At 61.7% G+C, this 56,777-nt stretch carries 52 protein-coding genes (1 of these 52 running past the window's edge); 33 read left to right on the top strand and 19 right to left on the bottom strand.

What is annotated here, in order from left to right:
* A protein-coding gene (locus HMPREF2912_RS06660) for a (Fe-S)-binding protein (protein WP_070624233.1) crosses the window boundary here: on the bottom strand, positions 1-427 show its start. The gene continues 2,309 nt to the left of window position 1, outside the view; the window shows 427 of its 2,736 coding nt (coding positions 1-427); the start codon lies at positions 425-427; its stop codon lies off the left edge, out of view.
* A 114-nt stretch (positions 428-541) separates the two neighbouring features.
* Here HMPREF2912_RS06660 and HMPREF2912_RS06655 point away from each other — a divergent pair, with 114 nt between their 5' ends.
* From HMPREF2912_RS06655 to HMPREF2912_RS06645, 3 genes are read left to right on the top strand one after another with little or no spacing between them, the layout of a single operon-like run.
* Positions 542-1,114: a DUF6230 family protein gene (locus HMPREF2912_RS06655; protein ID WP_070523701.1), complete on the top strand. Its 573-nt coding sequence runs from the start codon at positions 542-544 to the stop codon at positions 1,112-1,114.
* Positions 1,104-1,463 (top strand): DUF6114 domain-containing protein, encoded by a 360-nt coding sequence (locus tag HMPREF2912_RS06650; protein WP_070531987.1) that lies wholly within the window; start codon positions 1,104-1,106, stop codon positions 1,461-1,463. Before HMPREF2912_RS06655 ends, HMPREF2912_RS06650 begins: the two co-directional genes overlap by 11 nt.
* Positions 1,456-2,022, top strand: a complete 567-nt coding sequence (locus HMPREF2912_RS06645; RefSeq protein WP_070683639.1) for a hypothetical protein — start codon at positions 1,456-1,458, stop codon at positions 2,020-2,022. Before HMPREF2912_RS06650 ends, HMPREF2912_RS06645 begins: the two co-directional genes overlap by 8 nt.
* On the opposite strand, the gene HMPREF2912_RS06640 is transcribed toward HMPREF2912_RS06645, so the two are convergent.
* The 5 genes from HMPREF2912_RS06640 to HMPREF2912_RS06620 form a co-directional block, all read right to left on the bottom strand.
* Positions 2,019-3,944 (bottom strand): ABC transporter ATP-binding protein, encoded by a 1,926-nt coding sequence (locus HMPREF2912_RS06640; protein ID WP_070683637.1) that lies wholly within the window; start codon positions 3,942-3,944, stop codon positions 2,019-2,021. The two genes, HMPREF2912_RS06645 and HMPREF2912_RS06640, sit on opposite strands and share 4 nt — an antisense overlap.
* On the bottom strand, positions 3,945-5,654 hold the full coding sequence (locus HMPREF2912_RS06635; RefSeq protein ID WP_070683634.1) for an ABC transporter ATP-binding protein: 1,710 nt from the start codon (positions 5,652-5,654) through the stop codon (positions 3,945-3,947).
* A gap of 92 nt (positions 5,655-5,746) precedes the next feature.
* Complete coding sequence (locus HMPREF2912_RS06630; protein WP_070624224.1) at positions 5,747-6,319, bottom strand: TetR/AcrR family transcriptional regulator; 573 nt, start codon at positions 6,317-6,319, stop codon at positions 5,747-5,749.
* A 62-nt stretch (positions 6,320-6,381) separates the two neighbouring features.
* Positions 6,382-6,639: a CBU_0592 family membrane protein gene (locus HMPREF2912_RS06625; RefSeq protein WP_070532003.1), complete on the bottom strand. Its 258-nt coding sequence runs from the start codon at positions 6,637-6,639 to the stop codon at positions 6,382-6,384.
* 44 nt (positions 6,640-6,683) lie between these two features.
* On the bottom strand, positions 6,684-6,944 hold the full coding sequence (locus HMPREF2912_RS06620; protein WP_070532007.1) for a CBU_0592 family membrane protein: 261 nt from the start codon (positions 6,942-6,944) through the stop codon (positions 6,684-6,686).
* A gap of 447 nt (positions 6,945-7,391) precedes the next feature.
* Between HMPREF2912_RS06620 and HMPREF2912_RS06615 the strand changes: the two genes are divergently transcribed.
* Genes HMPREF2912_RS06615 through HMPREF2912_RS06605 form a run of 3 tightly spaced genes read left to right on the top strand, consistent with a single transcriptional unit; the run spans position 7,392 to position 10,096 of the window.
* Entirely contained in the window at positions 7,392-7,889 is a 498-nt protein-coding gene (locus HMPREF2912_RS06615) for a hypothetical protein (protein ID WP_070624222.1), read from the top strand.
* A gap of 2 nt (positions 7,890-7,891) precedes the next feature.
* Complete coding sequence (locus HMPREF2912_RS06610) at positions 7,892-9,391, top strand: molybdopterin-dependent oxidoreductase (RefSeq protein WP_070624220.1); 1,500 nt, start codon at positions 7,892-7,894, stop codon at positions 9,389-9,391.
* A gap of 9 nt (positions 9,392-9,400) precedes the next feature.
* Positions 9,401-10,096, top strand: coding sequence for a hypothetical protein (locus HMPREF2912_RS06605; RefSeq protein WP_070532020.1), 696 nt, complete (start codon positions 9,401-9,403; stop codon positions 10,094-10,096).
* Here HMPREF2912_RS06605 and HMPREF2912_RS06600 read toward each other — a convergent pair.
* Positions 10,093-10,497, bottom strand: a complete 405-nt coding sequence (locus HMPREF2912_RS06600) for a methylenetetrahydrofolate--tRNA-(uracil-5-)-methyltransferase (RefSeq protein WP_070624218.1) — start codon at positions 10,495-10,497, stop codon at positions 10,093-10,095. The genes HMPREF2912_RS06605 and HMPREF2912_RS06600 overlap by 4 nt on opposite strands.
* A gap of 162 nt (positions 10,498-10,659) precedes the next feature.
* Between HMPREF2912_RS06600 and HMPREF2912_RS06595 the strand changes: the two genes are divergently transcribed.
* From HMPREF2912_RS06595 to HMPREF2912_RS06585, 3 genes are read left to right on the top strand one after another with little or no spacing between them, the layout of a single operon-like run.
* Positions 10,660-11,442 (top strand): phosphoadenylyl-sulfate reductase, encoded by a 783-nt coding sequence (locus HMPREF2912_RS06595; protein WP_070624216.1) that lies wholly within the window; start codon positions 10,660-10,662, stop codon positions 11,440-11,442.
* On the top strand, positions 11,442-12,338 hold the full coding sequence (cysD, locus tag HMPREF2912_RS06590) for a sulfate adenylyltransferase subunit CysD (protein ID WP_070525831.1): 897 nt from the start codon (positions 11,442-11,444) through the stop codon (positions 12,336-12,338). Before HMPREF2912_RS06595 ends, cysD begins: the two co-directional genes overlap by 1 nt.
* Complete coding sequence (locus HMPREF2912_RS06585) at positions 12,338-13,630, top strand: sulfate adenylyltransferase subunit 1 (RefSeq protein ID WP_070683632.1); 1,293 nt, start codon at positions 12,338-12,340, stop codon at positions 13,628-13,630. The genes cysD and HMPREF2912_RS06585 overlap by 1 nt, the downstream gene beginning before the upstream one ends.
* 9 nt (positions 13,631-13,639) lie before the next feature.
* Here the strand turns inward: HMPREF2912_RS06585 and HMPREF2912_RS06580 are convergent, their stop codons facing one another.
* The 5 genes from HMPREF2912_RS06580 to HMPREF2912_RS06565 form a co-directional block, all read right to left on the bottom strand.
* On the bottom strand, positions 13,640-14,278 hold the full coding sequence (locus tag HMPREF2912_RS06580) for a hypothetical protein (protein ID WP_070683631.1): 639 nt from the start codon (positions 14,276-14,278) through the stop codon (positions 13,640-13,642).
* Between the two features lie 24 nt (positions 14,279-14,302).
* Positions 14,303-14,833 carry a hypothetical protein gene (locus tag HMPREF2912_RS06575; protein ID WP_070683629.1) on the bottom strand — a complete coding sequence of 177 codons (531 nt, stop codon included), beginning with the start codon at positions 14,831-14,833 and terminating at the stop codon, positions 14,303-14,305.
* Between the two features lie 228 nt (positions 14,834-15,061).
* Complete coding sequence (locus tag HMPREF2912_RS13315) at positions 15,062-15,184, bottom strand: hypothetical protein (RefSeq protein WP_256380803.1); 123 nt, start codon at positions 15,182-15,184, stop codon at positions 15,062-15,064.
* Positions 15,185-15,277: 93 nt separating this feature from the next.
* The gene (locus tag HMPREF2912_RS06570; RefSeq protein WP_070683627.1) at positions 15,278-15,889 is read right to left on the bottom strand and encodes an LppP/LprE family lipoprotein; all 612 of its coding nucleotides are present in this window, start codon (positions 15,887-15,889) and stop codon (positions 15,278-15,280) included.
* Positions 15,890-15,944: 55 nt separating this feature from the next.
* Positions 15,945-16,439, bottom strand: a complete 495-nt coding sequence (locus HMPREF2912_RS06565) for an LppP/LprE family lipoprotein (RefSeq protein ID WP_070683625.1) — start codon at positions 16,437-16,439, stop codon at positions 15,945-15,947.
* A gap of 111 nt (positions 16,440-16,550) precedes the next feature.
* Between HMPREF2912_RS06565 and HMPREF2912_RS06560 the strand changes: the two genes are divergently transcribed.
* Positions 16,551-17,129, top strand: coding sequence for a nucleosidase (locus HMPREF2912_RS06560; RefSeq protein WP_070683624.1), 579 nt, complete (start codon positions 16,551-16,553; stop codon positions 17,127-17,129).
* Positions 17,130-17,252: 123 nt separating this feature from the next.
* On the opposite strand, the gene HMPREF2912_RS06555 is transcribed toward HMPREF2912_RS06560, so the two are convergent.
* The 3 genes from HMPREF2912_RS06555 to HMPREF2912_RS06545 all read right to left on the bottom strand — a co-directional run bounded on the left by HMPREF2912_RS06555 (position 17,253) and on the right by HMPREF2912_RS06545 (position 23,523).
* Positions 17,253-18,527, bottom strand: a complete 1,275-nt coding sequence (locus HMPREF2912_RS06555) for an AI-2E family transporter (protein ID WP_154736619.1) — start codon at positions 18,525-18,527, stop codon at positions 17,253-17,255.
* Positions 18,528-18,562: 35 nt separating this feature from the next.
* Positions 18,563-22,009: a bifunctional proline dehydrogenase/L-glutamate gamma-semialdehyde dehydrogenase gene (locus HMPREF2912_RS06550; protein ID WP_070683622.1), complete on the bottom strand. Its 3,447-nt coding sequence runs from the start codon at positions 22,007-22,009 to the stop codon at positions 18,563-18,565.
* A 401-nt stretch (positions 22,010-22,410) separates the two neighbouring features.
* The gene (locus tag HMPREF2912_RS06545; RefSeq protein WP_070683620.1) at positions 22,411-23,523 is read right to left on the bottom strand and encodes an ABC transporter substrate-binding protein; all 1,113 of its coding nucleotides are present in this window, start codon (positions 23,521-23,523) and stop codon (positions 22,411-22,413) included.
* A 161-nt stretch (positions 23,524-23,684) separates the two neighbouring features.
* Here HMPREF2912_RS06545 and HMPREF2912_RS06540 point away from each other — a divergent pair, with 161 nt between their 5' ends.
* From HMPREF2912_RS06540 to HMPREF2912_RS06505, 8 genes are all read left to right on the top strand, one after another.
* Positions 23,685-24,614: a FecCD family ABC transporter permease gene (locus HMPREF2912_RS06540; protein ID WP_232755653.1), complete on the top strand. Its 930-nt coding sequence runs from the start codon at positions 23,685-23,687 to the stop codon at positions 24,612-24,614.
* Positions 24,615-24,616: 2 nt separating this feature from the next.
* Positions 24,617-25,618: a FecCD family ABC transporter permease gene (locus tag HMPREF2912_RS06535; protein WP_246816479.1), complete on the top strand. Its 1,002-nt coding sequence runs from the start codon at positions 24,617-24,619 to the stop codon at positions 25,616-25,618.
* A gap of 1 nt (position 25,619) precedes the next feature.
* Positions 25,620-26,417, top strand: a complete 798-nt coding sequence (locus HMPREF2912_RS06530) for an ABC transporter ATP-binding protein (protein WP_070624198.1) — start codon at positions 25,620-25,622, stop codon at positions 26,415-26,417.
* A 229-nt stretch (positions 26,418-26,646) separates the two neighbouring features.
* Entirely contained in the window at positions 26,647-28,491 is a 1,845-nt protein-coding gene (gene dnaK / locus HMPREF2912_RS06525) for a molecular chaperone DnaK (RefSeq protein ID WP_070624196.1), read from the top strand.
* 3 nt (positions 28,492-28,494) lie between these two features.
* A complete protein-coding gene (gene grpE, locus HMPREF2912_RS06520) occupies positions 28,495-29,175 on the top strand; it encodes a nucleotide exchange factor GrpE (RefSeq protein ID WP_070532063.1) in 681 nt (226 codons plus the stop codon).
* Between the two features lie 133 nt (positions 29,176-29,308).
* Positions 29,309-30,514: a molecular chaperone DnaJ gene (gene dnaJ, locus HMPREF2912_RS06515; RefSeq protein ID WP_070624194.1), complete on the top strand. Its 1,206-nt coding sequence runs from the start codon at positions 29,309-29,311 to the stop codon at positions 30,512-30,514.
* A gap of 13 nt (positions 30,515-30,527) precedes the next feature.
* Positions 30,528-30,950, top strand: coding sequence for a heat shock protein transcriptional repressor HspR (locus HMPREF2912_RS06510; RefSeq protein WP_070523924.1), 423 nt, complete (start codon positions 30,528-30,530; stop codon positions 30,948-30,950).
* 318 nt (positions 30,951-31,268) lie between these two features.
* On the top strand, positions 31,269-32,789 hold the full coding sequence (locus tag HMPREF2912_RS06505) for an acetaldehyde dehydrogenase ExaC (protein WP_070523641.1): 1,521 nt from the start codon (positions 31,269-31,271) through the stop codon (positions 32,787-32,789).
* A 27-nt stretch (positions 32,790-32,816) separates the two neighbouring features.
* On the opposite strand, the gene HMPREF2912_RS06500 is transcribed toward HMPREF2912_RS06505, so the two are convergent.
* Positions 32,817-33,929: an alpha/beta hydrolase gene (locus HMPREF2912_RS06500; RefSeq protein WP_232755641.1), complete on the bottom strand. Its 1,113-nt coding sequence runs from the start codon at positions 33,927-33,929 to the stop codon at positions 32,817-32,819.
* Positions 33,930-33,964: 35 nt separating this feature from the next.
* Positions 33,965-34,225: a hypothetical protein gene (locus tag HMPREF2912_RS06495; RefSeq protein WP_070523635.1), complete on the bottom strand. Its 261-nt coding sequence runs from the start codon at positions 34,223-34,225 to the stop codon at positions 33,965-33,967.
* A gap of 101 nt (positions 34,226-34,326) precedes the next feature.
* Between HMPREF2912_RS06495 and HMPREF2912_RS06490 the strand changes: the two genes are divergently transcribed.
* Entirely contained in the window at positions 34,327-35,136 is an 810-nt protein-coding gene (locus HMPREF2912_RS06490; RefSeq protein ID WP_070523632.1) for a carbon-nitrogen hydrolase family protein, read from the top strand.
* Between the two features lie 50 nt (positions 35,137-35,186).
* On the opposite strand, the gene HMPREF2912_RS06485 is transcribed toward HMPREF2912_RS06490, so the two are convergent.
* Positions 35,187-36,386: an FAD-binding oxidoreductase gene (locus tag HMPREF2912_RS06485; RefSeq protein ID WP_070523629.1), complete on the bottom strand. Its 1,200-nt coding sequence runs from the start codon at positions 36,384-36,386 to the stop codon at positions 35,187-35,189.
* A gap of 168 nt (positions 36,387-36,554) precedes the next feature.
* On the opposite strand from HMPREF2912_RS06485, the gene HMPREF2912_RS06480 reads away from it, so the two are divergent.
* The 10 genes from HMPREF2912_RS06480 (at position 36,555) to HMPREF2912_RS06435 (ending at position 49,833) form a co-directional block, all read left to right on the top strand.
* A complete protein-coding gene (locus HMPREF2912_RS06480; RefSeq protein ID WP_070523626.1) occupies positions 36,555-37,925 on the top strand; it encodes a sodium/glutamate symporter in 1,371 nt (456 codons plus the stop codon).
* A 203-nt stretch (positions 37,926-38,128) separates the two neighbouring features.
* On the top strand, positions 38,129-39,523 hold the full coding sequence (locus HMPREF2912_RS06475) for a TetR/AcrR family transcriptional regulator (protein WP_070523623.1): 1,395 nt from the start codon (positions 38,129-38,131) through the stop codon (positions 39,521-39,523).
* 313 nt (positions 39,524-39,836) lie between these two features.
* A complete protein-coding gene (gene clpB, locus HMPREF2912_RS06470; protein WP_070683618.1) occupies positions 39,837-42,398 on the top strand; it encodes an ATP-dependent chaperone ClpB in 2,562 nt (853 codons plus the stop codon).
* A gap of 74 nt (positions 42,399-42,472) precedes the next feature.
* Entirely contained in the window at positions 42,473-43,324 is an 852-nt protein-coding gene (locus HMPREF2912_RS06465; RefSeq protein ID WP_070683616.1) for a sulfurtransferase, read from the top strand.
* 61 nt (positions 43,325-43,385) lie between these two features.
* Positions 43,386-44,624: a type III secretion system chaperone family protein gene (locus HMPREF2912_RS06460; protein ID WP_246816476.1), complete on the top strand. Its 1,239-nt coding sequence runs from the start codon at positions 43,386-43,388 to the stop codon at positions 44,622-44,624.
* A gap of 161 nt (positions 44,625-44,785) precedes the next feature.
* Positions 44,786-45,331: an orotate phosphoribosyltransferase gene (gene pyrE / locus HMPREF2912_RS06455; protein WP_070523611.1), complete on the top strand. Its 546-nt coding sequence runs from the start codon at positions 44,786-44,788 to the stop codon at positions 45,329-45,331.
* Positions 45,324-45,998, top strand: a complete 675-nt coding sequence (locus tag HMPREF2912_RS06450) for a TrmH family RNA methyltransferase (RefSeq protein ID WP_070523608.1) — start codon at positions 45,324-45,326, stop codon at positions 45,996-45,998. The genes pyrE and HMPREF2912_RS06450 overlap by 8 nt, the downstream gene beginning before the upstream one ends.
* Before the next feature lie 62 nt (positions 45,999-46,060).
* Positions 46,061-47,257 carry a glycoside hydrolase family 76 protein gene (locus tag HMPREF2912_RS06445; protein WP_070523604.1) on the top strand — a complete coding sequence of 399 codons (1,197 nt, stop codon included), beginning with the start codon at positions 46,061-46,063 and terminating at the stop codon, positions 47,255-47,257.
* A 185-nt stretch (positions 47,258-47,442) separates the two neighbouring features.
* Positions 47,443-48,477 (top strand): class II fructose-bisphosphate aldolase, encoded by a 1,035-nt coding sequence (gene fbaA / locus HMPREF2912_RS06440; protein ID WP_070523601.1) that lies wholly within the window; start codon positions 47,443-47,445, stop codon positions 48,475-48,477.
* 135 nt (positions 48,478-48,612) lie between these two features.
* A complete protein-coding gene (locus HMPREF2912_RS06435) occupies positions 48,613-49,833 on the top strand; it encodes an FUSC family protein (protein ID WP_070683614.1) in 1,221 nt (406 codons plus the stop codon).
* A gap of 225 nt (positions 49,834-50,058) precedes the next feature.
* On the opposite strand, the gene HMPREF2912_RS06430 is transcribed toward HMPREF2912_RS06435, so the two are convergent.
* Complete coding sequence (locus HMPREF2912_RS06430; RefSeq protein ID WP_070683613.1) at positions 50,059-50,979, bottom strand: hypothetical protein; 921 nt, start codon at positions 50,977-50,979, stop codon at positions 50,059-50,061.
* Between the two features lie 176 nt (positions 50,980-51,155).
* Between HMPREF2912_RS06430 and HMPREF2912_RS06425 the strand changes: the two genes are divergently transcribed.
* The 4 genes from HMPREF2912_RS06425 to HMPREF2912_RS13000 all read left to right on the top strand — a co-directional run.
* Positions 51,156-52,250, top strand: a complete 1,095-nt coding sequence (locus HMPREF2912_RS06425; RefSeq protein ID WP_070683611.1) for a hypothetical protein — start codon at positions 51,156-51,158, stop codon at positions 52,248-52,250.
* A 120-nt stretch (positions 52,251-52,370) separates the two neighbouring features.
* Complete coding sequence (locus tag HMPREF2912_RS06420; protein ID WP_070523587.1) at positions 52,371-53,663, top strand: adenylosuccinate synthase; 1,293 nt, start codon at positions 52,371-52,373, stop codon at positions 53,661-53,663.
* A gap of 216 nt (positions 53,664-53,879) precedes the next feature.
* Positions 53,880-55,226 (top strand): formate-dependent phosphoribosylglycinamide formyltransferase, encoded by a 1,347-nt coding sequence (gene purT, locus HMPREF2912_RS06415; protein WP_070683609.1) that lies wholly within the window; start codon positions 53,880-53,882, stop codon positions 55,224-55,226.
* Positions 55,227-55,795: 569 nt separating this feature from the next.
* Positions 55,796-56,777, top strand: a 982-nt coding sequence (locus tag HMPREF2912_RS13000) for a VaFE repeat-containing surface-anchored protein (protein WP_168166646.1), incomplete at its 3' end; no start/stop codon positions are given.

Below are 56,777 nucleotides of genomic sequence, written 5' to 3'. Positions count from 1 at the left end.
AGTTGTAGAAGCGGCTGCCGCGCTCGGTGTGGCCGAGTTTCAGGCGCACGCCAATGAGGAAGCAGATGCCCAGCACGGTGCCGATGGCGAGGACCTCTTCGATGAAGTGGTAGACCGGCCAGTCGCCCAGCCACGGCCAGCCTTTATCGGGCGCAAAGGTTTGGATATAGGCCTCGAACCACACGATGGCGCCGAAGAGGAAGCCCACCATGACGAGCCAGTGCGCGGCATTGACCAGCGGCCGGCCTTTGAAGTGGGTATGGCCGAAGACTTCGATAAGCACACGGCCGAGGCGCGCCAGGGGGCGGTCGGTACGGTTTAGCTGCGTGGGGCCGCCGGAGCGGATGAACCGAAACAGCGCCGTGAGGCGGTAGAAAAAGTACAGCCACACCGGGACCGATGCGGCGATGGCAACCCAGCCGAACATGCGCGCTCCTTTAATTGCTGCTGTGTGTGCCTCTTACCTTAAATCCTCGGCCCCGAAATCAGTGAGTCAGCATTCAGCTAGTGTTTTCGGAGGCCGAGAAATAAGCTGACGTGTATGGGAAGAATCAGTGCGCCGAAGGCGGCGGTGGGGCTCATCGCAGGATTTGCGGCTTTCGGCGTGACGGGGTTTGCGGTGGCGCAAGGCGGTCTGACGGCAAATCTGGCGCTATCGGGAACGTTCTTCAACGTCAACATGCGGCACTTGGAAGGCGAGGCTTTCTCGCTCTTCGTGGATAGTGACAAGAAGGGCGAGGAGGACGTGCCGACGGCCCGGTTGAAGATGGAGCACGCGGTGGCCTCGGATCTTTGCCTCTACGTCACGACGGACCTGCCGGCGGTGGGGGAGGCCACGCTGGCGCTGAAGGCGAAGGGCGATAACAGCGTGGAGGCCACCGACTTGTTGGTTGGTGCGTCGGACATCGAGGGTTCGTTGGTCATGGAGGATGCGAACGTGGGCATCGATGCGCGCCAGCTGTCCACCACCGCGGATCCCGGAACGTGGGGCCTGTATGCAAAGAAGGTTTCGCTGACTGCCGACGACGTCCGTGCCACCTCCATCGGCGCCAAGACGCTGTCAGCACAGAACGTGGGCGTATCCGTGGAACGGGGCCGCGGAAATGGCTGCTGATCGGTTTAAGGCGTGGCGCGGTGGGCGGCCCTTCATCCCGGGCTTGCTGCTCATACTTTCGGGAATCGTTATCGCCACGCCCGCGTATTTCACCGTGCACATCTCGGACCTGTTGGTCATGATTTCCACGGTGTCGGGCGTGTCCACGCTGCTTATCGGGGCGCTGTTGGTCATGTTCGGCTTAGGCGCGTGGTTCCGCCCGGCCACCTCGACGTACCTGGGAGTGCTCGGCATCATCGTGGCCGTGATTGCGCTGCCTACCTCTAACTTGGGAGGCTTCCTTATCGGCACGCTGCTCGGCATCATTGGCGGCGCGCTCACTCTGGCGTGGGAGCCTACCGATGTTTAAGCACCGTCCTTCGCGCTCACGGAGCGTGTTGTTCGTGGCCGCCATGGTCGCTGCGGCGAGCGCGACGGGCGTGAGCGCGCAGGTCGCCCCGGCGCAGCCCTACTTTTCCACCGTGAAGGCGGACGAGGTCACGCTAACGGGAAACGTGAAAGCCACGCTGGGCACGATGCCCACCCGCGACGGCGAGGTGCGCGTTATCGAGCTCACCGGCGATCGCCTTGCCGTGCGCAACCTGGCCATCACCTTGCCCGGCAACGCCGGCGATGGCCTGCTCACCACCGGCGGTTCAGTAACCACCGTGGAGCCCGCGCGCATCGTGGCGACCTCGCTGACCGCCACGCCCACCGTCGAGGGCGCGCGCACCGTGCCCGTCACGGCGGATCTCACCAGCGGCGATATCAATGCCGTCCTCGATCAGCTCGGAATTCCCCCTGCTCCGGACGCCGAGCTTCCCGACGCCTTCATGGAGCACCTTTCCTTAAGCGACGTCACCCTCGAGTTGGCGAACCTCACGGGTGACACGTTCTCGGCCCCGAGGATGTCCGTGACCGTCGACTAGTCCTCGCGGAACTGGGACTGGTGGAGGCGCCAGTAGGCGCCGTGGGCGTCGAGAAGCTCGGCGTGGGTGCCCTGTTCCACGATGCGTCCTTCCTCCATGACGATGATGATGTCGGCGTCACGAATCGTGGACAGGCGGTGCGCGATGATGAAGGAGGTGCGGTCAGCGCGCAGCGCGTTCATGGCGTCCTGAACAAGCACCTCGGTGCGGGTATCCACGGAGGAGGTCGCCTCATCGAGGATGAGGAGCGCCGGCTGCGCCAGGAAGGCGCGCGCGATGGTGATGAGCTGGCGCTCGCCGGAGGAAATCGCGCCATTGTCCTGATCGATGACGGTGTCATAGCCCTCAGGCAGCGCGTGGACGAAGCGGTCCACGTAGGTGGCCTTGGCGGCGGCGATGACCTCCTCGTCGGTCGCGTCGAGGCGGCCGTAGCGGATGTTGTCCATGATGGTGCCCTCGAAGACCACGGCGTCCTGCAGCACCATGCCCACCTGGGAGCGCAGCTCGTGGCGCGACATCTGCGCGGTGTCGACGCCATCGAGGCGGATGGTGCCGGAATCGATGTCGTAGAAGCGCATGATGAGGTTGACCAGCGTGGTCTTGCCAGCACCCGTGGGGCCCACGATGGCGGCGGTCTGGCCCGGCTCCACGCGGAGGGAAAGGTCCTGGATGAGCGGGGCATCGTAGCCGAAGTCCACGTCATCGAACTCGACGAGGCCCTTGGCGCGTCCACCCAGGCGGGAGGTGGTCTCCTCGGCGGGTTCTTCCTCCGCGTCGAGGAACTCGAAGACGCGCTCGGCCGAGGCCACGCCCGATTGCACCTGCTGCATCATTCCGCCGAGCTGGCCCAGCGGCTGGTTGAACTCGCGGGAGTACTGGATGAAGGCCTGGGCGCCACCCAGCGTGAGGTTGCCGGAGGCCACCTTCAACGCGCCGAGCACCGCGATGACCACGTAGGACAGGTAGGAGATGAACTGCATGATCGGCATCATCATGCCCGCCAGGAACTGCGCCAGCGAGGCGGAGCGGAAGAGCTCCTCGTTGCGCTTATCAAAGTCCTCCGTCATGGAATCGATGCGCCCGAAGACGGTCGCCAGGTCGTGGCCGGAGAAGGCTTCCTCGACCTGCCCGTTGAGGTCACCGGTGGCCTTCCACTGCGCCTTGAACTGCTTCTGCGCGCGCGAGCCGACGACCCCGATGACCACACCGGTCAGCGGCAGCGCCAGCAGCGCCACGAGGGCCAGCTGCCAGGACACGGTGAACATCATGACCGTGATGCCGATGACCATGAGCAGGTTATAGAACAGCTGCGAAATGGCCTGCTGCAGCGCCGTCTGGACGTTGTCGGCATCGTTGGTGGTGCGCGAAAGAAGGTCGCCGCGCGACTGCGTATCGAAGTAGTTCAGCGGAAGCCGGTTGATCTTCGCCTCGATGCGCTCGCGCAGATCGAAGACAACCTTCATCACCAGCGAGTTGAGCAGGTAGCCCTGCCACCACTGGAAGAGCGAGGACACCACGTACATCGCAATCACGATGCCGATGACCGTGCCCAGCTTGGAAAAATCAATGCCGAAGCCAGGGTTCAAGTCCATGGCGGAGGCCATGTCCGCGAACTTATCCTGCCCGCCCGCGCGCAGAGCGGCGATGGCCTGCTCCTTGGTCATACCGGCGGGCAGGTGGCGGGAAATGACGCCGGAGAAGATGACGTCGGTGGCCTTGCCCATAACCTTGGGCGCGGCCACGGCGAGGAACACGCACACGAGGTTCATCGCGGCAATCGCGACAAGCTGCGCCTTGAATGGCGCGAGCAGACCAAAGAGACGCTTGGCGGAGGGCCAAAAATTCTTGGCCTTGCGCGGCGCGTTTTCGCCGGTCTTCTGCTCGATCTCGGCTTCTAACGTCGCGTTGTCTTGCTCAGTCATTTATGCCACCTCCTGGGATTCCACAATTTCGCGGTACGTCGTCGAGCTTTCCAGCAGCTCCTCGTGCGTGCCGCGGGCCACGACGCGCCCGGCGTCCATGACCAGAATCTGATCCGCATCCACGATCGAGCTCACGCGCTGCGCCACGATGATGGTCGTCGCCTTCGCGGTGTATTCCCGCATGGCGTCGCGTACCGCGGCATCCGTGAGCACGTCGAGCGCGGAGAAGGAATCATCAAAGAGGTACACCAGCGGCCGCGCCACCAGCATGCGTGCGATGGACAGGCGCTGGCGCTGGCCGCCGGAAACGTTGGTGCCGCCCTGGGAGATGTGCATGTCGAGGTCCTCGACGAAGTTTGCCTGGGCCACGCGCAGCGCTTCCCACAGCTCCTCGTCGGTGGCGTCCGGGGCGCCGAGGCGCAGGTTGGAGGCCACGGAACCGCTAAACAGGTACGGCTTCTGAGGCACGAGGCCCACACGCTTGACGACGTCCCCTCGTGCCATATCGGCGATATTGGTGCCGTCGAGAAGCACGCGCCCCTTCGTCGGGAGGTAGAGGCGCGGGATCAGGGAGAGTGCGGTGGTTTTGCCGGAACCGGTCGCGCCGATGAGAGCGGTGGTGGTGCCGGGGGTGGCGGTGAAGGAGACGTCGTGAAGCACGGGCGCTTCGGCGCCGGCGTACTGGAAGGTGACGTTGTCGAACTCGACCACGCCCTCGGAGCGCTCCGGGGTGAGCGGGGTAGCGGGCTCGACGATGGAAGGATCGTGCTCGAGGACGTCGGTGATGCGGCGTGCGCAAATGACGGCGCGGGGCAGCATCATGGCCATGAAGGTGCCCATCATGACGGCAGCGAGGATCTGCAGCAGGTACTGCAGGAAGGCGGTCAGGGAGCCGACTTCCACGAGGCCATCGTCGACGCGGTGGCCGCCGAACCACAGAACCGCGCCCGTGGCCACGTTCAGGATGACGGTGATGATGGGGAACATGAGGACGAACAGCTGGCCCACCTTGAGCGAGAGGTTGGTGATGTCGCGGTTGGCGGTGCGGAAACGCTTGGCCTCGTGCTCCTCGCGGGTGAAGGCGCGGACGACGCGGATACCGGCGATTTGCTCGCGCAGCGTGCCGTTCATGACGTCGAGCTTTTCCTGCCACGAGCGGAAGAGCGGCATGAGGCGCACGATGATGACGGAGATGGCGGCCAGCAGCACGATGACGGACACCGCGACGAGCCAGGACATTCCGGCGTCTTCGCGGATGGCCATGATGATGCCGCCGATGGACATAATGGGGGCGGCAACCATGAAGTTGAGCATCATCATGTAGACCATCTGGACCTGCTGGACATCGTTGGTGCCGCGGGTAATGAGGGTGGCGGTGCCGAAATTGCTCATGTCTTCGGCGGAGTAGCGGGTGACGCGGCGGAAGACTTCGGAGCGCAGGTCACGGCCGAGGCCCATCGCGGTGCGGGAGCCGAACCAGATAGCGGCGATGGCGGCGCTGACCTGGATGAAGGCCACGATGAGCATGATGCCGCCGGTGTGCCAGATGTAGTCGATGTCTACTTGGGCAACGCCCTTGTCGATGATCTTCGCGTTGAGCGAAGGAAGGTAAAGCGTTGCTGCGGTGGACAGTGCTTGGAGAAGCAGCACCGCGATGACGTAGCCGGTATACGGCTTCGAGCGGGATATGAGGATACGTAGGAGTTCCATAGACCAACGTTTCATGTGAGCGGCCTGGAAAGGCCAAAGGTCAATGACCGCGCAAGTCTATCCCCTAGTACGCGCGATCGCTAGCCCGGGCGCTAGCTCGCGCGTGGGGTGTGCAAGATGAATGACTCCGGTGGGGTTAGGCGCTCTACTGCGAGAGCGATCCGCTGCGTCGAAGTCTCTCCCACGCGCATGGCGTGGTGGAGGACTGCTCCTTCGTAGAGGGCATCAAGCCCCAGCGTGGTGGGTTCATCAAAATATGTGGACAGGACTTTTTGGCACGCCCGTGTCCACTCCAGAAGGATCATGCGGTGGCGCGGGCGGCGCAGCGACAACGAGTAAAGCTCGCTGCCCAGGATGATATCGGTGCGTGAACGGGCGGTAGCCGAGAGCATGTCCACAGTGGCGGCCCGTGCTTCTTCGAGGGTGGAGACGCCTTCATAGAATTCCCGAAACTCAGTCACCGAGCGGTGCGTGAAGTCCTGGAATGCGGCGTTGATGAGGCCGTCTTTATCGGTGAAATAGTAGGCAATGGAGCCGAGTGCCACGTGTGCCTCGGCGGCGACCGCCCGTAAAGATAGCCCGGCAACGCCTTCGCGAACGATGGTGTTAAGGGCCGCAGTCAGGATGAGTTCTCTGCGCTGTGGCTGTGCATCTTCTTTAGACATCGTGCTCCCTGTGTGTGACGGGCCTTCAGTCTAGTGCTCGTTTGCGCCGAGCGGCGAGGGTTTTATCGGGCCTGGCTGGGGGCCTTCTTCGTGAAAATCTTCCAGAGGCCAAGAAGCGCGACGACGGCCCATACTGTCTCAACAATGAACAGGCCTGGGTTAAAGGGAGAAATGGCGGTGTAGACGAATCCGGTCGCGCCGAGGAAATTAAGGGATTGGTACAGCGGGGAATCGGCTGTCAGGACGCGGAAGTTGAGCAGGCCGTAGGCCACGACGAACAGGATGCCGGCGATGATGCCGATTTCGAAAGCGAAGCTCATGGGGGTGATTCTTTCTGTCAAAATGGAGGCGGGTCGGGTGAGCCCTAGCTTTGGGCAGTGTTCTTCTTACGGTCTAGGTAGATGCGGATAATTCCATACAGACCGAAGAGGGACCAGATGAGTTCAGTGAAGAAGACGCCGGCGTTGAAGGGCGTGGCGGCTGAGGCGGCGAGGAAACCGGCGCCAATGAAGTTGAGGATTTGGTATGGGTAGTCATCAACCGTCCATTTCCCAAGGTTGAGCATTGCGAAGGCGAAAAGCAGTGCTACAGAGGCGATGAGTCCGAAAATGACCATGGCAGACATTTAAGAAGCATGTCCTTTCAAGAATGGTGTGGGTGGTACATCGATGCTTCTCCGGAGCGTGGCTACCCTTGAAGCGCGTAGCGAATTGAGCGCGAGGATGAGGGCAGAAATTAGCGTTGAGCTCGACATTGCCAAGTTAAACACCGCTTCATCGCGTGCGATAAATGGGACAAACGGACGGTTTCTGAACGCTTGTCTAAACCGCAGCTAGTAGACGTGGGCGCAATTTGAACAGTCGTCCATATTCGCTGTAACTCATGGTGTGGGGTTTACTGAGTTTCAGGGAGCTGAGAAGAGCTCCAGCCTGCCTCGAGCGTTGCCAATCTCCGGTAGGGCAGGCGTTGCCAGCAGGTGACGGTAGCGAGTCATCTGGACACGAGTGCCCAGCAATGGTCACGGGCGCAGCACGCCTGCGGACCGCAGCGGGCGCGATAGGAGAAGTAGCTCATGTCTGCCATACCTTCATCGGTTGACCCAAACCTTCATGACATCTCTTTGCACGTCAAGCCGGGCAAAGAGCGTGCACCGTTCTTCCGCTATATTCGCATCAACCTGCCAAAGCTAACCCGCGTCATGATAGTGGCCATCATGGCCCTACAAGGGGGATTGGCCTGGTACGTGGCGCGGGCCGAGTTTTCGATTTTTCCCGAGCAAGAGATTGTCCTCTATCTCCTCGTTGCATTGTGCGCCGTCGTTGTTGTTCTTGGTGCCGTGACGCCGTGGCGTGTGTGGGATTTCGGACTCATTCCCGCCGTGGGTTCACTGCTTCTGTTTTTCGGCGGTCTCGCCGGCACCCCGCCATGGGTATGGAACGGAGCCGATGTGTACCTCGCCGCCGCATGGAATACCACAGCACTGTGTGGTCTCGCCTACCTCGTCGTGTACTGGGCGCTGGACTATGGCGTGCTCGTTGCTTATCCCGACGATCAAGGTTTTGAGGACTAATCATGTTGACTGAATTTCCCGTTTGGCTACGTATCGAACATTTTGTCAATATCCTCTTTGTCACGCTGTTCATCCGTAGCGGTATCGAAATCCTAGGCACGTTCCCTAAGCTGCATCGTTCGATTCACACGCCCCTAGGCAAACAATGGGCGCAGTTTTCTATCAAACAAAAGCGCAAGCGCAAGTACTTCCCAGTCTCCGGCGAATACGAAAACTACAGTCCAATCGTTTCCCTTCCAGGCTATGGTGCCTTGGGGCAAGGCCGCTATTGGCACTTCATCTCAGTGATGGGGTGGATGCTCCTACTGGTTATCTACTGGGGGCTCTTGCTGGCTACCGGCCAGTGGCGCCGCTACTGGCCCGAAAGCTGGGGAGTCTTTGCCCAAGCATGGGATGATCTAGTCCACTACCTTGGCTTCCAAATCCCCGGCGCGATGGACGGCTACCCGTTCAATGCAATCCAACAGCTGTCTTATGGCTTTGTTGTCCTCATCTTGCCAATGTGGATGATCCTCACTGGCATGTTCCAGTCGCCCGCTATCAATAACCACTTCCCGCGGATTTCCAAGGCGATGGGAGGCCGTCAGGTCATCCGCACCCTGCACTTTTGGGGCCTTGTGGCCTACCTTGTCTTCATCGTTATTCACGTGGGTATGGTGATCATGCATGGATACGGTCACGAGGTGTCCAAGATGGTCTTTGGGCATGCCGATAAGCCGGTGGCCGGCGGCATCATTTTCACCATGGGCATAATGCTTATTGTCTTTGTCCACATTTGGGCTACGAAGACCTCCCTTAAGCGCCCGATGGCAGTTGCCGCGTTGCATAACGCCGTGGTGCGCCCCTTCACCCGTTTCCTGCGCTCGAAGGTTCCTTCGCGCCAACGCGGGGTGTATGCCGATTCAGAGGTCACCAAGGCACCGCATCACCGGGCCTCGGGCATGCCACCCGGTACCGAGGAATACATGGCGCTCCTTTGTAATGGATTTGAAAAGGACTACGTGCTGGAGATTGGTGGGTTCGTCGAAAAGCCCATGCGTCTGACGTTGGAGGACCTACGCCGGCTTTCGGCTGGGTATTCCCAAAATACGGTGCACCATTGCGTTCAAGGATTTACCTCTGTCGGAAAGTGGGAAGGCGTTCCGTTGGCGCAGCTCTTGGATTTAGTCAAGCCACTGGACGGGGCTTCCGACGTCGTCGTGCACAGTTTCCAGAACATGACTCGCGACGACGATAACTACAACGGTTCGTACTACTACGAGTCCATGCCCATGGAGGAGGCCCGTCAGCCGGAAACGCTCATCGCAATTGGTTATGACGGCGGCGAGATTCCCATCAAGAACGGTGCGCCCATGCGCTTGCGACTGGAGACCTCCACCGGTTTCCGCTCTGCGAAGTGGCTTGACCGCATCGAAGTTGTCAATCGTTTCGACATTGTGGGCAACGGGCGCGGTGGCTTTTTCGAAGACACCGACAGCTACGACCGCCTACAAATGCTTTAGGAGTACGCCATGTCACGAGCACTCTATGAGGATCTTTACTTAAGCCCCGAACAGGTTGCGCGAGTGCGCAGCTACATCCGCCAGGTGGACTTCCACCTGCCAGGAGCGTCCAGCGCAGACTTTTCCATCAATCCACACGCTCGCTACCTGGGATACATGTTCCAACAGGAAGATTTGGAATCCTATGGCGTGGGTTTGGAATGCACCGCACCGGGAATGGAACACCAGCGCACGTTTATCAGAATGTCGCGCGGTCAGTTGTTGGGGCACGAGGATGCGCCTACTCTGCCGGTCAACGATCCCGTTATGGCAGCAGACGCCATGACGTTGCATCGCTTCTACGATAAAGAGCGCCGCCCGTTGCGCCATGGCGAGGAAACCTATTCCTCCGATGAGGGCGCTCCCGGCGCAGACATGGATTTGTCCATGGTTGAACAACAACTGCGCGATATCATGGCGTTTCACAATGGCGAACCGGTGCCAGGAAACCAGGAGATCTTGGATCTGCGCGTCTACTGGGGAACGCTTTTGGCAGGGCGCTACCCACGCTTGAAGTATTTGGAGAAAGCCGGACAGCTGTCAGCGCTGCAAGCTGACAGGTTGGGTGCGGTAGAGGCCGAGATCAACTCGGTCGAGGGGATCCTGCGTTCCCTAGGCTTAGCTACCCTCGAGGATCTCAACAAGCCAAAGCGCGAGGACGGTTAAAAGCAGACCGGGGCGCGCTGGGCCCGCGCCGTGACGGCGGCCCAGTCCTCGACGTCGTCGGTGGGCTGGCACAGGCCCTCCCACGTGGTGATGGCCACGCCGCGGGCCATGAGTTCCAAAAGAACAAGGTGGCGGTCGCCGGAGGCGGAGAGCTGGTTGAGGTCCGCGTGGGAAATATCGGCTCCGACGCGGACGTTGCCGATGAGCCGCAGCCGCGGCGTTGTCCCCTTTGGGCACGGCTCAGCAACGGATTCCGCGCCGGCGAGCCCAGCGAAGCGGCGCAGCAAACCGAAGGGCGCGGGGCGCTCGCAGTAGAGGTCCACGCACAGCCCGGCCCTGATGAGCCGTTCGGCGGTGGAGAGCGCGGCGGGGCTGTCCCCGACAATTGCGACACGCTGCATGAGAACCCCTTCAGTTCGGTAGGAATAGACTGTCTAGTCTGTAAATCTAGTCCGCTCGGTTCATTCTATCTAATTTTTATTCTCCCTAGTACCCAAGCTCACAGCCCCCGCGCCCCACTGTGGGGCTGCGCACACGCCCGCCTCCCTTTAATGTGAGGTGTCATGACCGAACCGATAAACCTGCTGGACCGCGGCGACTACCGCGATCCCAGCATTAGCCCCGAAGGCACCCGCGACACCGCGCCGCTCGAGCCTGCCGTGGCCCAGCGCAACCAGGAACTCGTCGAGGAGTGGGCCGACAAGCTTTATGACGCCTCCGCCGCGACCATCACCGAATGGGCCGCCGAGTACGCGCCCGGTCGGCTTGCCGTCACGATGTCCATGGAAAACACCGTGCTGGCCGAGCTAGCGCACCGCGCCCACTTAGACGCCGACCTGCTCTTCATCGACACCGGCTGGCACTTTCCGGAGACGTTGGAGGTAGCGGGGGACGTCGCCAAGCGCTATGCGGACCTGCCGCTCGTGCGCGTCCTGCCTATCTTGAGCCCCGAGGAGCAGGACAAGATTTATGGCCCGCGCCTGTACGCGCGCGACGTTGCCGCATATAACCGCATGCGCAAGGTGGAGCCGCTCAACATGGCCATGGACCCCTACGTCGGATGGGTAACCGGCCTGCGCCGCGCCGATTCCGAGCACCGCGCCACCGCCCCGGCGCTGAGCCTGGACCGCACGGGCCGGCTGAAGATTTCCCCGATTGTTACCTGGGACCTCGATGACACCGACGCTTATATCAAGGAACACGACCTCATCATCCACCCCCTCACCCTCCAGGGCTACCGCTCCATCGGCTGCGCGCCGTTGACCTTCCCTGTAGGCGAGGGCGAGGATGCGCGCTCCGGGCGCGTTTTCGCTGACGGCAAGACAGAATGCGGGTTGCACGAATAATGACTCTTTCACCACACCTTAAAGACTTAGAGAACGAATCCCTCCACATCCTGCGCGAAGTCGCCGGGCAATTCGACAAGGTAGGCCTGCTCTTTTCCGGCGGCAAGGACTCCGTCGTGGTCTTCGAGCTCGCCCGCCGCGCCTTTGCGCCGGCCACCGTGCCTTTCGAGCTCATCCACGTCGATACCGGCCACAACTTCCCGGAGGTCATCGACTTCCGCGATCAGCTCGTCGCGGAGACCGGCGCGCGCCTGCACGTCGCCCACGTCCAGGACTGGATCGATCGCGGTGACCTCCAGGAGCGCCCCGATGGCACCCGCAACCCGCTGCAGTCCGTGCCGCTGGTGGAGACAATCGCCGAGCGCGGCTACGACGCCGTCCTTGGTGGCGCGCGCCGCGACGAGGAACGCGCCCGCGCCAAGGAGCGCATCTTCTCCATCCGCGATTCCTTCGGCGGTTGGGATCCGCGCCGCCAGCGCCCGGAGCTGTGGGACCTCTACAACGGCGGCAAGATGGCCGGCGAAAACGTCCGTGTCTTCCCCATTTCCAACTGGACCGAGTCCGACATTTGGGAGTACATCGGCGCACGCAACCTTAAGCTTCCCTCCATCTACTACTCGCACCAGCGCGAGGTGTTCAACCGCAACGGCATGTGGCTGACGCCGGGCGAGTGGGGCGGTCCCCGCGAGGATGAACCGCTGGAGACCCGCACCGTGCGCTACCGCACCGTGGGGGATATGTCCTGCACCGGTGCCGTGGAATCTACCGCTGCCTCGCCCGATGAGGTGCTCGCGGAAATCTCTATTTCCACCCTGTCCGAGCGCGGTGCCACCCGCGCCGATGACAAATTGTCCGAGTCCGCCATGGAGGACCGCAAGAAGGAAGGCTACTTCTGATGACGACTACCCTCGCACCGAATGTCGGCGCGCTCAAACAGCGCGATACCCTGCGCCTGTGCACCGCCGGTTCCGTCGATGACGGCAAGTCCACCTTCGTGGGCCGCCTGCTCTATGACACCAAGTCCGTGCTGGCGGACCAGGTGGAGTCCATGGAGCGTTCTTCTGCCGACCGTGGCTTCGATGGCATGGACCTCTCGCTGCTTGTCGACGGCCTCCGTGCCGAGCGCGAGCAGGGCATCACCATCGACGTGGCCTACCGCTACTTCGCCACGGACAAGCGCACCTTCATCCTCGCTGATACCCCGGGCCACGTGCAGTACACGCGCAACACGGTCACCGGCATGTCCACCTCCCAGGTGGTGGTGCTGCTTGTCGACGCCCGCAATGGCGTCGTCGAGCAAACCCGCCGCCACCTCAACGTGGCCGCACTCCTGGGCGTGCGCCACGTGATCCTGGGCGTGAACAAGATCGACCTGGTGGACTACGACGAGGCCACCTTCCGTGCGATGGAGACTGAGTTCAACGAGGTCGCCGCGCGTTTGGGTATCACCGATTCGGTGGCCATCCCGATCTCCGCGTTGAAGGGCGATAACGTGGTGGAACGCTCCACGAACATGCCGTGGTACGAGGGCCCGACGGTCCTCGAAACGCTCGAGACCGTCCCAGTGGCCACCGGCCGCGCCGATGATCTGGACCTGCGTTTCCCGATCCAGTACGTCATCCGCGAGCACGCCTCCGATTACCGCGGCTATGCCGGGCGTGTGAAGGCCGGGCACGTGGCGGTGGGGGATGAGGTGACGCTGCCGGGCGGGCGGACCTCGACGGTCACCGCGATTGATACCACCGACGGCCCGCTTGGCTCCGATGAGGCGGCGCGCGCCGGGGATTCCGTGGTACTTAGGCTGGCCGATGACATCGACTTGGCCCGCGGCGACCTCATCGCCGGTTCGCAGCGCCCGGAGGAGGTGCGCGAATTCGCCGCCACCGCGGTGGTCCTCACGGACAAGGAGCTGCGCGCGGGACAGATGGTGAAGCTGCGCTATGGCACAGCATTGGTCAAGGCGCGCGTGGCATCGGTGGACCGCATCCTCGACCTGGATGGCGTGGCGGATGTTGAGGCCCCGGAGTCCGCAGCACTCAATGACATCGCCTACATCACCGTCCAAACACAAGCGGAGCTTCCCGTCGAGGACTATGCCGCCCGCGGCGCGGTGGGCAATTTCCTGCTCATCGATCAGTCCAGCGGCAACACGCTGGCAGCAGGCTTTGTGGGCCAGCGCCTGCGCTAACCCGCGAGTTTAGGCCGTGGCGTTCTTCTCGGCCTGCTTGCGGCCCAAGGTCTTGCGCAGGGACCAGATGAACTCCGCAATCATCAGGTAGACGGGGGTGCCGCCGGCGACCATGAAGAAGAAGGCGCCGGCGGAGCTGGCCTCGTCGACGTAGTCATCAGCGCCGTAGAGGAGCTCGACGCCGCTGGCGTTGCCGACCTCCGCGAGGGCGCCGAGGCCGCGAATAGTGGAGATGATCCACATGAAGGCCAGCAGGCCCCACACGATGCACCACTGAATCGACTGGGCACGCTGACGGGAGGGCTCCACGGCGAAGGAGAAGTTGCTCAGATCAACGTTGAAGTTGGAGGAACCGGAAGCCTGGGCGGTCGACGGCTGGGGTATGAGCTGCACACCGGAGCCAGACGTGGCGATCTCACGGATGCGGGCGACGTCCACCTCGGGGCCGAAGGGATCTGCGATAGCTCGGTCATACTGCTCGCGGCGGTCCTGGCGGGAGAAGATGCTGTGGGCGGTGGAGAGTTCGTCGTAAAGCGCGGCGTTGGACGGGTCAGTCGCGGTGAGGCGGCGCTCGATATCCGAGGTCAGGGTCGCGGAATCAGCGGAAGGGTCAAGGTTGAGGGAGTTATAGAGGTTGTAGTGTGCCACGAGGCGAAAAGTCCTTTCGAGGGGTTAGCAGGGATCGCTGAAATCTGCATTGTTATTGAGCGAACGGGCGTTGCCACCGTATCGCGCCTTGAGCTTACAGACCTCATCCACGCTGTGTCCGGCGTCGTAGTAGGCCGCATAGACCTGCTTGCCTTCGTGTTCCGAACGCAGCGAGCTGCATGCTGTTCCCGGCATGATCTTGACCCCGGCGTAGTGGGCCTCCACGCGGTCGATTTCGGATTGCGGGGACTCGCCATAAGGGACGAGGAGGGAATCCACGATGAGAATGTAGCGGCCATCGCAGGTCTCTTGCGCTTGTGTGCTCTCAGCGCTGTCCTCGGTGCTCTGCTCGCAGAGGGGGATGTCATCCGTGATTTGCTTCGGGACATTGTCGGTGCTGAGGCGGTTGGAATCCCAGCACTTGATCGACGAGGTGTCATCGACGTCGTCGTTCTTATAGGGAACCCATTCCCCGCCGCCCCAGGAATAGAGATAAAAAGAGGAGCTATTTTCTGAGGCGAGGTAGAGCCAGTCGTCATTGCAAAACAGCGTCATCGGGCGGGGAATATCGTTCCTGGTCTTTTCAGCTGCTGTACCGCACCTGTCTGCCTTCTGAGGTGTGGCTTTAGACGTCACGGGTTTCGCAGTGCTCGTCTTAACGCTGGTAGTGCGGGTTTCACTGCTTGTTGTTGTGGCCTCAGCGCTTGTGGTGGTGCTCGGGGCCACCTGCGTAAAGAGGGCCTCCTGCTCTGTGGTTTCAGAAGAGGAGCGCGACATTAACAGCTACGTGACACCAGCAATGATCGCAAGGAGTACGACGATGGCGATGATCACGATGCTTCCCGAGCGTGCAGGACGTTCCGGGCCCTCGTTGCTTGGCGGGGCCCAGGGGTTGCTATTAGTCACGCAGGAAACTCCTTAAAAACGGGGGCGGCAGACAGCAGCTTTCACAGGAAGCCGTGTCACACTATAGCCGTATTTACCCTCACAATAAGGGGTTTAATTCGGTGGGACATCACCGCTCATGATTGTTTTCTGCTGGTCTTCGTCCCAGCGGAATCCGGCATGCGTTTCGCCGGTACGCCCGGCGGTGGTTTCGCCCTCGCGGGCCCAGTGGTAGGTCACGGCGATCTCAGCGTCACTTACTCGCTCGACGGTGGGGAAGAAACCATAAGGCTCGAAGGTGGCGGTGCCAAGGTATTCGCCTTTATGGAAGAGCATGATGTGGTGCGGCGAGGAGGCCGTGGCACCCTCGATGGTGATAATTTGCCAGCTCAAAGCCGCGCAAGGGTCGAACCCTGAGGAGGAGGAAAGCTGCCAGCCAAAGTCATTCCACGGCGCGATGCTGCCAATGCCTGATTGATAGGCCTCCTCGGCGTCAATATCCTCGCAGGACTCCGACTTGTCCGCGCTCTGGGTAGGGGAAGGTGCCTCGTTGCTCGTAGGTTCGGGGCTTTCGGCTTCTTCCGTGGTGTTCTCGGTGGCAACGTTCGCCGAGCTGTTGTGGACCGCGCTGAACATAGGGGTCTCCGCCTCGTCCTGATGGCTTTGCGCACAAGCAGCGAGTGGGAGGCAGATGAGGACAGTGCCCACGAAGGCAGACCTGTGCATTAGTGTTCCTTCCATAAAAAGTGCGCCTCGTGTGAGGCGCACGATTGGTTTTATCTTAGCGAGGAGGAACGTCACCGCTCATGACGACTTTGTTCTGGGCGGCGTCCCAGCGGAAGTTCGCTTCCGTGGTGCCCGTCGGAGCGGCATTGGCGTCGCCTTCTTGTGGCCAGTGGTAGGTCACGGCAATTTCACTGCCATTGACCTGCTCGACACTGGGGAAGAAGGCGTAGGGCTCGGCGGTGGCGGTGCCGATGTACTCGCCGTAGTGGAAGAGCATGATGTGGTGCGACGCGGAGGCCGTTGCGCCTTCGACGGAAATGGTCTGCCAACTCAGCTCCGCGCAGGGATCGAAGTGGGCGGAATCAACGAGTGCCCATTCATGTCCATTCCACTGGGGAACCTGGGCGATGTTGTCGGCGAAAGCGGCGTGGGCATTTCCTGCCTCGCAGACTTCGGCGACGGGGCTGGCCTGAACCTCTTCTGGGCTGCCGCATGCAATGAGGGGGAAGCAAAGTAGTGCGGCTCCGGCGAAAACTCGTGGTGTGAACATTGTGTTCTCCTTTCTGAGGTCTCGGTGTGGTTCCAGACCCTACAAAGGCCGCAGAGGCCCCGGCCAGAGTTACGGAGAGCATTCCTCGGGTCAGCGGGTAGTCTCTCAGGCATGGAGAATCTGTCTGGTCGTACACTGTTCGTCGCCGCCGTGGATGCCGAAGCCACGCATGTTCCTGAGGGAGCGCCGCTGCTCATCACGGGTATTGGTACGGTTCCCGCCGCCATCGAGCTGACAACGGTGCTGGCGTCGGCAGAGGTGTTGCCGGAGCGTGTCATCAACATCGGTACTGCGGGCGCGCTTCGCGACGATCTCTCAGGCGTCTTCGAGATCTCCCACGTACGCAAGCACGACTTTCACCTGGAGGTGCTCAGCGATGTCTCCCGCTATCTGCTCCCGGAGGTCATCGAGCTTGAAACCTCCGGTAAGCTGCCGACCGCCACGCTTGCCACGGGTGACGCCTTTATTTCGGATACCCCGACCCGCACGCGCCTTGCCCAGGATTCTGCGTTGTGCGATATGGAGGGCTACGCCATCGCTGCGGTGTGCCGAAAGTTTGGTGTGCCGTGCACGCTTCTCAAGCAGGTTTCGGATACCGCTAATGAGGAGTCCTATGGCTCGTGGGCCTCGGTGCTCGACCGCGCGGCGGAGGAGTTGGCTGTAGCCTTCGGCACGGTGTCCGCGGATTAGACCCCACATACGGAAAGTGCCCTAGTTGCCAAAACCATCGCTCCCGCCGCGGGTGGTGGGGGAGAAGTTTGGCAACTAGGGCAGTTGCACGGCCAGGGCTAGAGCCATGCACCGGTTGTGTGGCTAGCGGGCGCCGCTGGCCTCTAGGTTCTCGTAGAGCTCCATGACGTCCTCATGGCCCTCCGCCGTGGAAATCTTAATGTTTTTAGCTTCGATTTCGCCGGCACGCAGGCTGGCCATCTCCTGGTGGTAGCGGAAGACCACGGCAATGGTGGCAGCCACCGGCACAGCCAGGAAGGCGCCGATGATGCCGGCCAAGGCGGAGCCGACCGTGACGGAGAGCAGCACCATTGCCGCGTGCAGGCCCATGGCCTTGGATTGCAGCATCGGCTGGAGGACGTTGCCCTCCACCTGCTGGACGATGATGATGAGAGCTAAGGCGAGCAAGGCCTTCGTCAGCCCATCGGAGACCAGCGCGATGATGACGGCCAAAGCGCCCGCAGTGACAGCGCCAATGACCGGGATGAAGCTGGCGAAGAACGTAACTACGCCGATGACAAGGGCCAGCGGTACCTGGAGAACCCAGAGGCCGAGGCCGATGAGGATGCCGTCGACGGCCGCGACGGCTGCTTGCGCCTGAATGAAGCCAGATAACGTGTTCCACACGCGAGTCAGCAGCTCGGTGGCGTGCCAGCCGGCGGAGTAGCCGGTGTAGGTGCGCAGCCACGGCAGGAATTTATCGCCGTCCTTGAGGATGAAGAAGGCTACGAAGAGCATGATGGCGAGCGCCATGGCGATGGAGCTGGCCATCGATACACCGGAAATCACCCCGGTGGCGATGTTGGAAGCTTGGCCCTTGATGAAGGTCATGGCGTCATCAAGTACTTCCTGGACTTTCGCGGCATCAATATCGAAAGGTAGGTCCTTGGCCATATCGACGAGCTTGTTCAAGCCGCCTTCAGCCTGATTGACCAAGGACGCGCCCTGAGAGGAGACGACCGGGGCCATCGCCGCGAAGACGCCGCCGATGATGGCCAAAAAGCCCAGCAGCGTGGTGATGGAGGCCAGCGCGCGGGGGAATTTGTGCGCGCGCAACCAGTTGGTCACGGGGAAGAGCACCGTGCACACCAAAATGGCCAGGATGACCGGCAGCAGGCCCACCCAGATGAACTTCAGCAGGTAGCCGGCCAGGCCGACGCCCGCCACCACGATGATGAAGATCAAGCACACCTTGGCCAAGGAGATGGCATCGCGCCCGAGGACGCGAGACTTGTCATCGGTCTTCGACACCGGGAGGGTAGCTTCTTCATTAATGGGCTCCGCGGCGGCAGAAGCCGCCGCGCCAGAGGCCGTGGAGGACGTGCCCGAGCGGGCACCGTCATCATTGTTGTTTGTCATGCGCTCCATCTTCTCATATGAGCGCAGAAAACGAACTATGCGCGGATGCTGCTTACCTGGCGGATGATGCCGAAGCGGTGCATCGTCACCGAGACCGCCTGCTCGAGGAGGAAGGGAAGGAGCTCACGGCGGCCATCGGCCAGCACCGGCTGATCCAAGACCACGGAGTTGGATTCCACCGCCGCCTCAAAGACGCCCGGCTCGACAGAGCCCACTGCACGCACGCGGCCGGACTCTAGACGAGCGACCTCTCGGGCGAAGGCATCCGCCGACACGCTGTCAACCTTAAAGCCCAGACCACGCAGCTCCGCGGCCTTTTCCGGGGCGGCGCTGAAGCGCACCGGGGAGTCGGTGCGGGTGGCGGCGAGGGCGAGGCGGGAGACGTCGCGAAGCTCGGCATCGGAACCAATGCGTACCTGCAGCGGCGTGAGCACTGGGCGGTATCGGAAGACGTTGGCCTCGCTGACCAGACCTGCGCGGTCGTGCTGGCGGCCGAACTCCTGCTGCCAAGCCAACTCGTCGAGCTCTGCTGCGCGCCACAGCCAGGCGGTGTCCTCCTCCGAGAAGCCCAGCTCGCCGAAGGCGCGCAGCTGGGCCGCCACCGGCTGGGAGATGTCCACGTCGAAGGGGCGCAGCGGGCCCTCGGACCAGGTGCCGAACTGTGCCACGTAGTTCGGGCCACCGGCCTTGGCTCCCGGGCCCATGACGGACTTCTTCCAGCCGCCGAAGGACTGACGCTGCACAATCGCGCCGGTGATGCCGCGGTTGACGTAGGCGTTGCCCACTTCGACGCGCTCGAGCCAGTAATCGATTTCGTCGTTATCCAGCGTGTGGATGCCGCCGGTCAGGCCGTAGCCGGTGGAGTTCTGCCACTCGATGGCCTCATCTAGGGTCTCCGCATGCATGATGCCAAGCACCGGGCCGAAGCACTCGTTGACGTGGAACCAGGAACCTGGGCGCACGTTATCGCGGATACCCGGCGACCACAGGGTGCCTTCCTCGTTGAGCTTCTCCGGCTTCACCAGCCACTTTTCACCCGGCTCCAGCTGGGTCAGGCCGCGCAGCAGCTTCTCGCCCGGGGCCTCGGCTAGGCCATTCATCGTCGTGGTGATGTCGTAGCCGGGGCCGGTGATGAGGGTCTTGACGGCGTCGACAAGCTGCGAGCGCAGGCGCTGCGACTCGCCAGCCGCGCCGACGAAGATGACCAGGGAGGATGCGGAGCACTTCTGGCCGGAGTGGCCGAAGGCGGAGAGGTAGAGGTCCTGAATGGCCAGGTCCGGGTCCGCGGACGGGGTGATGATGAGCGCGTTCTTGCCGGAGGTCTCCGCCATGATGTTGAGCTCCGGCTTCCAGGAGCGGAAGAGCTTGCCGGTATCGGAAGCACCGGTGAGGATGACGGCGTCGACATCGTCGTGGGAGATGAGCGCGCGGCCGGCGTCACCCTCATCGGTGAAGACGAGCTGGACCAGATCCGGGTCGAGGCCCTGTGCCTCCAGACCGGCGCGGAAGGCTTCCACGACGAGCTTCGCGCAGTGCACGACCTGCGGCGCCGGCTTGATGATGACGGCCGAACCCGCGGCGAGCGCTGCCGCGATGCCGCCGGTGGGAATGGCCACCGGGAAGTTCCACGGCGGGGTCACCACGGTCACGCGGTGGGGCGTGAACTCGGCGGCGTAGCTCTCCAGCAGGCGGGCGGACTGCGCGTAGTAGGTGCAGAAGTCGATGGCCTCTGAGATTTCCGGGTCGGTCTGCGTGACGGTCTTGTTGGCCTCATAGGCGGCCACGGAGATGAACTCGCCGCGGCGGTTGGCCAGCTCATCGGCCACGGCCTCGAGCGCGCGGGCGCGGTCCTCGGCAGGGCGTGCGCCCCACTCGGCGCCGAGCTCGGCGGCGCGGGCTACGTGCTTGTCGACGATCCCCGCATCCGTCACCTCCTCAACGCCGTGCTCACCGGGGTTGTGCGCCAGGGCCTTGAGCGCCCACTCGCGGTTGGCTTCCAGGGCCGGGTCGGTGTCTGGCTCGTTGGCGAAGCGACCGGTGCGCGGTGCCTGGCGGCCGGCTGCCTGCTCGGCCTCCTCCAGGCGGTTTTGGGTGCGGCGCGGGCCGGCGAAGGTATCCCAGCGCTGGTCGACGGCCTGGCGGAAGACCTGCTCCTGGTCCTTCAGTGCTTGTTCCTCCGGTGCGAAGAGGGCGTAGAGGAAGTTCTGCGGTGCGGAGTTCTCCTCCAAACGGCGCACCAGGTAGGAGACGGCGACATCGAAGTCTTCCGCGTGTACCACCGGGGTGTAGAGGATCTGGCGGCCTTCGAAGGCCTCGCGGACCGCGGCCTGCTGGGCGGGGGACATGCCCTGGAGCATCTCGGAATCCATCATGCGCATGACACCGCGCTTGGTGCCCAGCTTGTAGGCAAAGGCCGCGGTGTAGAGGTTGTGGGTGGCCACGCCGATGCGTACGCAGTCAGCGAATTCGGGGCGCAGGATGTAATCGAGCAGGCGGTAGTAGTTGGCGTCCACCTCATCCTTGGTGGCATAGGGTGCTGCCGGCCAGCCGTGGATTTCACCCTGGACGTGCTCCATCGAGAGGTTTGCGCCCTTGACGATGCGAATCTTGATGTGGGATCCACCCTCGGCCACGCGCTTCTTAGCGAACTCGGCGAGGTGCGTCAGAGCGTCGAAGGTATCCGGCAGGTAGGCCTGCAGCACGATGCCGGCCTCGAGGTTGATGAACTCCGGCTCGCTGAGTAGCTCGGTGAACAGGCGCACCGTGAGGTGGAGGTCGTGGTATTCCTCCATGTCCAGGTTGATGAAGACCTTATCCGGGCGGCGCGCGGCGGCCTCGTAGAGCGGGCGCAGGCGTTCCTTGAGGCGAACCAGGGAGCCCTCGATATCCCACGGGTTGAGCTGGGCCACCATGGAGGAGGCCTTGACGGACACGTAGGTCACGCGCGGGTTATTGATGAGCTTGAGGGTGCGCTCGGCGCGGGAGCGCGCTTCGTCGTCGCCCAGCACGGCTTCACCGAGGAGGTTGAGGTTGAGCTGCTCGCCGGACTCGGCGGCCTTGTCCAAGGTCTTGTTGAGGGCGTCGCTCTCGGCGTCGAGGACCAGGTGGCCGACCATCTGGCGCATGCGCATGCGCGCCAGCGGCATAACCAGGTTGGGCAGGATCGGTCCGAAGAAACCACCCAGGCCCACCAGCGAGCCGTTGATGAGGCCGAGGAAGGACGCGTCATAGGTGGTGGTGACGGACTTCAGCGCGTGGGCGGCTACCTTGTCATCCTCGGGGCGCATGACGCGGTCCACGAAGTCCATGGTGAAGGCCACCCCGTCCGGGTTGCGCAATAAGTCTGCGAGTTGTTCTGTGGCCGGATCCTGCTCGTCGGCGGTGGAGGCGAGCCAGGAGTGGGCCTGGGCCGCGGCGTCGGCGATCAGCGCGGCGTCAATGTCGGTGGATTCGGGAACGGGGGTGTGAGCATCGTTAGTCATGGATTACAACCTTTATGGGTCTCAAGGCACACTGGTGCGGCCTTGCGGAAAGCGGAAACTGCAGACTTTCTAGTCCAACACGGGCGCATACTCTGCGCCGTGCCGTTCAGTCTGTGTGAAAAGAGGTGCTTATTTAACGCTGGCGTACACAACCGGTGGCCGATCGGAAGAACGACGCTGCCTAATGAAGTGAGCATTCATGTGCGACCACCCTTCTTGTGTGTGGGGAGCAGCCAGGCAATGGCCTGGCCTGATTAGCGAGAAATCGGTGACCTTGATATGGTCCGCCGCACAGAAATCGTAGACGTGTAACCCATCTCGCTTACATGAAAGCTAGCCCCTTAAGTTGGGGTGAGTCAATCCCACAGGTGTTGTTTTGAGGGGAGGGTGCTACCCCCGTTTTAGTGGCTGAGATAGTCCGCGAGATCTGACGCGATCTTCTGTGCGCCCAGAGGCCCCAAGCCGAGTGCCCACGTATCGTCGCTGACCTCGATGGCATGGCCGTCTTTGGCCGCAGGAAGCTGTTGGAACGCCGCGGTAGAAATGGCGGTGTCTTGGCCGGTGGCGGAGGGATCTCCGTAGCTGCAGTAGAAGATGTAGTCGGCGTCCGCTTGGTCAATGTTCTCCGGCGAGATTTCCGTAGCGAGCTCTTCGATGTCCTGGTTGGCGGGGCGGGCGAGGCCGGCGTCATCAAGCACCGTTCCAATGAGTGAAAGGCGCCCGTAGAGGCGTACCTTGCCCGGCATGAAACGCAGAATGGTGACGGTGGTGTCTTCGCTCGTTGGTCCGTCCTCAATGACCTTCTTTACTTCTTCGATCTTCTTGTCATAGTCGGCCATGACTTGTTCGGTGCGCTCCTCTTCTCCGAGGGCTTCACCGATGAGTCGGAAGTTTTCTTTCCAGGTGTATCCAGGGCGGATCGAGAAAACGGTAGGTGCGATGGAATTGAGCTGGTCATAGTGCTTATCCATGCGCAGCTGCGAGCCGATGATGAGGTCGGGGTTGAGCGAAGCAATCTTTTCCATATTGACTTCGTTGATCGTGCCTACCGTTTCGATGTCACTTGCTTTGTCGGCCATGTAATCCGGGACGGGATTCTGGCCCTTGGACGTGGTCATGCCGACTGGCTTCATGCCGAGTGCTAGGACGGAATCGAGTTCGCCGCTTTCTAGAACAACCACCCGTTGTGGCTTTTCTTTGAGTTCGGTCGTTCCGCGTGCATGCGTGACCGTGCGTGGGAATTGACCAGGGGCTGCATCGCTGCCAAAGCTTTGGCTTTTCTCTCCCGCCCCGGCAAAGCCTTCGCCTCCGGTGGCCACGGAGTCATTTCCCGAGGCTGAATTGGAGTTTCCTGATTCTTTCCCGGACGGTGAGGACGCAGGGTTAGAAGCGTCAGCGTTTGAGTTGGTGTTTTCGAGGCTGGCGCAGCCGGTGAGCGCTAGCGCTGCGGTAAGACCAACAGCAGTGAGGCGGAGGAGAGGGGTGCGGGGTGCGATTTTCTTTCGAATGTTCATAAAAGGTAGCCTAACCTAAATTAGGTCGAGCTAAGGAAACGTGAGCATATGAAGGTATTTGGGTGGTGTCGGTGATTGAGCAGGGGTTGCGCGCCGGAAAGAGAAATACCCGGCGTCTTGGTTGGGTAGTAGTTGCTGGCCTTGCCATTCTCTGTATCGGCGTGGCGCTGTCACTGGCGTTGGGCGCGCGTAGCATTCCCTTCAGCGACGTGTTGGCCGCCCTTCGGGGACAGCCTGGTATAGCTTCCTCGATCGTGTGGGAGAGGAGGCTTCCCCGTACACTCGTTGCCGTTTGTGCGGGCTGTGCATTGGCTCTCGCTGGCGCAGTTCTGCAGATTATGACGCGCAACCCTTTGGCAGATACCGGAGTTTTCGGGATTAACGTAGGCGCCAGCTTGGCCGCGGCCATTGCTCTGGGCTGGTGGGGGTGGCAATCACCTTTTGCGTTTTCGCTCGCAGCCATCATCGGTGCGGCAGTGACCATGCTGCTGGTCACCGCGGTAGGGCGTGGCAGAGCGGGCGATGTTGATCCGCTGAGACTGATTCTTGCAGGCGTAGCCATCGGGGCGGTATGTGAGGGCCTGTCCTCCGCGCTGATCCTGATAGATCCTCACGCCTTTGCAAGAATCCGTGCTTGGGTGACGGGCTCCGTTGACGTTGCTTCGTGGACGCCAGTGGTGATTGCCTTCGGCGGACTGGTGGTAGGCGTGGTGCTACTGATTGTCTTTGCTCGCCACTTGCCGCCCCTTGCTCTGGGGGATGACGTTGCGGCGAGTCTCGGCATTAACCTCAAACTGACTCGTTTGGGGCTTGTCGCGGCGGTAACGGTGTTGGCTGCTACCGCCACCGCAGCGGCGGGGGTGATTGTGTTCGTTGGACTAGTTATCCCGCATGTTGTCAGGCTGTGCGGGATATACGAAGAGCGGGCACAGCTTGTCGCCGCTGCCGTGGTGGGGCCTTTGTTTTTATTGGGCGCCGATATTGTGGGCCGCTACCTCACTGCTGCTGAGTTGCCGGCTGGCGTCACGGTGTCGCTCATTGGTGCCCCAGTATTGATTGCGCTGTCCCATCGCGCTGGAAGGAGGCTGTGATTGTGAGCGTGAGAAGTGTTTTGTCCTTTGCAGGCATTGTGATCGTCGCGCTGGCTATTGCTGCCTATTCGCTCTTCTCGCCTGGTGCCGGGCAGGATAGCGCAGCGTTGTGGTCCGTGGCTACGAATCCCAATAGCACTGACTTTGCGGCCACCGTCGTGTGGCAATGGCGTGCTCCGCGGGTGGTTGCCGCGATTGTCGTAGGAATGTGTTTGGGCATCGCGGGCGCCATCTTTCAGATCCTTACTCACAATCCTCTGGGGTCGCCCGACATCATCGGGTTTAATACCGGTGCCTATACCGGTGTCATCGCGGTCTCCTTGGCGGGCTTTAGCTCCGCATTCAACATTGCGCTAGGTGCGTTGGTGGGTGGGGCTATCACTGCGTTACTCATCATGGGGCTTTCATTTGCCGGAAGGCTCACGGGAGCAAGGCTGGTTGTGGTGGGGATTGGAGTGACGTTCTTCCTTTCAGCAATAAACAAGTGGTTGATTCTTAGTGGTGAGTTGGAGCAGTCCCTAGGTGCGGCGACTTGGGCTGCTGGAACATTGAATGCTGTGTCCTGGGCGCGAGTTATTCCATTGGGGGTGCTGGGAGGCGCGGCGTGCGCCGCTGGGTTGCTGCTGCGTGGCTGGTGTGACGCGCTTGCCCTGGGGGATAGCACGGCGAGTGCGTTGGGATTGAACGTGAGTCGTGCACGTGTGGTGATGGTTCTGGTTGGCACAGTTCTTGTCGCTGTATCGACGGCGATAGCGGGCCCAATCTCATTTATTGCCCTCGCGGCCCCACATATGGCTCGGTTGCTCTTGCGTCCAGACAGGACGCCGGTGTTGCTCTCTGGAGTCCTCGGTGCACTTTTCTTGCTCGCTGCCGATTTAGCAGGGCAGCGGCTGTTTTTCCCAATTACTCTGCCTGCCGGTCTTATTACGGTCTGCGCCGGTGGCATCTACCTGGCGGGTTTGCTGCTGTGGCAATCCCGATCTGCCGGAATGAAAGGTCAGTAAAGTGAACCAACTAAAAGTGTGTGACGGTGCGCCGAGCGTGCGGGCTGAGGGGGTGAGCATGTCCTATGGGAGGACTGCCCCGTTAATTCTCGACTCGGTGGATGTGTCTTTTCCAGCCGGGAAATTCTCTGCCATTATCGGCCCCAATGGTTGTGGAAAATCCACTTTGGTGAAGGTGCTGGCGCGGTTGGAAACGCCGAACGCGGGCGCGGTGTGTATTGGCGAAGAAGATGCAGCCGCATTCTCTCGGCGTAGCTACGCTCGGCGCGTCGCCGTGATGTCGCAGCAATCCATAGCTCCCGAAGGGATCAATGTCAGGGAACTGGTTGCGCGCGGGCGATTTGCCCACCAAGGATTTATGGGGTGGAGGAGCCAGGAGGACGAGCGTGCCGTTAGTCGTGCGCTAGCAAAGGTGGGCCTTGAACAACTGGAGACGGCCGAGGTAGCGGCGTTGTCTGGCGGTCAGCGTCAGCGTGCTTGGTTGGCCATGGCCCTCGCCCAGGAAACGCCTGTGCTCTTCTTGGATGAGCCAACGAGCGCGCTTGACATCGGATACCAGCATTCCTTCATGCGGCTGATGCGGCAGCTGGCAGGAAGCAAAACCCTTATTGCGGTCATTCATGATTTGGCGCATGTATTGCGCTATGCGGATCACGTCGTGGCGATGAAAGATGGAACGGTGCGGGACGCGGGCGTGCCGCGCGAGGTCATCACCCCTGCCCTTATTGAGGAACTCTATGGGCTGTCAGTCCGCGTTGTAGATGTGGACGGTGAGCCGGCAATCGTCCCTGTGGGGTGAGTCTCCGCCAAACCGGGTTTGTTTTCCCAGCGTGTTGGCGATAAATAAAAAAGTTGAGTCGATCGGGAACAACTTTGAGTTTGCCTGCGTTGTGTAGGTTGAGTGACCAGCGCTCAGGTTTGGATGACTTTGAGTGTCGCTTCTGTTAGAGTCGCTGACTGGACGCGGCAGAAGTTGAGTCGCGCACTATCAACTTAAAACAAACCCCAACACGCAAGGAGAAAAGATTATGGGACGCGCAGTAGGAATTGACCTTGGTACCACCAACTCGGTTGTATCCGTGCTGGAAGGTGGCGAGGCAACCGTTATCGCTAACTCCGAGGGTTCCCGCACTACCCCGTCCGTCGTGGCTTTTGCCAAGAACGGCGAAATTCTCGTCGGCCAGTCCGCCAAGAACCAGGCGGTCACCAACGTTGACCGCACCATCCGCTCCGTGAAGCGCCACATCGGCACCGACTGGACCATCGATATCGATGACAAGAAGTACACCCCGCAGGAGATTTCGGCCCGCACGCTCATGAAGCTGAAGCGCGACGCCGAGGCTTACCTGGGTGAGGACGTTACCGACGCCGTCATTACCGTCCCGGCTTACTTCGAGGATTCCCAGCGCCAGGCCACCAAGGAGGCCGGCCAGATTGCAGGCCTGAACGTCCTGCGTATCGTTAATGAGCCGACTGCCGCCGCGCTGGCTTATGGTCTGGAGAAGGGCGAGCAGGAGCAGACCATCCTGGTTTTCGACCTCGGTGGCGGTACCTTCGACGTCTCCTTGCTGGAGATCGGTGACGGCGTTGTTGAGGTCATGGCTACCGCTGGTGACAACCAGCTCGGCGGTGACGACTGGGACCAGCGCATCGTCGACTGGCTCGTCGATAAGTTCAAGGCTTCCCAGGGCGTTGACCTGACCAAGGATAAGCGCGCTGTCCAGCGTCTGCGTGAGGCTGCTGAGAAGGCCAAGATTGAGCTGTCCTCCTCCCAGTCCGCCAACATCAACCTGCCGTACATCACGGTGGACTCCGAGAAGAACCCGCTCTTCTTGGATGAGACCCTGTCCCGCACCGAGTTTCAGAAGATCACCCAGGACCTGCTGGACCGCACCAAGGAGCCGTTCAACCAGGTCATCAAGGATGCTGGCCTGTCCCTGTCCCAGGTTGACCACGTGGTCCTCGTCGGTGGTTCCACCCGTATGCCGGCCGTGTCCGACCTGGTCAAGGAGATGACCGGCAAGGACCCGAACAAGGGCGTTAACCCGGATGAGGTCGTGGCAGTCGGCGCTGCTCTCCAGGCTGGCGTGCTGCGCGGTGAGGTTAAGGACGTGCTGCTTCTCGACGTCACCCCGCTCTCCCTCGGCATCGAGACCAAGGGTGGCGTGATGACCAAGCTCATCGAGCGCAACACCACCATCCCGACTAAGAAGTCCGAGACCTTCACCACGGCTGATGACAACCAGCCTTCCGTGCAGATTCAGGTCTACCAGGGCGAGCGCGAGATGGCTTCCGCCAACAAGCTGCTCGGCTCCTTCGAGCTCGGCGGCATTGCCCCGGCACCGCGTGGCGTGCCGCAGATCGAGGTCACCTTCGACATCGACGCCAACGGCATCGTCTCCGTCTCCGCTAAGGACAAGGCCACCGGCAAGGAGAACACCATCAAGATTCAGGATGGTTCCGGCCTGTCCCAGGAGGAGATCGACCGCATGGTCAAGGACGCCGAGGCACACGCTGAAGAAGACAAGAAGCGCCGCGAGGAGCAGGAGACCCGCAACCAGGCCGAGTCCACCTCCTACCAGACCCGCAAGTTCATGGATGAGAACTCCGACAAGCTGCCGGAGGACCTCAAGACCCGCGTGACCGAGGCTGCCGATGCCGTCGATGAGGCGCTGAAGGGCGATGACATCGAGGCGATTAAGTCGGCCGTCGAGAAGCTCGGCACCGAGTCCCAGGAGCTGGGCAAGGCCCTGTACGAGGCACAGGCTGCTGAGGCGGGCGCCGAGGGTGCCGCTGCTGGCGACGCCGCTGGTGACCCGAACGTCGTCGACGCCGAGGTTGTCGACGAGGACGACGAGAACAAGGAGAAGTAAACCATGACCTCCCCTCAGGACCCGGGCAACCCGGCCAATACCGACCCTGAGGCAACCTCCGCTGAGGCTGCGGAGGCTGCCGCCGCCGAGGCCGCTTCTGCCGACGGCGCCGTGGATGACGCCACGGCGAACACCGCTGAGGCAGAGGCCGCGGTAGAGGACGCCGCCCGCGACATCACCGATGAAGCGGCCGCGGGTGAGGAGACCGTTGCGGAAAACTCCTTGGAAGCTCAGCTCGCTGAGCGCACCGAGGACCTGCAGCGCCTCAACGCGGAGTACACCAACTACCGCCGCCGCACCGAGCGCGACCGCCAGGCCGTGATCGAGACCACCAAGGCCAAGGTCTTGGCAGACTTCCTGCCAATCCTTGATGACATGGAGCTCGCTCGCCAGCACGGTGACCTCAACGAGGGCCCGCTCAAGGCCATCGCGGACAAGCTCACGGGCGTGCTGACCAAGAACCAGCTGACCCCGTTCGGCGCCGAGGGCGATGCCTTCGACCCCGAGGTGCACGAAGCGGTCCAGGACTTGTCCACCGGTGACGAGCAGGTCATCGGCACGGTTCTGCGCCGCGGCTACACGGTGGGGGAGCGCGTTGTGCGCACCGCCATGGTGATTATCGCCGACCCTGCAGAGTCAGCCGATACCGCTGAGAGTCCGGATAGCTCGGACAACGCAGAATAGGTATTGCAGGTGGCGTCAGGGCTCAATGTTCCTTGGCGCCACTCTTCTTTTCTCTACTTAGTTAGCTTTTTACTTAGCAAAAAATCTTAAAACCCAACCATGAATCGACTCTCCTGAAAGGAGGAGATGCCCAGTGAACGCTAAGCCAGAATGGGCAGACAAGGATTATTACGCGGATCTGGGGGTCTCCTCATCCGCTACCGCCGAAGAGATTAAGCACGCTTACCGCAAGCTGGCCCGCCAGAACCACCCCGATGCCAACCCGGATAACCCCGCGGCGGCGGAGAAATTCAAGCAGGTGGCTGAGGCCTATGACGTGCTCTCAGATAAAGCGACCCGCAAGGACTATGACCAGTTCAAGGCCATGATGCGCGGCGGTGGCTTTGGACGGAGAGGAGGCGCCGGGTTTCCCGGCGGGTTTCGATCCACGCACATGGGTGGACCGGGTGCGCAAGAATTCGACATCTCGGACATCTTCGGAGGATCCGCTCGAGGAGCGTCTCAAGGCGGCGGTCTTGGGGATATCTTCGGTGGCGTTTTCAACCGCGGCGGTGGTGCTGGCCACACAGCTCGGCCGTCGCGGGGGGCCGACGTCGAAACGCAAATAACCCTCGACTTCCGCGAGGCGGCGAAGGGAACCACCATTCCGCTGCAGCTCAGCGGCGAAGCTCCCTGCACCACGTGCCATGGCTCCGGTTCAAAGAGCGGCAAGCTGACGACGTGCTCGACGTGCGATGGCACCGGTTTCACCTCTGAGCAGCGCGGTACCTTCGGTTTCTCGGCGCCGTGCACGGATTGCGATGGCACCGGCCAGCGCGCCGAGGACCCGTGCGCGGATTGCTCCGGTTCCGGAACGGTGCACCGCACCCGCTCCATCACGGTGCGCATCCCCGCAGGCGTGATCGATGGCCAGAAGGTACGCCTTGCTGGTCAGGGTGAAGCTGGCCCGAATGGCACGCCGTCCGGTGACCTCTTCGTGGCGGTCACGGTAAAGCCCGACAAGGTCTTCACTCGGGAGGGCGACGACCTGCACGTCACCGTCCCCGTTTCCTTCGCGGAGCTGGCCTTAGGCGACACCATTACGGTGCCGACCCTCGATTCGCCCGTGCGCGTGAAGGTACCGGCGGGCACTCCCGACGGCCGCACGTTGCGCGTGAAGGGCCGCGGTGTGGCCAAGCGCGGCGGCAAGGCCGGTGACCTCATGGTGACCGTGCAAGTTACGGTGCCTTCTACCCTGGATGCTGCTGCCTCCTCGGCGCTGCGCAACTACGCGCAGGCGGAGAAGGACTCCGGCTTCGATCCGCGTGCCGGCTGGGCCGGCAACACGGTAGCCCGCTAGGAGGAGGTGCGTGATGAGCAAAGACAGGATGAACCGAAGCGATGCGGCGCAGCCCAAGGCGATGTACGTCATCTCCGTGGCTGCGGAACTGTCTGGCATGCATGCTCAAACCCTGCGCACGTATGACCGGATGGGGTTGGTCTCCCCGGCCCGCACCTCCGGCGGTGGCCGCCGCTATTCCGAGAGCGATATCGAGCTTTTGCGCAAGATTCAGACGCTCTCGCAGGATGATGGCGTGAACTTGGCCGGTATCAAGTCCATCATTGAGTTGACCGCGGAGCGTGATCGCCTCGCCGCCGAGCGCGATGAGTTGCAGGCCGAAGTTGAGCGCTTGCGCAGCCAGGTGCGGCCATCGCGCGGCGAGCTGGTCCACGTGCCGCGTTCGACATCCGTGGTGATGTGGAAGCCGCGTCGCAACCGACGCCGCGACAGCTAGGCACTTCCCCCTCCCTTGTGGGAGGGGCTTTTGCTGTTTTGGGCCCAGCCAGCTCTGCTCGGCCTGAGGCCGCGTGCTCTTCGCCTAAAAAGTGCCGTTGTTGCCAAAGATCGTGTTCAGAATTGCGGCAGAGGCTAAAGCTTTGTCAGCAAGGCGCCTTTGGACAACGACCCCAAAAGCTTTCCTTATTGAAAACGTGAGTTTGGCAATACTTATCGCTACACTCGCGTCCAGCGGTGTGCTGCCCGTCACGTGTAGATGTGATTGTGTGGGCGGCCACCGTGACGGTACTGAATCCACGAGAAAGGCACTAGGCACATGACTTTGTACGCAAACCCAGGTACCCCTGACGCCATCGTCAACTTCCGCGAGCGCTATGACAACTACATCGGCGGCGAGTGGGTACCGCCGGTCGATGGTGAGTACATGGACAACATCACCCCGGTGACCGGTGAGGTTTTCTGCCAGGTGGCCCGAGGTAAGGAAGTAGACATCAACTTGGCCATCGATGCCGCGGAGAAGGCTTTCGAGACTTTCGGCAAGACCACCCCGGCGGAGCGCGCGCTCCTGCTGCATCGCATCGCGGACCGCATCGAGGAAAACCTGGAGAAGATCGCCGTCGCGGAAACCTGGGAGAACGGCAAGGCTGTGCGCGAGACCCTCGCCGCCGATATCCCGTTGGCTGTTGATCACTTCCGCTACTTCGCCGGCGCCATCCGCGCACAGGAGGGCCGCCTGTCCCAGATCGACCAGGACACCGTGGCTTATCACTTTCACGAGCCGCTGGGTGTGGTGGGGCAGATTATCCCGTGGAACTTCCCGCTGCTGATGGCGGCGTGGAAGATTGCACCGGCGCTGGCCGCAGGTAACACCATCGTGATGAAGCCGGCTGAGCAAACCCCGGCATCGATTCTGCTGCTCATTGAGATTATTGAGGACCTCCTGCCGAAGGGCGTGCTCAACATCGTCAACGGCGTCGGCGAAGAAGCTGGCGTGGCTCTGTCCACCTCGGAGCGCATCGCCAAAATCGCCTTTACCGGCTCCACCCCGGTGGGCAAGATCATCAACAAGGCTGCTGCGGACAAGGTCATCCCCGTCACGCTGGAGCTCGGCGGCAAGTCACCGTCCATCTTCTTCGCGGACATCATGGACAAGGACGATGCCTACCTGGAGAAGTGCGTGGAGGGCTTTGTCATGTTCGCCCTCAACCAAGGCGAGGTCTGCACCTGCCCGTCCCGCGCATTGATCCACGAAGACATCGCGGACAAATTCCTAGAACTGGCGGTGGAGCGCGTAAAGAAAATCAAGATTGGCCACCCGCTCGATACCGAAACGATGATGGGCGCGCAGGCCTCCCAGGAACAGATGGACAAGATCACCGAATACCTTGAGGTGGGCCCGAAGGAGGGTGCGGAAACTCTCGTCGGCGGCCACGTGAACAAGGTGGAGGGCCTGGAAAACGGCTACTACATTGAGCCGACCGTCTTCCGCGGCACCAATGACATGCGCATCTTCCGCGAGGAAATCTTCGGACCGGTGCTCTCCGTGGCCACGTTCAAGGACTTCGAGGAAGCCATCCAGATAGCCAACGACACCAACTTTGGCCTTGGCGCCGGTGTGTGGTCGCGCCACCAGAACACCTGCTACCGCGCCGGGCGAGAAATCCAGGCCGGCCGCGTGTGGGTGAATCACTACCACGTCTACCCGGCGCACAGCGCCTTCGGCGGCTACAAGGAGTCTGGCATCGGACGCGAGAACCACCTCATGATGCTGTCCCACTACCAGGAGACGAAGAACATGCTGGTGTCCTACTCTGAGGAGCACGCCGGCCTCTTCTAAAAGGCAGCAACCCCACGTGGCTGCCTACTAATAGCGTCGTGCGATGATGCCCAGACCCCGCAGGAATGCGGGGTCTTTCCAATAGGAGCCATGATCGCCCGGAAGTCCGCTAGCACCTGGCAGAGGTGTTGCACCGAAGGCGGGGGAGGTGGGATCGGGGCCATGGATGCCACCATGCGGACCGGTGGTAATCGTGATGGGATCCTCGGTGTTCCGCGTGCTCCAGATCCTGCCATGCAATTGCGACGCTCTATCCGCCGAGGCGCCCGGGCTGCCGACGAGCACGACGTCATCCGCAACATAGTCCTGCTGCGCGGCCTTACCTACAACCACCGAGCCATAGGAATAGCCGATGAGGATGTGCTGAGCCCGAGGAAAGCGCTGCCGCAAGGCGCGTTGGAAGCGGCCTAGCTCGGCGGCCCCGCGGCGCGCCGGGTCTTCGTGTGCCGCGCGGGACAATGTGGGCGGGGCGGAGTAGCCAATCCACGCCACCGTAGGCCCATGGGTGGCGCAGGCGATGGCGCGTGCGCGCTCCACCGCAGTGGGCCAGCTTGCTGTAACGGAAGAACCTACCCCGCCCACAAACGTGCTGACCTGGGCGGCCTGTGTGCCGATGTTCTCTGGGTCCACGAGCGCCACCAGCCGCCCAGGGCTGGCCTCGAGCACGGTGACATCAGGGTTAGCCGCGGCCAGAGAGCGAACCTCCTCGCTGGCCATGGTCAGCTGGAGCTCGTGCAACTCGGTCAGCGAGAGGTCGCCGAAATCCTCCAAGCGGCTGGGGGGTTGGGCCAGCTCCGGAGTGCACAGGGCGGTGAGTTGGCGGGCGCAGGCCCAATCGAGGACGTCGGCAAGCGCGTCCAACTGCCCCAGCGCCACGCTGGCGGGTTCTGCAAAAGCGGGGACCGAAGCCAGCCGCACAGCGCGTGCGCGCAGCTGTTCAATTCTCTCCTGCAGTGGTGCGTAGAGGCTCAGAATGCGCGCGGCAAGGCGCATCTGCTGCACGGGATTCACCAGATTGTCGCTGGCGCGGTGCAAGGAACGCCGCGCGGCATCGGCGCCAACGCCAGAAATCGCTAGACCTACCCAATGATGGTGCGACGCAGCTATATAACGTTCCAGCTCAGATGCGTTTCGTTCCATCCCTAACGCTTCCAACCGAAGCGCCCCGGCCGCGCTCATTGCGCTCCTCCCAAACGTGAGGAAAGCTCTGCATCAAGACCGTGGGCCAACCCCACGAAATGGTCAAGCTCTTCCAATTGCGTCCTCCGAGCTTCTTCGCTGGCCCGCCGGGCGTCCTCCCATTGGGCGCCGAGGAGCGCAAGGGCGCGGGCGGTACGGGGAGGTTCCTGCAAGGACGGAAACGCGGCGGGGCAGGCATGGCCGAAGAGGTAGCGGATCTGCTCGCGGGCAGCCCGGTCAATGTCGAGGTGGTTCATAGCATCGAGACTGCGCCAGCTCTCCTATTGCCGTAAAGGGCGGCCGTCGCGATCCGCGAAATCTGTGGATAACTAGTCCGGGCTCGTCTACCGTGGGCCGCATGAAGGTAGCAGCAGTTCAATTGACCAGTACCGGAGACGTTGAGGACAACCTCGCCGCAGCCCTCGACAAGATTCGGGAAGCCGCGGACAACGGCGCGCAACTTATCGTCCTGCCGGAAGCTACCACCCAGAGCTTTGATTCCGGGCGCCTCGATACGCACGCGGAGGGTCTCGATGGCCCCACCGCCACCGCCGTGCGCGCGCTGGCAGAAGAACTCGGCGTGTACGTGGTGCTGGGAATGTTCGCCCCGGCGGATACCGTCCAACGGGGAGAGAAGACCATTAACCGCGTGGCCAACGTCGCGCTCATCGCGGGCCCCGGAGTGCTCGGCGGCTACGAAAAGATCCACACTTACGACGCCTTCAAGTACAAGGAATCCGATACCGTCCGGCCCGGTGAGTCACTTGTTGTCTTCGACGCCGGGGAGCTCACCGTGGGTGTCGCCACTTGCTATGACATCCGCTTCCCCGAGCAGTTCAAGGAGCTAGCCCGCCAGGGTGCCCAGATCATCGTCGTGCCCACCAGCTGGGCGGATGGCCCGGGCAAGTTGGAGCAGTGGCGCCTGCTCAGCGCTGCGCGCGCGCTCGATTCCACGACCTATGTTTTGGCCGCGGGTCAGGCTCGCCCCGGTGGGGAGGCGAAGGCGGGGGAGGCCTCCGGGCCGACTGGCATCGGGCACTCCGTCCTCGTGGCGCCGGATGGCACGCGCCTCGCCGAGGCTGGTTATGAGCCGGAGATCCTCTACGGCGAGGTGGACCCAGACACCGTGGCGAAGGTTCGTGAGTCCCTCCCCATTCTGGACGCCTAAGCTCCGTGTGCACGACTAAGCTCCGTGTGCACGCCTAAGCGCTTTAGCGCTTAGGCCCACTGGGACTTCTTCCATGCCGCCCAGGCCTCCCAGTCATCGCCCCACCCGTCAAGCTCCGCGGCGGAGGCCGCCCACTCGTGGCCACGCTGCCAGCTATCCGTGGTGATTGCCTCCTCCGAAACGCCACCGTCGAGCAGCGCCGCGCGCGCTAGTTCGATGCGATCGGCAGGACCGATGAGCACGAAGCGGCGGTCCGTTCCCGCCGCGAGCACCGGTTCCATCGGTTCATTGGCCACCACTGGGTTGAACCCGGCGGCCAGCGGCCGTGCTCCGAGCAGCCAGGGATCCTGCGAATCCCGAACGATGTGCCGCAGAGTGAGCTCCGGAACCAGGGCCTGCAGGTTGGCCTGAAACTCCGTTTCATAGTGCTCGCCCGGCGAGGGGGCCACGGCATAGACCTCGAGCCCGGAGGGGAGGGTGCTCCCCAGGGCGTCGAGAAGCAGCGCCCGGGCGCCTGCCCACCCGGTGCCGAAGGAAATGAGAGTGGTCTCGGAATCGAGCTGCGGTGGCTCACCGGCGGGCATGCCCAGCGTCCACCAATCGCCCGGCTGGGCCTTCGCCAGCATCGAGGAGGCCTCACCCGCCAGCGCAAGGTGGAATGTCAGCTGCCCTGAATCATCGGAGGGCGCTGCCGGGGTCAGGGGGCGCCAGGTACCGGGCGTGAGCTGCGAGGTCACCGGTACGTGTTGGCCCGCGCGGTAGTCCAGCGCCATGCCGGATTCCAGCCGGACCACAGCGGTGTTCCGGTTGGGCTTGTCCACCGCCACGACCTGGGCGCTGTGAGCAGGGGGAGTGCCGGCGGCATCCGCCTCCTGGGCGGCGCTGCGCATGATTGAACACACGCTGGAAATGGTGCGCGTTGCCACGTCGTGCTGGTGCGGCGTCAGCCCCAGCACCGTAAGCCCCTGCACCAGGGAAGCCTCGAATTTGGGATACACCTCAGGGGGGAAACCGTGGCGGCGATGATCACGCCCCATCTGCGCTAGGCGCTTGGCGACGTCCCCCCGAACCCCACCGTCCTCCACATTCTCCAGCACCCACGCCAGCGCGGGGGCCAGTGAGGGGTGCGTGTCCTTCATCGACAGGGCAAAGACTTGGCGGGATTCGGCCACGGTGGCAAAAAAGTGCCTGTGTACTGCATCGCGATAGTCCTCGGCATGGTTGCGCAGGTGCTCACCCAGTTCCCTCATGCCCGCCCATCCTAGCGCCTGGGGGTAGCGCCAAAACCCCCTAGGGTTATACGTCAGGGGTGGCAAAGCGGGGAGGGAGTTGTAGTGTAATCTACGGTTCATTTCCCGAAAGTGGGTGAGTCTCGTCTCAAGGATGCCGCGATGCGCGGCATGGAAGGAAGATCTCGCATGGAAGATTTCTCTGCGTACACAATCATGACCGACGTGGGCTGGATTTCCTTGCTCATGGTTATCGGCAACGTTTTGCGCCACCAGATCAAGTTCGTATTCCAGGACTTGCTGCTGCCTGCCCCCATCACCGCGGGCCTGCTCGGCTTGATCTTGGGGCCCAATGTCTTGGGCTGGATCGGTTTTTCCGAGAACCTCGGTGATTACACCTCACTGCTCATCGCCGTGGTCTTCGCTTCCATGGCCTTCTCCATGGAGATGGGCGGCAACATGGGCAAGGGCGCTCGCAACATGTGGGGCTATTCCACCATGATGTTCACCGGCCAGTGGGGCCTGTTCATCATCCTTGGCCTCTTGCTGTTTAAGCCTACTTTCGACACGCCCGACTGGTTCGGCATGATGCTGCCCGTTGGCTTTACCGGCGGTTTCGGTACCGCCGCGGCCGTCGGCGGTGCCTTGGAGGGTGTGGGCGCTGAGGCAGCCTCCTCGCTGGGCTTTACTTCCGCTACCGTGGGTACCTTGGCCGCCATCGTCGGCGGCATCATTGCGGGTAACTGGGGCATCCGCAAGGGCAAGGTTTCGCACGTTCCGAAGCAGCTCCCAGAGGAGCTGCGCCGCGGCTATATCTCGCGCCTGGAGGATCGCCCCTCGCTGGGCCGCGCGACGACGAACCCCTCCGCCATCGAGCCCATCACCCTCCACGTTGGCTTCATCGCCCTGACCGTGATGACCGCCTACGGCATTAACAAGGGCATCGCCTCCATCTGGGAGAACGTCTCCATCCCGCTGTTTGCCATGTCCATGGTCGTGGGCCTGCTCTTCCGCGCCGTGATGAACATGGTGGGTGCTAAGGACTACCTGGATAAGGACACGGTGAGCTCGGTCTCCGGTGCGGCGACTGACTACCTCATTGCCTTTGGTGTGGCGGCCATCGTGCCGGCAGCTGTCGCAGCCTACTGGCAGGCCCTCCTGCTGCTCTTCGTCCTGGGCACCATCTACTGCATCTTCTTCCTGATGTGGTTCCCCGCCGAGTTCTTCGGTGAGCGCTGGATTGAGCGCGGCATCTTCGGCTGGGGCTGGGCCACGGCCACCGTGGCTACCGGCATTGCGATCCTCAAGATCGTGGACCCCAAGCTCAAGTCCGGCACGCTGTCGGAGTACGGCATGGCCTACATCGGCTTCGGCCCCTTCGAGATTTCCTGGACCATCATCGCGCCGCTGTCCGTTATGTACGGCTTCACCGCTGGCTTTGGCTGGATCTCCCTGGGCATCGCGGTGGTCATCTACCTCGTGTTCAAGTTCACCGGAATGATGCCGCCGCGCGGAACCATCTTCAAGGAAGGCATCGGGCACGTCGGCTCATCGAAGTAGACGCCAAACCCTTCGCACGCAATCCCCCAGGTCGTGGCCTGGGGGATTGTTTTATTGGTAAGGGTGTGACTTGACTGAAGGAGAGCTTGTTGAACACATTGCTCTTTAACTGAAGATAGGGGTAAAATTAAGAAGTTATTAGCGTGGCGCTCGCCCAGTGTCTGCCTTTCTTCCTCTATGTGAGCGCAAACTTAGGAAGCCGTATGCATTTTCTTTATGAAGACTCACTTCGTGAGCGTGTACTCGAGTCTGCGCTTCATATCGGAGCTGCGGAGGGAGATGAAGCCATCTCCGTCGAATCCGTGGCCAAGCTGGCGGAGCTTAGTGCTGCTCAGGTGCTTGCGGAGTTTCCTGACCGCGAGGCCATCGTGCGGGCGATCCCCGAATATGTGACTGACCGCAAGGTCAAGTTTCTTGAGGAAACGCTCGATGCGGCCCCAGGCTACGCCGATCTTTTTACCAAACTGACAACTTTTACTGAGGCCTATTACGAGTACGCCGAGCGTGAGCCGGAGCTGTTTCGCTACCTCTTTGAAAAGAAGGCCTATGTCTTCGAGGACGAATGGCAGGCTCTCTTGCAGGGCAATTTGTCCTATAACCGGACCTTGGACCTGATCTATGAAACCATCGCGCTCATCGCGACGGAGGAAAAAATCCAGGTTGGAAGCGATGTGTGTTTCGAATCGGTGGCAAAGCTCAGCGTTGCTACCTTGGCCACTGTTCATGGCATGGCACACCTCAGTGTTCTCGGCGTACTGCGGCACCAACACTCGGTGGTGCGGCGCTTCAACCTGCGCGAGGTATGCAAGGCGCTCATCGGAACGCTGTTCAAGGCGGCGGAGTCGCTAGAAATGTCGAGCCTGCGTGATCCTATGCAGGATTACCGTGCGATGCTCGCCGGCTTTGTTCCGGACCGCGATCCAGCTCTCGATATCTCTGCGATTGAGGATTTACAGAAGCTTCCTGCGGAACGCGCGCGCATGGCCGTCATGGAACGCGCTATCCAGCTGGCGGCGTGCGACGGGCTGAAGGCAGTGACCATCGAGAACGTGGCCGAGTACTTCGAGGTCTCCGATGTGTTCATTGCTTCGTTGGTGGACAATGACTTCGTGCTGCGTGAATCCGTGGATCAGGAAACCGACTGTGAGCTGGAAGCCCGCAGCCTCTACCTCCTAGAGCAGCTGCCGGAGGATGCATCGGCCGTCGACAAGCTCCTGTGCGTAGCGGTGGCCTACTTCGATTACGCGGTGACCTACCCCGAACGTTATAGCGCCTGCATCGCCGCTGCCTCTGGGTCCGTGGTGCCGCTGAGTGCGGATGGCGAGGAACAGACCAAGATGGGTGTGTCCTTCGCATTGTTGATGCGTTTTGCCCGCGAAGCGCTGCGGGAGGCCGGGTACGAACCGGAGGATCGCCTGGTTTATATCAAGAACTTCACCCTGTGGGCCGGTGCTGACGGCATGTGCCACCTAGCTTCTATGGGTGAGTTCCGTGGTATCGACCTCGAGGAAAAGTGGTCCATCTATTACTTTGTGACGGGCGTGGTCCTAGCAACCTTTGCCTACGATCTTCCCGGCAAGCAGCCGCAGACTATCTAGCCCGTTTAATCGGAGATAAACGTAGAAAAACACCGGCTCTTCCGTTCTGCTGAATCCAGCAGGGCAGAGGGGCCGGTTTTCTTGTGCCCACGGCGTGCCAGGATAGGCGGTGTGCCAATATAGGCACGCCATTACAGAGGGAAAAGAAAACTTGAGCGTGTGCCGATCAACCTGGAGTAGAAGCGGGTTTTTAAAAAAGTTCTAGTTGAGTGGAACAGACTCAAGTTCTGTGGCGTTATAGACAGTGAAGCTTCCTTCGCCACTGTTGTCGCGGGAAGGTTTGGACAAACAGTAGAAACGGAGAAACACAACAATGAGTTCTTTTAACCCCACCACTAAAACTCAGGAGGCCCTGCAGCAAGCGCTGCAGACGGCCTCCGCCAACGGTAACCCGGACATCCGCCCGGCACACCTCTTAGCAGCCATCCTCGCGCAGCAGGACGGCATCGCCGCCCCGGTGCTCAAAGCCACCGGCGTGGATCCGGAGACGGTGCTGAAGGAGGCGCGCCAGCTTATCGACGCCCTCCCAAAGGCCGAGGGCGCCAACATGGCGAACCCGAACTTTAACCGCGACGCCCTCAACGTCTTGACCCGCGCTCAGGAGCTGGCGGGCGAGCTCGGTGATGAGTTCGTCTCCACCGAGGTTCTGCTCGCCGCTATTGCGGGCTCCAAGTCGGATGCCGCCGAGCTGCTGACCTCCCGCGGTGCCACCTATGACGCACTCAAGGGCGCTTTCCCCTCCGTGCGCGGCGCGGCCAAGGTGACCTCGGAGAACCCCGAGGAGCAGTTCCAGGCACTGGAGAAGTACGCCACTGACTTAACCGCCCGCGCCCGCGAGGGCAAGATTGACCCGGTCATCGGCCGCGATCAGGAGATCCGCCGCGTGGTCCAGGTTCTTAGCCGCCGCACGAAGAATAACCCGGTGCTCATCGGTGAGCCCGGCGTGGGTAAGACCGCCATCGTGGAGGGCCTGGCCCGCCGCATCGTGGCGGGTGACGTCCCGGAATCCCTCAAGGGAAAGACCCTGCTGAGCTTGGACCTCGGCTCCATGGTCGCCGGCGCGAAGTACCGCGGCGAGTTCGAGGAGCGCCTCAAGGCCGTGCTCGATGAGATTAAGGCTTCCGATGGGCAGATCATCACCTTCATCGATGAGCTGCACACCATTGTCGGCGCCGGTGCCACCGGTGAAGGCTCCATGGATGCCGGCAACATGATTAAGCCCATGCTGGCCCGCGGCGAGCTCCGCCTGGTCGGTGCTACCACTCTCGACGAGTACCGCAAGTACATCGAGAAGGACGCCGCCCTGGAGCGCCGCTTCCAGCAGGTCTACGCCGCTGAGCCTTCCGTGGAGGACACCATCGGTATCCTCCGTGGACTCAAGGAGCGCTACGAGGTGCACCACGGCGTGCGCATCCAGGACTCAGCCCTGGTCTCTGCCGCGGAGCTCTCGCACCGCTACATCACCAACCGCTTCCTGCCGGATAAGGCCATCGACTTGGTCGATGAGGCCGGCTCTCGCCTGCGCATGGAGATTGACTCCTCCCCGCAGGAGATCGATGAGCTGGAGCGCATCGTCCGCCGCCTCGAAATTGAGGAGCTGGCCCTAAAGAAGGAGTCGGACGCCGCTTCGAAGGACCGCCTGGCAGCCCTTCAGCAGGAGCTGGCCGATGAGCGCGAGAAGCTCGGCGAGCTCAAGGCCCGCTGGGCCAATGAGAAGAAGGCCATCGATGACGTGCAGACCATCAAGGAACAGCTGGAGGATCTGCGCCGCCAGGCCGAGATTGCGGAGCGCGATGGTGACCTAGCCCTGGCCTCCGAGATCAATTACGGCAAGATGCCACCGCTGGAGAAGGAGCTGGCTGCGGCCGAGGAGAAGGCGAAGCAGCAGCACAACACCATGCTCACTGAGGAGGTCACTCCGGATACCATCGCGGAGGTCGTCTCCGCTTGGACAGGCATCCCGGCCGGAAAGATGCTGCAGGGTGAGACCGAGAAGCTGCTCAACATGGAGGCCGTGTTGGGTGAGCGCGTGGTGGGCCAGAAGGAGGCCGTCACCGCGGTCTCTGACGCCGTGCGCCGCGCGCGTGCCGGTGTGGCTGACCCGAACCGCCCGACCGGTTCCTTCCTCTTCCTGGGCCCGACCGGCGTGGGTAAGACGGAGCTGGCGAAGGCTCTGGCGGACTTCCTCTTTGACGATGAATCCGCCATGGTCCGCATCGACATGTCCGAGTTCGGTGAGAAGCATTCCGTGGCCCGCCTCGTCGGTGCCCCTCCGGGATACGTTGGCTACGACGCCGGCGGCCAGCTCACCGAGGCGGTGCGACGCCGCCCGTACACGCTGGTGCTTTTCGACGAAGTCGAGAAGGCCCACCCGGACGTCTTCGACGTGCTGCTCCAGGTGCTCGATGAGGGCCGCCTGACCGATGGCCAGGGCCGTACCGTGGACTTCCGCAACACGGTCATCATCCTGACCTCGAACCTGGGTGCCGGCGGCACCAAGGAAGAGGTCATGGAGGCGGTCAAGCGCAGCTTCAAGCCGGAGTTCATCAACCGTCTCGATGATGTCGTGATGTTTGAGCCGCTGACTTCGGATTTGCTCACCGGCATCGTGGACATCCAGCTCAAGGGCTTGGCCGAGCGCCTGTCCGGCCGCCGCCTGACGCTGAACGTGTCCGACGCCGCCAAGCTGTGGCTGGCGGAGCGCGGCTACGACCCGGCCTACGGTGCCCGCCCGCTGCGCCGCCTGATCCAGCAGGCCATCGGCGACCAGCTGGCCAAGAAGCTCTTGGCCGGTGACATCGTGGACGGCGATACCGTGCACGTTGACGTCGCCGACGGCGGCGAGCACCTCGACCTAGCTGCCCGCACCGCCTAAACCGCTTCAATCGTTGAGCGCCAATGGCGCTCAACGGTCGCCAGCACCCGCTCATGCCCCTATGATCTGGGGGCATGAGCATTTTGATCTCCCCTCACGAGCTGAGTGAGAAGATTTACCGCGGTGACAAGACGACCATCCTCGCTTCCCTCTGGGCCCCAGGGGAAGGCGAGGCCTTCAATCTTTTTTCTTCCCTTCACATTCCAACCGCCCAGTACGCGGACGCCGCGTCAGCCTTCGTGGGCCTGCCGGGCTCCAAGGTCGGACGCAACCCACTCCCACAGACCGAGAAGATTCAAGAGTGGATCGATCACTGGGGCCTGCGTGAGGATAGCGAGGTCGTGGTCTACGACGAAGGCCGCGGCCTCTTCGCCGGCCGCGCGTGGTGGACGCTGCGCTGGGCGGGCATCCATAACGTCCGCATTCTCGACGGCGGCCTGTCCAACTGGCGCGCCCAGGCAATGCCCACGCTCACCGGCCCGGGCAACCTGGGCATGACCTCGAACCTTAAAGTGAAGCCGGGCTCGATGCCCACGGCCACCATCGATGAAGTCAAGGAACACAAGGGCCTGCTTCTCGACGTTCGCACGCGCAACCGCTTCGCCGGCCGCCGCGAGAACCTCGACCTGAAGGCCGGCCACATCCCGGGCGCGGTTAACCTGCCCGAGCGCCTGTTCCACACGCAGGACATCACCGTGTGGAAGTCCAAGGAAGAAATCTTGGAAATCCTTAACCAGCACGGCGTGACCAAGGAGAACGTGGACGGCGCCATCATCTACTCCGGTTCCGGCAACCACTCCGCGCTCACCATTGCCGTTCTGGAGCACGTGGGCTTTACCGGCCTGCGCCACTTCGTTGGCGGCTGGTCACAGTGGTCGGCCAACCCGGCCAATCCCGTGGAGCGCGGGGACCGCGAGCACGTCTAGAATCCGCGCGTGACCAGCGTGCCAGCGCCTATCGGGCGCGGCGGGCGATTAGAGTCGGTCAATGATGCCTTTCGTACTCTTATCCCTCGCCGCCCTCGCGCTCGCGGCCGGTGTGATCGTGCTCTGGTTGGATCAGCGCCAGCGCGCCGCGCACTCCGCCGGTGACGCAGCGACCGATACCGTTACCGATAACGACACTTCTGCCGACGCCATTACCGTCGATTCTGCCGACGACGCAGCCGATGCCGAGGCCCCTGAAACCGCTGTGCCTGAAGCAACCGAGCCCGAGCTCGAACCTGAGCTCGCCGAAGAACCCGAACCCACAGTAGAGCCCGTCATCGCAGCCGAGCCGGAGACCGCCCCAGAGCCTGAGGCGGAGCAGGCCGTGGAGGTAACCCTAGAACCGGCACCAGCGCACAGCTTTGCCGAGCGCGCAGAGCGCGCCAGGCACCTCGTGCCGGGCAGCGCCCGCCGCGAGCGCAAGGCCTTTGGCCAGCAGCACGGCTGGGAATACATCAAGCATGATTCCTATCTGGCCGATGAGTGGACCCGCGGCGCCGCCGCCCGCGGCCAGGAGCCCCGGGATATCGTAGCCGGAAGCGTCCGCGGCCATGAGACGCTGCTCTTCGACATCGGCGCTATCCCCGTCATGGCCATGCGCACCGGCGCGGCCTCCGACATTGTGGTGGATTTCCGCCGAGCAGGCGAGGAAGCGGAGAACCATTCTGAGGATCTGGTGTACGTGCGTGAGGAGGAAGGCTTCGAGGTCTTCGCCACCGATGCCGGGGTGGGACAACGCCTCATCGATGCCCGCGTCACCGACGCGCTGAGCCGTCTTCCCGCCGCGGTAACCGCCGTGTGGATGGAGGGGGAGTGGGTGCTTGCCCAGACCACCCGGCAGGCACGCAGTGCCGAGTGGGAAGCACTGCTCGAACCGCTGTCTTTGCTCGCCGATTCCGCCCGCGTGCTCCCACCGCGCTCCGAGGCTGCCCAGGTGCTGCGCGTCGATGAGCTCGACCCGAGCCGCGATATCCCGGAGCCCCCGCAGCCGGAGCCGACCGGGCCCACGGCAGTTCCGGATCGTGATGACTCCCTCGACACCCCTACCATCCAGCGCCCTACCGAGCCGGTGGTCATGCCGAGCCGCACCACCAGCGAGGCCCGCGGCACCATCGACCATTCCAGCTTGGGTGCGGACGAGGTAGACGCGATTGCCGACGGCCACGAACACCCCGCACCCGAAAACAACCAGGCCCGCCTCCCACGCCGTTTCGACGGCGGCTCCTCCATCTTCGACTAGGCCGGCCAGCCCGCCATCTCAGACAGGCACCGCAGCCAGCCGCCGCAGTCAGTTGCTGGAGCCCGGCACTAGCACTAGTCGCGGGCAACCGCGCGGCAAGAGGGTAAACTACAGGGCGGATTTTTCAAGGCTATAAAGCCACAGACTTTAAGGAGCGAGCGATGAGCCTGGATCAGCAGAAGAAGCAACGCCTAGCAGAGCTGGTGAAGGAGCTGGCCGTCGTCCACGGCAAAGTCACGTTGTCCTCCGGCAAGGAGGCCGATTACTACGTGGACCTGCGCCGCGCCACCCTGCAGCACGAGGCCTCGCGGCTTATCGGCGCGCTGCTGCGTGAGCTCACCGCCGACTGGGATTACGCCGCCGCCGGCGGTCTGACCATGGGCGCGGACCCGGTCGGGTTGGCCATCATGCACGCTGACGGTCGCGATATCGATGCCTTCGTCGTCCGCAAGGAAGCCAAGAAGCACGGCATGCAGCGCCAGATCGAGGGCTTTAACGTTGAGGGCCAGAAGGTGCTCGTCGTCGAGGACACCACCACGACCGGCAACTCCCCACTGACCGCGGTGAAGGCGCTGCGCAAGGCGGGCGCTGAGGTCGTCGGCGTGGCCACCGTGGTGGATCGCAACACCGGCGCTGGCGATGCCATCGCCGCCGAGGGCTTGGAGTACCGCTACCTGTTGGGTCTTGAGGACCTCGGCCTTGCCTAAGCCTGAGGACGAAGCGGAAGCCAAGGGCCCTACCGAATGGAATGAGGGCCGCCACGGCGTCGGCCCTTGGGAGGGCCCGATCCCGCAGGGCCCGGAGGCGGAGAAGTACGATCCCGAGCTGCTCGCGGAAGGGGATCGTCGCAACGTCGTCGATGCCTACCGCTACTGGACGCGCGAGGCGATCCGGGAGGACATCGATAAGCGCCGGCACGCCCTGCACATCGCCATCGAGAACTTCGAGAACGATTCCAACATCGGCACCGTGGTGCGCACCGCCAACGCCTTTGCTGTCGACACCGTCCACATCGTGGGCCGGCGCCGCTGGAACCGGCGCGGCGCCATGGTGACTGACAGGTACCAGCACCTCATGCACCACGCGAACGTCAGCGATCTGATGGCCTGGGCCGCCGACCAAGGCCTCACCGTCGTGGCCATCGATAACACCCCCGGGTGCGTTCCACTGGAGACCGCGGAATTGCCCGAGCGCTGCCTGCTCCTCTTCGGGCAGGAGGGGCCCGGGGTGAGCCCGGAGGCACAAGATGCGGCGCTGATGACCTGTTCCATCGCGCAATTTGGTTCGACTCGCTCCATCAACGCGGGCGTGGCCGCAGGCATCGCCATGCATGCGTGGATTCGCCAGCATGCGGATTTATCAAAAGCTTGGTGAGATCCCGCGCACTGTGTTTACATCTAGGTAACGAATTCACATTTAAGAATGATGAGACAACAGTGTTAGAGAAATGGTCCCACCGCGCTGACCTCGCGGAGACAGCCATCAATGAGCGCCACGCGCAAGCCGTGTGGGGCTTGCCTCGTACCAACCTTGCCGTGGTGAGTTGGCCACCCACCACCAAAGAATCGCTCTTTGTGCACTGGCATTATTGGTGGCAGGCGCACTATTTGGACTGTCTTGTCGACGCCGCCTTGCGCAAGAACACCAAGGCCCGCCGCGCGCGCATTTCCGATACCATCCGCGGCATCCACGTGCGCAACCTCCGCGCGCTGACGAAGAACCGCTACTACGACGACAAGGCCTGGATGGCCCTGGCTATTTCCCGTGCCGGTGAACTGAAGAAGCAGCGCCCCTACAAGAAGTTGGGCACCCTGCAGCACAACATCCGCGATGGCATCGATTCCCAGGTGGGCGTGCTGCCGTGGCGCGAGGGCGAGACCTTCCTCAACGTTCCTTCCAACGGGCCGGGCGCTATCATGCTCGCCCGCATGGGGCGCGTGGATGAGGCCCGCCACATCGTGGACTGGATCTACGATCACCTCATCGATGACGATGGCTTCGTCATGGACGGCATCCGCATGCGCATGGACGGGCAGGAAATCGTCCGCAATATCCACCCCTACTGCCAGGGCGTGGTGCTCGGTGCTTGCTTGGAGATTGTGCTGGCGCTGCGGAAGCAGACGGGCCTGCGCTCCGTGGAGGACATCGACACCATTCATGAGGCCGAGCTCGCCGCGGACATGATGGACTACACCACCCGGATCCGCGGCCTCGTCCAGGCAGTAGCCACGGGAATGGCAACGTATACGGGTGTCATTGATTGGCAGACTGGCGACGGCGACGGTGGCCTCTTCAAAGGCATCCTTGCCCGCTACCTGGCTGACGTGGCGGTGCGCCTGCCGGGTGATTCCCCGGCTAACCGCGCGACGAAGAAGCTGGCCGCGCGGCTGGTGACGGCCTCGGCGGAATCCGTCTGGGAACACCGCCTAGAGGTGGACGGCTTGCCCATTTTCGGCTCCGACTGGACCGCGGATGCAAAGCTGCCCCACAACTACGGTTTTGGGCCTTCCTCCTTGGGCCAGAAGGTGGGTATTATCCGCGTGGCCGAGCGCGATTTGTCCGTTCAATTGTCCGGTTGGATGTTGTTGGAAGCCTGCACCCGAATTGTGAAGTACAAGTCAGAATCCGCCTGACGGCAGAATATGCCCAGCTCAAGGGGCTGTTTAAGTCCATGGGAGCCGGGGTTTAAGTGAGGTCACACCGCTTCTCGCGGCGGAAAACCACAATAACAGGCATACTTGGATGTTGGAACGTGTTGTTTCGCTGGTTTGTGAGACGGCACGGCTTACTGCACAGCAACTCCAAAGGATGGAATTTCATGCCTATTGCAACCCCTGAGGTTTATAACCAGATGCTGGATACCGCCAAGAAGGGCGGCTTCGCATTCCCGGCAATTAACTGCACCTCCTCCGAAACCATCAACGCCGCACTCCGCGGCTTCGCCGAGGCTGAGTCCGACGGCATCATCCAGTTCTCCACCGGCGGCGCCGAGTTCGGTTCCGGCCTGTCCGTGAAGAACAAGGTTGCCGGCGCCAAGGCACTGGCTGCCTTCGCTCACGAGGCTGCAAAGCACTACGGCATTAACGTTGCGCTGCACACTGACCACTGCCAGAAGGAAGTCCTGGATGAGTACGTGCGCCCGCTGATCGCCTTCTCCCAGGAGCGCGTTGACCGCGGCGAGCTTCCGCTCTTCCAGTCCCACATGTGGGATGGCTCCGCTATCCCGATCGATGAGAACCTCGTGATTGCCCAGGAGCTCCTCGAGAAGGCCCACAACGCCAACATCATCCTCGAGGTTGAGATTGGCGTCGTCGGCGGTGAAGAGGACGGTGTTCAGGCCAAGGCTGGCGCAAACCTCTACACCTCCCCGGAGGACTTCGAGAAGACCGTCGATGCCCTCGGCACCGGCGAGAAGGGCCGCTACCTGCTGGCCGCTACCTTCGGCAACGTCCACGGCGTCTACAAGCCGGGCAACGTGAAGCTGCGCCCGGAGGTCTTGGATGAGGGCCAGAAGACCGTCGTGAAGAAGCTCGGCCTGGAAGAAGGCTCCCAGCCCTTCGACTTCGTCTTCCACGGCGGCTCCGGCTCCGAGAAGGAGAAGATTGAGCAGGCTCTGGGCTACGGCGTTGTCAAGATGAACGTGGACACCGACACCCAGTACGCCTTCACCAACCCGGTTGCCCGCCACATGTTTGCTAACTACGACGGCGTCTTCAAGATCGACGGCGAGGTTGGCAACAAGAAGGTCTACGACCCGCGCTCCTACATGAAGAAGGCTGAGCAGGGCATGGCTGACCGCGTGGTTGAGGCCTGCACCGACCTGCACTCCGTGGGCAAGACCGTTTCTAAGTAAACCAACGTCCAGCTGACGTCGGCTCCTCCTGGACGCCGTGCTGATTCAGCACATCTCAACAAGCCACCCTTCGCCCTCGAGGGGTGGCTTTTGCATACCCAACCCCATCAGCAGAACGCGTAAAATACCGGAATCATGGAAGCGCAAGAGTCATCGTCGAATTCGTCACCGGGAGTCAAACGCGTCCGCAGGACCACCCGCGAGCAGCTGCGGTTGGTGGATAAATCTCTGAAGTCGCGCTTCACGCGCATCCGCAACCGCCTGGTGTTCATGATTCAGAGCACCCTCGGTGCCGGTTTGGCGTTCTATGTTGCGCATGACTTTTTCGGCCACGAGCAGCCCTTCTTTGCCCCGATGGCCGTCATCATCATCCTCGGCCTTTCGGGCAGTGACCGCCTCAAGCGCGCCGTCGACATGTCCATCGGCGGCATCGTGGGTGTGCTGGTGGGCACGCTGCTTGTCGACGCCCTCGGAACCGGCCCCATCCACATGACCATCATCATCGGTCTGGCGCTGGTGATCGGCTCTTTCGTCACGGGCTCGCAGATGGTGAGCAACCAGATCGTCATCGCTGCCATCCTTATCGCCACCATCCTTCCGCCGGAAGAAATGGGCGGGCTCTCCCGCGCCATCGACGCCATCATCGGCGCGGTTATCGGCCTCACGATGATTGTGCTGATTCCCTCCTCGCCCCTGCGGGCGGGCCGCTCGGAAGTCTCGAAGGTCCTGGGCATTACGGCCTCGGTTCTCTCCGATGTCTCCAGGGGCCTTGCGGACAATGATCCAGAAACCATCATGGAGGCCCGCGATGCCGTGCGCGGCACGCAGGACGACATTAACAACATGCTCAACGCCACCAAAGGCGGCGCGGAGACCGCAAAACTCTCGCCCTTCCTGTGGAGCTCGCAGCGCAACGTCCGCTCGCTGGAGCGCATCCTCACGCCGGTCGATAACGTGGTTCGCGGCACCCGCGTGCTCTCCCGCCGTGCCCTCGTGCTCGCCGAGGACGGCGACCAGGCCACTGCCGAGCAAGTGGAGCTTATCGACGAGTTAGCCGACATCACGATGGAGCTCTCCGACCTCTATACCCACCAAACTGCGCATGAGCGCCGCGTGGATGAGGCGCATGCTATTCCGGAGATAGTCAAACGCCTGCGCCAGCTGGCAGCGCGCTGCTCGATAGACGTCGCCGGCGAGGAAGCAGTTCTCTCCGCCTATGCTGTGCTGGCCCAGACCCGCTCCGTCATCGTGGACCTGCTCATGGTGTGCGGCATGTCGCGTGAGTCCGCCGTGGCACAGCTGGTGCCGACCTCGAAGCACCCGGCCTACCCGCCGGAGGTGCGGGAAGAGGACTAGGGGTGTACTGCCTAGGACTAAAAAGCCACGCCTCAGCCGCAGAAAAACTGGGGTATGTGTGTGCTTCCAGCCAGCTACGTAGGGATTACGGGGAGTGGTAGAGTCTTCCGCAGACCGCCTAGGTGCATTGCACAATGCGCATGCGGTGAGGATTCGGTTTCGAGCCTAGTGCTGTAAAGGTAATGCTGGCCGAATCCTTCTTTCGTTTTCCTTCAACCGCGAGAATTAGGGCCGCACTATCTGTAGGTCCCGCAGGTGACGGTAGAACGTCACGCGCTTGACCGGCCTCTTGGCGCGGACTCCATCGACGCTGACGCTGAGCGCCGGTCCCCCTGCCTGCACCGCCCGGCCCTGCACGACGCTGGACGGGTCGAGCTGCCCCGGCTGGGCAGGCTTGCGCAGGCGGGCGAAGAGCCCACGGCGCGGCGCTTCGTTTGCCTCAAAACTTGTCACCGCCTTCGCCGCGACGATGCCCGGCGCATTCGTCATCGGCACGAGCTTTGCACCGAAGACATCCTTCTCGCGGTCCGCGCGCAGCAGCACGGCGTCGTCGACGATGATCTCACCGGTGATCTCCTCGTTCGACCATTCTGCAATCGTTGCCGAACCCGCCACGACGAGGCCCGCATCATTGCGGATAAGCGGCACTGGCTTGGCGGGTGCGGTTATGGCAAAGGTGAGAGCCTCCTCCGAGGCAGCACCTTGCTCGTCGAGAACTTGCCCCGGTTCGCTCGATTTCAGCCCCCAATTCATCGCCGCGGTGGAGTGCTCCCTAGTTGGGACATAGCCCACCTCGGCCCACAGGTAATCCGCCCGCATCATGCGGGTGAGCACGGCGCTCAGCGCGGCATCGCTGCCGATGACGACGACGCGCAGCCGTTCGCGCAGGAATGGGGCCTGGGGCGCTGGCCCTGGTGTGCCGAGGTGGCTCACGTCCGGCTGTGCGGCAATTTCATCCAGCGATGGGGTGGGGTCCTCCGGGAGAATCTCGCTGGCCAGGGCATCAATAGCCTTCAACTCCTGCCGGCTGGGAACCTCTGCGAAGCGGAAGTGCTCGACGCGTATACCACGCTGGGAGGCCTCAATGAGGGCAGTGGTGTGGGCGTCGGTGAAGTGGCCGCCGCAGTCTACAAGCGCACAGATCATACAAGAAGCATAGAAGCGTGGAAAGAGCTTCGCTAAAACACGCCATGCGCGGCATGCAGACAGTGGAGCTTTCCCCAGAAAAGTAGTGCACATCACAATGCGCCAGTAGGCTCCAAGGCAACGCCCAACTTCTTAGCAATCAATTCTTAAGTTCCTAACAGCCGGAGGTAAGTACCATGTCCACCCGATTGACAGTTCTTGCACTTGTATCCACCGCCGGGCTCCTGATGAGCTCGTGCAGCCTCATCGGCGGTGCGCTGACGGAAGCCGAGGAGCCAGCATTCATCGAGGCTGCCGCCGAGTCCACGACGAGTTCGGCGGCGCCTACTTCTTCGAAGGCCACGTCGACATCGAGCAGCACGTCCTCTTCGAGCGCCAACGCCGATTGCGATGACTCGAAGGAGCTCGAGGATACCGAGCTAAGCAAGGTCCTCGAGAATAAAGAAGCCTACGTGAAAGGCTCGACTGAAAAGTTTGAAGACGTGAGCGTCAGTGAAGATGAATACGACGCTTGCAAGTTCCTCAGCTACGCGGTGCTGGAGGGCACGTTCGATGGGGAGGATGTCAAAGTCCCCGTCTTCTTCACCAAGGGCGAACTCAAGGACGAGGATGCCCTCTACATCACGTCCACGTCCTTCGAAGTGGAAGAGGACGGTGAGGGCTATACTTATGAGTCCAAGACCGACGGTGACATCGTCGGTGTTAAGGGCAAAGTAAACAAGCGCCCAGGCGCCGAAGCCACCTCCATGGAAAACTCCTTCGATGGTGTGAATTCGGACATCTTCTTCATCGACGTGGATTCGGAACCGACTGAGTCCGCAGATTTGGCTGAGGATGAAGAAGACCTCCGCGGCGAAGAGCTCTTCACCATTTCCGCCGATGGCTGGAACATGGTCTGCGGCATCATTGAAGAAAACAACGCCATTGACTGTGCGCATGGCGACGGCAGGACTTGGGCCATCAAGGGTGGCAAGACCCCAATGCCGGAGGGCATGGAATTCAACCTGGTGACCTTCCTGCCTCTAGAAGGCAGTACTGAGTTCACTCAGTATGACGATGAAATCCCAAATAACGGCACAAAGATCGAGGGCAACGGGCTCTACCGAATCGGCATCGGTGATGTTGAAGCCCAAATCGCTGTTGTCGATGACGGCATCATCGTCAGCACCCCGGACAAGTCGCGGTTGATGTTTACCAATGACACCATCTACTTCGATGAGGAGGGCTCGGGCGGTGGCAGCGCCGACGATGAAAACACCGAAAACGTCTAGCCCACCCCATGCCGCCACCGCATCAATTCCTGATGACCATGTCACAAACCCACCGCCATACCGTCATGCCGGGTAAAGTAGGTGCGTATTTGACTTCAATAAATAGGAAGTGACACCAACATGGCAGCGATCGTCATCGTCGGCGCCCAGTGGGGCGATGAAGGCAAGGGCAAGGCTACCGACATCCTCGGCGGCAAGGTCGATTACGTGGTTAAGCCCAACGGCGGTAACAATGCCGGCCACACCGTCGTGGTCGGCGGCGAGAAGTATGAGCTGAAGCTCCTTCCCGCCGGCATTCTTTCTGAAAACGCCACCCCGGTCCTGGGCAACGGCGTGGTCATTAACTTGGAGGCCCTCTTCGATGAGATCGACGGCCTCGAAGCCCGCGGCGCTAACGCTTCGCGCCTTAAGATTTCCGCCAACGCGCACCTCGTGGCGCCCTACCACCAGACCCTGGACCGCGTGCAGGAGCGCTTCTTAGGCAAGCGCGCTATCGGTACCACCGGCCGCGGCATCGGCCCTGTCTACGCCGACAAGGTTGCCCGCATCGGCATCCGTGTGCAGGACATTTTTGATGAGTCCATCCTGCGCCAGAAGGTCGAGTCCGCCTTGGATATTAAGAACCAGATGCTGGTGAAGATGTACAACCGCAAGGCCATCGATCCGGAGCAGGTTGTGGAGTACTTCCTGAGCTACCGCGATCGCCTGCGCCCGATGGTCATTGAGGCCGAACTTGAGCTGAACCAAGCACTGGATGCTGGCAAGCACGTCCTTATGGAGGGCGGCCAGGCCACCATGCTGGATGTTGACCACGGAACCTACCCCTTCGTGACCTCCTCGAACCCGTCGGCCGGCGGTGCCTCGGTCGGCTCCGGCATTGGTCCTACGCGCATTAAGACTTCCCTGGGCATCATCAAGGCCTACACCACCCGCGTGGGCGCTGGTCCTTTCCCCACTGAGCTCTTTGACAAGTGGGGCGAGTACCTGCAGACCACCGGCGGCGAAATCGGCGTCAACACCGGCCGCAAGCGCCGCTGCGGTTGGTACGACTCCGTGGTGGCTCGCTACGCCACCCGCGTCAACGGTTTCACGGACTACTTCCTGACCAAGCTGGACGTGCTCACCGGCATCGGTGAGATCCCCATCTGCGTGGCCTATGACGTTGACGGCAAGCGCTACGACGAGATGCCGCTGACCCAGTCTGAGTTCCACCACGCGGAGCCCATCTTTGAGACCATGCCGGCTTGGGACGAGGACATCACTGACTGCAAGACTTTTGAGGACCTCCCGCAGAAGGCTCAGGATTACGTCCTGCGTCTGGAGGAGCTCTCCGGCTGCCGCATCTCCTACATCGGTGTCGGCCCTGGCCGCGACCAGACCATCGTGCGCCACGACGTCATGCAGGACCAGTAAGGCGCCAGCCAGTCCAAGACGAACGAACCTCAGGCACCGCCTAACGGTGACGGTGCCGCGCAACAACCGCCCAGCTTCTCCCGTGTCACCGTGCACATGGCTATAGGAACCACCGCACGGGAGAGGCGGGGCGGTTTAATGCCTCTAATGCCTCTGAAGGGGGTTTGGGGGACGTCGCCAAGCAATGCAGCACCAGAAGTGTGCGATAATTCGAGAATGACTACCGTAGGCGACATCGCAGGCCACATCGGAACCCCGCTGACAGGAAACGCCACCAAGGTGCTTCTTTTGGGGGCGGGAGAGCTGGGCAAGCAATTGGTAATTGCCTTTCAGAACTTAGGGCTGGAGGTCCACGCCGTGGACCGCTACGCAGGAGCCCCCGCGCAGCAGCTCGCGCACTTTAGCTACATCGCAGACATCAGGGACCCGCACAAGGTGTGGGAGCTTACAGAGCGCATCAACCCGGACTATGTGGTCCCTGAGGTGGAGACCGTCGCGGTGGAGGCGCTGAAGCGTATCGAGGAATTCGGCACCACCGTTGTGCCGACGGCGCGGGCCTGTGAGCTGACACAGTGCCGCGAGAGCGTGCGTGAGGTCGCTGAAAGCATCGGCCTGCCCGTCACTGCCTATCGCTTTGCTGAGTCCGCTGAGGAGTTGCAAGTGGCGGTGGGGGAGTTGGGGCTGCCGTGCATCGTGAAGCCGGATATTACGACCTCCGGGAAGGGCCACATCCTTCTTAAGGAAGAAGAGGACGTGGAGGAGGCCTGGTCCATGGTGCGCCGCGTGTCTTCGGAGTATAAGCGCGTGGTGGTGGAGCGCTTCGTTGACTTTGATTATGAAGTCACGCTGCTTGCTGTGCGTTCCATTGACCCGGCTACGGGCAAGATGGCTACGTGGTTCAGTGAGCCCATTGGTCACCGCCACGAGAAGGGTGATCTGGTGGAGTCGTGGCAGCCGATGGCGATGAGTGAGGATGCCCTGGCGAACGCGCGCTCCGTTGCGGCGCGTATCTCCAACGAGTTGGGTGGGCGCGGCGTCTACGGCGTTGAGCTTTTTGTTGCGGGTGATGAGGTGTACTTCTCCTCCGTCTCACCGCGTCCTTTGGATACCGCCATGCTGACCGGATACACGCAGCGCTTCTCTGAATTTGAGCTGCACGTCCGCGCGATTTTGGGCTTCCCCATTGATGTGACGATGGTCAGCCCTGGTGCTGCGGTCATCCTGCACGCGGACGCCGAGCTTGACGACGTCTCCTTCTCCGGCCTCGACACCGCCCTATCCTATGAAGAGACCGACGTGCGCCTGTTTGGCAAGCCCTGGGCATACGCCGGCCGCCGCATGGGCATGGTGGCTACGACTGCCGAGGACGTTGAGACCGCCCGCGACAGGGCAGCGCTCGCAGCCGGAAAGATCACTGTGGGCCCGAATGCTGATAAAACCGTCCACGGCGACTCACAGCCCGTGGAGCCGACTGCCAATGCCGTCTCCGACATTGAGCTGATTGAGGTCCCAGAGCCGGTTGTCGACGTCGACCCGAAACTCATCCGCTCCACCGACGATTAAAGAAACAGTGACGTTATAAGTTAAGGGGAATGGTACCCCACGCCTTGACGGGGGAGTGGGGTGCTAAATGTGATTGAAGTGGCCGTGTGTTACGCGCGGCCACTTCTGTGCATTTCTGGGGGCTAGTTGCCGGCGGGATGGAGAGGTGTGCGGGGTATCTTCTGTCCGGGGAAGCCGGTTGGCTCAGCACCGCCTTAAGGAAACGCTTATGCAAAAGCTTAATAAACCTTAAATGGGGAAATCTAAGAAAATCTGGATTATGTGCCATGTCAACATTTAGGGGAACGTATTGGCGAAGAGCGGCCCAAAGGTCAAGCGCACGGCACGTTTTACCTGCTGATTTATCGCCCAATGGGGGTATAAGGAAAAGTTATGCAGCAATCAACTATCTTGCGGCTAGCTGTGAGCGATGATAGTATCCTGAGTGGACTATAAGAGTACGTGAGATTCTTAAGGAGAATCGCCGGTCAGGGTGTAAAAACCTACGTCCAGATTTCAGATTGTCTCAGCGGAAACTTACTGCTGTGCAGAACAACTTGTAGACATTCACATCATTCGAAGAGGAAACGATGAGTAAATTAAGGAATATCTCCAGAGAGGGGTGGATGGTCCTTACTGCTGTTTTCACAGCAATAGCAGTGATTGCGGCCATGGTCACCGTTCCCTGGGTGAAGGCGGATGCGGCTGAGCCGACCGACTTCAAGCCGAATATGACTATGGGTGAAAAGACTGATGATCCCGTTACTGATACATCTTGGGGACCGCTGGTGTGGGCCGGAAAACCGGCTAGTACTTACTATCACAAAGGAAACAAGGCCAACAATGTAGGCTGGGCATGGTGTATCGATGCTACTGCTTCGATTCCGATGCAGAATAATAGTAAATATGTTGCTTCAACTGCGGTAAAGGCTCCGATTCCCGAGGAGTTCCGGGATGCCGCTATCAATGTAGCTATGAAGCAGCAGGATGCCGTCAAGCGAAACGATAAGGCCGCTGCGCGAACCTACGCGGTATATCTGGCTGCGCTTCTTGGTTCTAATTCGCTTCACCGGAAGGTTGCAGCTCTGACCATTACCGGTGATGACTACAAATACAACGAACCATATGGGAATGAGTGGTATCCGTACTTCAAGAATGATGGCGGAAGTGCAGAAGAGTTTAAACAGCTTACTGGCTTCGAGATAAAGACCACAAGAAACAGTGATGGATTTGCTGTCGAATTTGTTCGTGATCCATCCGTGATGGTTCCAAAGGCTCCTGAGGGCGCTTACATCACCATTATTGGACCTGATGGGAAGCCAGGGGGAGATCCCCACGGTCAGCGAGTTATGCCGCCGGATCAACCTGGTCTTCCAGACGATGAGTCTGTAGAGCCGTCGATCGGAACTCAGGCTAAGTTTGCTGAGGGTTCGACTCAGGTTGTTGCTGGGGCAAAGGTTGAGGACACGGTGACCTATGAGGGTCTGGTTCCGGGTAAGAAGTACACCCTTAACGCTGAGCTGATTTCCAAGAAGGATGGCAAGACCGTTCTGGGTGAGGGTGAGAAGACCT

Origin of the sequence: Corynebacterium sp. HMSC056E09 (assembly GCF_001813425.1) — a bacterium.
Taxonomy (GTDB): domain Bacteria; phylum Actinomycetota; class Actinomycetes; order Mycobacteriales; family Mycobacteriaceae; genus Corynebacterium; species Corynebacterium hesseae.
This window is presented reverse-complemented; position numbering and strand designations above follow the sequence as displayed.

Bases quoted from the DNA above. Each gene is read 5' to 3' on its own strand.
- HMPREF2912_RS06655 (WP_070523701.1), top strand. From the start codon at position 542: ATGGGAAGAATCAGTGCGCCGAAGGCGGCGGTGGGGCTCATCGCAGGA.
- HMPREF2912_RS06650 (WP_070531987.1), top strand. From the start codon at position 1,104: ATGGCTGCTGATCGGTTTAAGGCGTGGCGCGGTGGGCGGCCCTTCATC.
- HMPREF2912_RS06645 (WP_070683639.1), top strand. From the start codon at position 1,456: ATGTTTAAGCACCGTCCTTCGCGCTCACGGAGCGTGTTGTTCGTGGCC.
- HMPREF2912_RS06640 (WP_070683637.1), bottom strand. From the start codon at position 3,944: ATGACTGAGCAAGACAACGCGACGTTAGAAGCCGAGATCGAGCAGAAG.
- HMPREF2912_RS06635 (WP_070683634.1), bottom strand. From the start codon at position 5,654: ATGGAACTCCTACGTATCCTCATATCCCGCTCGAAGCCGTATACCGGC.
- HMPREF2912_RS06630 (WP_070624224.1), bottom strand. From the start codon at position 6,319: ATGTCTAAAGAAGATGCACAGCCACAGCGCAGAGAACTCATCCTGACT.
- HMPREF2912_RS06625 (WP_070532003.1), bottom strand. From the start codon at position 6,639: ATGAGCTTCGCTTTCGAAATCGGCATCATCGCCGGCATCCTGTTCGTC.
- HMPREF2912_RS06620 (WP_070532007.1), bottom strand. From the start codon at position 6,944: ATGTCTGCCATGGTCATTTTCGGACTCATCGCCTCTGTAGCACTGCTT.
- HMPREF2912_RS06615 (WP_070624222.1), top strand. From the start codon at position 7,392: ATGTCTGCCATACCTTCATCGGTTGACCCAAACCTTCATGACATCTCT.
- HMPREF2912_RS06610 (WP_070624220.1), top strand. From the start codon at position 7,892: ATGTTGACTGAATTTCCCGTTTGGCTACGTATCGAACATTTTGTCAAT.
- HMPREF2912_RS06605 (WP_070532020.1), top strand. From the start codon at position 9,401: ATGTCACGAGCACTCTATGAGGATCTTTACTTAAGCCCCGAACAGGTT.
- HMPREF2912_RS06600 (WP_070624218.1), bottom strand. From the start codon at position 10,497: ATGCAGCGTGTCGCAATTGTCGGGGACAGCCCCGCCGCGCTCTCCACC.
- HMPREF2912_RS06595 (WP_070624216.1), top strand. From the start codon at position 10,660: ATGACCGAACCGATAAACCTGCTGGACCGCGGCGACTACCGCGATCCC.
- cysD (WP_070525831.1), top strand. From the start codon at position 11,442: ATGACTCTTTCACCACACCTTAAAGACTTAGAGAACGAATCCCTCCAC.
- HMPREF2912_RS06585 (WP_070683632.1), top strand. From the start codon at position 12,338: ATGACGACTACCCTCGCACCGAATGTCGGCGCGCTCAAACAGCGCGAT.
- HMPREF2912_RS06575 (WP_070683629.1), bottom strand. From the start codon at position 14,833: ATGACGCTGTTTTGCAATGACGACTGGCTCTACCTCGCCTCAGAAAAT.
- HMPREF2912_RS06570 (WP_070683627.1), bottom strand. From the start codon at position 15,889: ATGCACAGGTCTGCCTTCGTGGGCACTGTCCTCATCTGCCTCCCACTC.
- HMPREF2912_RS06565 (WP_070683625.1), bottom strand. From the start codon at position 16,439: ATGTTCACACCACGAGTTTTCGCCGGAGCCGCACTACTTTGCTTCCCC.
- HMPREF2912_RS06560 (WP_070683624.1), top strand. From the start codon at position 16,551: ATGGAGAATCTGTCTGGTCGTACACTGTTCGTCGCCGCCGTGGATGCC.
- HMPREF2912_RS06555 (WP_154736619.1), bottom strand. From the start codon at position 18,527: ATGACAAACAACAATGATGACGGTGCCCGCTCGGGCACGTCCTCCACG.
- HMPREF2912_RS06550 (WP_070683622.1), bottom strand. From the start codon at position 22,009: ATGACTAACGATGCTCACACCCCCGTTCCCGAATCCACCGACATTGAC.
- HMPREF2912_RS06545 (WP_070683620.1), bottom strand. From the start codon at position 23,523: ATGAACATTCGAAAGAAAATCGCACCCCGCACCCCTCTCCTCCGCCTC.
- dnaK (WP_070624196.1), top strand. From the start codon at position 26,647: ATGGGACGCGCAGTAGGAATTGACCTTGGTACCACCAACTCGGTTGTA.
- grpE (WP_070532063.1), top strand. From the start codon at position 28,495: ATGACCTCCCCTCAGGACCCGGGCAACCCGGCCAATACCGACCCTGAG.
- HMPREF2912_RS06510 (WP_070523924.1), top strand. From the start codon at position 30,528: ATGAGCAAAGACAGGATGAACCGAAGCGATGCGGCGCAGCCCAAGGCG.
- HMPREF2912_RS06505 (WP_070523641.1), top strand. From the start codon at position 31,269: ATGACTTTGTACGCAAACCCAGGTACCCCTGACGCCATCGTCAACTTC.
- HMPREF2912_RS06500 (WP_232755641.1), bottom strand. From the start codon at position 33,929: ATGGAACGAAACGCATCTGAGCTGGAACGTTATATAGCTGCGTCGCAC.
- HMPREF2912_RS06495 (WP_070523635.1), bottom strand. From the start codon at position 34,225: ATGAACCACCTCGACATTGACCGGGCTGCCCGCGAGCAGATCCGCTAC.
- HMPREF2912_RS06490 (WP_070523632.1), top strand. From the start codon at position 34,327: ATGAAGGTAGCAGCAGTTCAATTGACCAGTACCGGAGACGTTGAGGAC.
- HMPREF2912_RS06485 (WP_070523629.1), bottom strand. From the start codon at position 36,386: ATGAGGGAACTGGGTGAGCACCTGCGCAACCATGCCGAGGACTATCGC.
- HMPREF2912_RS06480 (WP_070523626.1), top strand. From the start codon at position 36,555: ATGGAAGATTTCTCTGCGTACACAATCATGACCGACGTGGGCTGGATT.
- HMPREF2912_RS06475 (WP_070523623.1), top strand. From the start codon at position 38,129: ATGCATTTTCTTTATGAAGACTCACTTCGTGAGCGTGTACTCGAGTCT.
- clpB (WP_070683618.1), top strand. From the start codon at position 39,837: ATGAGTTCTTTTAACCCCACCACTAAAACTCAGGAGGCCCTGCAGCAA.
- HMPREF2912_RS06465 (WP_070683616.1), top strand. From the start codon at position 42,473: ATGAGCATTTTGATCTCCCCTCACGAGCTGAGTGAGAAGATTTACCGC.
- HMPREF2912_RS06460 (WP_246816476.1), top strand. From the start codon at position 43,386: ATGATGCCTTTCGTACTCTTATCCCTCGCCGCCCTCGCGCTCGCGGCC.
- pyrE (WP_070523611.1), top strand. From the start codon at position 44,786: ATGAGCCTGGATCAGCAGAAGAAGCAACGCCTAGCAGAGCTGGTGAAG.
- fbaA (WP_070523601.1), top strand. From the start codon at position 47,443: ATGCCTATTGCAACCCCTGAGGTTTATAACCAGATGCTGGATACCGCC.
- HMPREF2912_RS06435 (WP_070683614.1), top strand. From the start codon at position 48,613: ATGGAAGCGCAAGAGTCATCGTCGAATTCGTCACCGGGAGTCAAACGC.
- HMPREF2912_RS06430 (WP_070683613.1), bottom strand. From the start codon at position 50,979: ATGATCTGTGCGCTTGTAGACTGCGGCGGCCACTTCACCGACGCCCAC.
- HMPREF2912_RS06425 (WP_070683611.1), top strand. From the start codon at position 51,156: ATGTCCACCCGATTGACAGTTCTTGCACTTGTATCCACCGCCGGGCTC.
- HMPREF2912_RS06420 (WP_070523587.1), top strand. From the start codon at position 52,371: ATGGCAGCGATCGTCATCGTCGGCGCCCAGTGGGGCGATGAAGGCAAG.
- purT (WP_070683609.1), top strand. From the start codon at position 53,880: ATGACTACCGTAGGCGACATCGCAGGCCACATCGGAACCCCGCTGACA.